This window comes from Paenibacillus sp. HWE-109, assembly GCF_022163125.1.
Taxonomy (GTDB): domain Bacteria; phylum Bacillota; class Bacilli; order Paenibacillales; family NBRC-103111; genus Paenibacillus_E.
The window spans coordinates 2883573-2941243 of sequence record NZ_CP091881.1 but is presented as its reverse complement, the minus strand read 5'-3'; the positions used below and the strand labels follow the sequence as shown (position 1 = coordinate 2941243).

The following is a 57671-nucleotide window of genomic DNA, read 5'->3' as shown; positions in this document are numbered from 1 at the left end:
TATCTGTGTGATTATAAAAGGGGTTCCACCCGGATAAAAGCTTTTCATGTAGTATGACGAAGCTGATAAGTAAAATGCAGCCCGAATCCTAACGGATACGCGCTGCATTTTATTTATAAACTCAGTCGGTTCTCTGAAGCATTGTTCAACAAAAAATCAAGGGTATTACAGTGATCTCTTATCGTACGTCCTTCTTCGTTTAAAGTTCGGCTATGAAATTTTGGAGGCGTCGTCGCCGGGATGAGCCTTCGTTCACCGGGACTGTCGCGCCTGGAGGTCGTGAATAAAATTCTCGGCCAGCTCCCGCGGGACAAGTTGAGCCGGATCGCGTCCGCTCAATATCCAGAAGAAGCTAGGTCCGATCAGCAAGGCAGTGGCCTGGTCGAGCGGGACTGGCAGCGTATCCTTCCCGAGCGCGCGCTCGATCACGACACGAGCGCTATCGCCGAGCGGGTCTTTCGCGGAGAGCAGTTCCGCCACGACGGAGTCATGCTGCGCTTCTCCGAGGAGTGCCCGATAGGCGGCACCGGCCAGTGAGTGCGCGAGGAAACGCAGGAGTGCTTCCAGGTAAGCCGTGATGTCGTCCAAAGGATCTCCTGAGAGACTAATCGCAAGCTCCTCCTCCGCATCGGCTGCGCTGGCCTCAAACAAGATCTCTGCTTTGTGTGACCACCATCGATACACGGTCTGCCTGGACACTCCGGCTCTCTCGGAGATGCCCTTCATGGTCATTGCCGCATACCCGACCTCGAACAAGAGGTCGTCAACTGCATTTAGAATAGCCGTCCTCGCTTGCTCGTTTCGGGGACGGCCGACGGGATTGAGTTCTTTGTCCATGTCACAATTATACAAGTGGCGTTGCTTCTTGTCCATTTATGGAAGTGCGACACAGCTGGCCGCTTTTTAAATCGGTGACCGGACGTATTAATTGGTGCGCACCCGTCGCTTTCACCGCGACTACGGCTCTGTTCGCTGAGGCTTTTGTCACTTTGACAGCATTCACACACGTCTTGCTCCAAATAAATAGTGGACACCATGTACCGTTTATAGTATATTAAGTTACACGGTGTCTCGTAATTAATATAAACGGATGTCATCTTGCATTCTGATGATGCGAGTAACCGCAAAAATATGCTGCAGCCCACAAAAGGGCTGCAAGGAGGTAAAAAGAATGAATGTATTTGTCACTGGAGCAACTGGGTGGATCGGATCGGCCACCGTAGATGAGCTGCTGAAAACTGGACACAAGGTCGTTGGGTTGGTCCGTTCGGACGCCTCTGCTGCGTCACTCGAGGCGAAAGGCGCGAAGGTATTGCGCGGGGACCTCGATGACCTCGACTCTCTCCGCCGCGGGGCGGCCGAGGCGGACGCTGTCGTTCACCTGGCGAACAAACACGACTTTGCAAATCCGGCGGAGTCTGACCGAACGGAGCGGGTTGCAGTCGAAACCATTGCCGAGGCGCTGGTCGGTACCAACCGCCCTTTCATGGTCGCGACTGGAATGTCCGGTCTGTTTCAGGGGCGGCCGATACTGGAGACGGACCCGTCACCTGATGTGGGCACGGATTCTCACCGAGGCGGCGCGGAGAACCTCGCTCTCGACTACGTCGGTCGCGGAGTGCGGACTATCATCATCCGGTTCGCACCGACGGTTCACGGAGCTGGAGACTGGGGCTTTGTCAATTTCCTGATGAGCGCTGCGCGCAAGCATGGCGTGTCCGGGTACATCGATGACGGCTCCCATGCATGGTCCGCAGTGCACCGTTCCGATGCCGCCAAGCTCATCCGGCTTGGAATTGAGAAGGCGCCGGCCGGATCACGCTTGCATGCGGTCGCAGAGGAAACCATCTCCACCCGGGCAATTGCCGAAGCCATCGGCCGCTCACTCGATATCCCGGTGGCTACGATCGCACCGGAGGATGCAGTTGCGCACTTCGGTTTTGTCGGCCGCTTCTTCAAACTATCCATGAACGGTTCAAGCGAACGCACCCGTGAACTACTCGCATGGACGCCCGTAGGGCCGACTCTAATTGATGACATCTTGGCGGGTGCGTACAAGAAAGCCGGGCAATAATGAGCGACCCCCAGACAATGTCGCCTGGAGCTGTGAATCCGCCACGGAAGCCTGGACTGGTTCTGGCTTGCGTGTGCGCGTGTACCATCTTGGTCGTGGGCCTTGTTGCCGCCATCAATTTGGCGGTTCCAAAGCTTGCTGCCAGCGGGTTGCACCCGAGCTCTTCGGAGCTGCTGTGGATCGTTGACGCGTATGTCGTCGTGTTCGCTTGCTTGGTCATCCCAGGCGGAGCGGCCGGCGACCGGTTTGGACGCAAGGGCGTACTGATTGCCGGGCTCGTCACGTTCGCAGTTGGAGCTGCGATCTCGGCAGCCGCTGGGAACGTGACGTGGCTGCTACTCGGTCGTGCGATCACCGGCGTCGGTGCGGCCATGGTGCTTCCGAACTGCGTGGGCGTACTTATTCACGAGACATTACCAGAACGACGCAGCCGGGCCCTCGCCATTTGGGGCGCGATGACCGGCATGGGCGGGCTCGTCGGCAATATCGCCGGCGCGGTGCTGCTGACTGCCGGCTCGTGGCGGACGCTATTCGCGGCCATTGTGCCAATAGCACTTCTTTGTGTGTTTTTGACGGCACTGGTCGTACGACGCAGCAGCCGCAGCCCGCGCAAACTTGACCCTGCTGGCACGGTTTTGCTTATCGCGACAACCATAGCTCTCTTAATCGGCATCATCGAGGGGCCGGAGAACGGTTGGAACAGCTTCATCGTTATCGCCGCGTTCGTCGCCAGTATCGTACTCGGCTCTGTCTGGGTCGTGGTCGAACTGCGCGTTCGTCACCCCTTGCTCGACCCGCGTCTGTTCCGCATCCCTCTGCTCAGTACCGTCAGCCTTGGCATGCTCGTGATGTTCTTCGGCAGCTTCGGCCTTTTCTACCTCAACGCTTCGCTCCTGCAGTACGGTCGCGGGTACTCCGTCCTACAAGCCGGATTTGCGATTGTTCCTATGACGGTGCCGATGCTGCTCGGTGCACGATTCGTTCCTGATCTGGTGAGGCGCTTCGGCATTCCCCTAACGCTGTCTGCGGCCTTCCTCGCCATTGGCATCGGACTGTTCGGTCTGGCCTCCGCCGTGTATCAGCCGTACTTTGCCTACGCGGCTTGGCTCGTCCTCATCGGGCTTGGCTTCGCGCTCGCACTTCCGTGCTTGACAGCCGAACTCACCTCGGCGCTGCCCGCCGAACAGGCTGGCGTTGCAGGAGGACTTCAATCTGCTACTCGAGAACTCGGCAGCGCCCTCGGCGTCGCGGTTGTCGGCACCGTGCTGACCGAAAGTTTTACCCGTCATCTGCCGGCAAGCCTTCAGCATGTCGACCCGATCCCGCGTACGGTCGCCGAGGGAGTCGCTACAGACCCCGCTCAACGAGCTGCGATCATCGACGCCTTCACCACCGGAGCCATTTCCGCGCTGCAAGTTGCGAGCGTCGTCACGCTCATCGCAGGCGTCCTCATCGTAGCGGCAGCATTCCAGGCGCGTCGACGGGAGCGCAGCTCAACCATTGTGGGATCAGCAGCCCCCGATCGATAAGAAAGCTCAGCCCCTTCCGCCATAACGACGGAGGGGACTTTTGCCTTCCGTAAGCATAAACCACACATGTAGCACTAAATTCTCCCCCAATGAGGAATCATTTTCCGCTTAAATACTCTCTAAATCTTAAGATTTAGATGATTTGCTAAAGTTTCCGTTAACTTAAAATTCAGCCTGGTTTACTATGTTTTCAAACAATTCTCTATAATGAATTAATCCAAATTCTTTTTCAAGTCCATTTACACTACTCCAGAAGTTTTCCTCATTAAATCCTTCAAAATCCTCCGTAATGGACAAAGCAAGATTGTGAAAAGCATGTGCTATTCGAAATACTCGATTATAGTTACTTGCATTGAATTCGCCACTGTTTTTAATATCCAATAGCGCTTGATAATTAAGAGCTAAATAAGCCTTCCGTTTACTTTCCTCCAAAAACCATCACTCATTTCAAAATAGACTCTGATGTATTTATTCGTAGTATTGTTCTTTAATCCCTCTCTGATTGTCGAGAGTTCATTAACACAAACACCCGGGAGTATTAAATGAACAAAAAAAAGGAACTTGCAAAGCAAGCTCCTCAACTATAGTTACTCAAATGAGCAATCACTTTTTGTTGCGCTAACAACATCCATTACTAAACTCCGATGGCCGAATGGCCCGAAGCATGAATATGGTGTTATCTGTCGTAATTGGACCTCTTCAGTTGCTCCTTCTAAAGATCGGTTACTTTAATATCTTTAATTGAGTTAACAATAATGTCTGCCCTTGATAAATCTTGATTCCCTGAGTTTTTGTTTATAAATCCAATACATGTCATTCCTGCAGATTTTGCGGATTGAATTCCATTTCTAGAATCTTCAAGAACCATACAGTCAGACGGATCGACTCCCAAAAGTCTAGCAGCTTCTAAATAGACATCCGGCTCTGGCTTGCCTTTTGCTACTTCTTCTCCACTAACTATGCAATCAAAATAATCCCGTATTTTAAACTTTAATAAGACTTCGTTTATAAATTTGATCGGAGAAGAAGACGCTATTCCTAATACTATATTGTGCTTTTTAAGTTCGAGGATTAATTCATATATACCGTTAATTGGACTGATTTCAGTTGTTCTTATCCATTCAATCTTTGAAGAAAGTTGATATTCGATGATATCGGATACTGAATTTGAGAGATTGAATTTTTGTTTTAAAATCTTCCACATTTCTGGATTGGTCATTCCAACGAATTCTTCTAGTTCCTGAGGGGAAATAGTAACCCCAAAAAAATTCATTGTCTTAACATCAATATCAAAGTGCATTGGTTCACTATCAATAATGACACCATCCATATCAAAAATAAAAGCTTTCAAGATTTCATCTCCCTGATATATCTAGGATTTCAATGATCCCATTTTCATGTTGCTTCATTCAGCATAAATTCTTCGATCAGCTTCAGATACACTTTGACCGTTATTTCTAGCTCATTAATTTCGACATACTCCACATCTCCATGTGCGGTATGTTGATCGGGTCCACAGCATAACACCGGAACTCCCAAAGCATTTGCCAAAATACCGGCATCCGTAACAACCTTTTTCCCGACTAAGGGAAGATTAATTTTTCTCACTTGGCTAACAGCTCGCTGCAGCGCAGCAACTGCTGAGCTGTGTTTATCAATACGATAGCCGTCTCTTACTTTTAACATATCGAGATGGATTTGAACACCATGCTGCTCAGCAAGCTCATCCAGTCTGAGCTTTAATGTTTGTTCCACATTCTCGAATGTATGATGCGGATCATATCTTCTAACACCAACCAGGACCGCCTGATTTGGCAGCTGGTTATAGAATTGACCACTGTGAAGCGAACCGACAAAAAATGAAGCATATCCGATATCCTCTATCCATTCTTTTTCCAGCTCTATATTCCATTGATCTAATAATCGCACGACTTCAGCGGCAATAGTGATCGGATGTGGCGTGTTTGGTGCCGCATATAGCTGATGGCATGTGTCTCCCTCACGTTCAACTGTAATTTCGAAGGTTGCCGATCCAAGCTGAGCTATCGTACAATCTACAGATGCTCCCTCCATAACAACTGCGAGATCAGCTTTCAGCGGGATTTGTGAGGTCAAGGCGTACAAATCCTCGCCTCTGCCCCCCGGACTTTCGTGCAAGCTGTTGGCGACGATGATTAATTTGCCCGGCAGCACGGTATTCGTCTCGTGTAAAATTCGCACGACCTCCAGAATACAGGCGAGTGAGCCTTTCATATCGCAAGCACCTCTGCCATAAATCCGCCCATCTTTTACTTCCGCTGTATCATGAGCAAGAGGAACTACATCCATATGCCCGTTGAAAAGGATTGATTTCCCTCCGCAGTCTTCCCCATAGACGGCGACAAGCGTAGGATTATTCGGAATAAATTCGTAGCGCTCTACCGTACAGCCCACTTCGCGAAGCATCTGCTCATATCTGGCCGCTGCATCCAGCGTATTTCCAGTTGCGCTAGGAATATGGACCAGATCTAAGGTATCGGAAATTACACGATTGATATTCACATTTTCTAAGGCATTCATCATGAATGGGGTCGCCTGCTTTCATTAAGATTGGAAAGCCATATCAGCCCCGGCCAACAATCGGGGGCACGAATACGGCTTCCTGCTTATTTTTCGGTCGCAGAATGTCCAAATCGCAGCCTTCGTGGGCTTGGAGCGCATGGTCTGCAAACAACCGCGGGTAACCGCGGGTATGCTGCGGTTCAGGAGCTATCCATTCAGCTAGCCTAGCTGCAATTTCTTCTTCCGAAAGCATCAGATTTAAGGATGATGCCTCTATATCCAGCTCAATCCAGTCGCCATTTTGGATAATCGCAAGCGGTCCGCCAATGGCTGATTCAGGCGAGACATGCAAAATTACAGCCCCATAACTAGTCCCACTCATTCGGCCATCGCTGATTCGAACCATATCGCGAATTCCAAGCTTAAGCAGCTTCGCAGGAATTGGAATTGAACCCCATTCCGGCATGCCCATTGCCACAGGGCCGCAGTGCTTTAGAACAAGCACGCTGCTAGCGTCAACCTCTAAATCATCACTGTCAATTCGCGCTAGCATATCCAGATAATTCTCGAAAACCACAGCTTGACCGCGATGTTGAAATAGCTCTGGTGAAACGGCTGATTTTTTGATCACCGCTCCGTGAGGTGAAATATTTCCTTTGAGGATGGCAAATCCGGATTTAGCTTTAAATGGCTCTGCAATAGAAGAAATTACTTCCGAGCTCTCTTCATTTTCCCACATTTCACGTCCATAAATCTGCTCTATTGTTTCCCCTGTACATCCCAAGCAATCTGTATTCAGCAGCGGCAGCAATTTCTGCACCACACGCCGCAAGCCTCCCGCATTAAAAAAATCATCCATACTGTGCATGCCGCTCGGCTGTAAATTAACGATCAGTGGAATATCAGCCGTTAGCTCAGCATAGGTTTCGATCGGGATGCGAATGCCCAGTCTGCCTGCAATAGCAGTCAAATGAATCGTTGCATTCGTTGAACCGCCGATAGCAGCTGCTAGCTTTATTGCATTGCTGAAAGCCTCCATAGTCATCAATTTAGATGGCGTGAGCTGCTCTCGCACCATTTCTACGATTCGAATACCTGTAGATTCTGCCGTTACTTTGCGATGGGCATGTGTGGCTGGGATGCTCGATGTACCTGGAAGCATCATGCCAAGCATTTCCGACAGGCTCTTCATTGTTGAAGCGGTACCCATCACAGGACAGCCGCCTAAACTGCATGAAATCGATTTCTCCAATTCATTCCAATCCTTCTCGGAGAACAGCCCTGCTTTATAATCGTCGGAATATTTCCATAAGTCGGTTCCGTAATTGACCTTTTTCCCCTGGAAGCTGCCTGAGGAACGATGCCCTGCTGCCAATTGAAGAGTAGGCAAATCACAACTTGCCGCCCCCATTAATTGAGCAGGAACTGTCTTGTCACATTCACATAGCAGCACCACTCCATCTATAGGCTGAGAGCGGATGCTTTCTTCTATGTCCATAGACAACAAATTGCGATATAACAGATCGGATGGTTTCATGAAATCTGCCGGAGTGGAAATCGTATGCATCTCAATTGGATAACCTCCAGCAAGAAGTACTCCCCGCTTCACGTACTCTACCAGCTCTTTATGAGGATAATTGCAACTATTAAAATCATTCCACGCATTGAAAATTCCAATAATTGGCTTCCCAACAAAAGAATCAGGATTATGTCCCATTGCCCTCATGGCAGATCGATGTTGAAAAGTTAATTCCGCATTTTCATTATTGAACCATTCACTACTGCGTAATTTATAATTCGCTTGCATTCGCCAGATGCCCCCCATCCACAACTACAGTGCTCCCATTGACAAACGCAGCTTCCTCAGAAGCCAGGAACAAAAAAGCGTTAGCAATTTCTGCGATTGTTCCCTTTCGTTTCATCGGGTTTTTAGCTGAAACCTCATCGAGGTCGCGGTTTTCCTTCTTCAGTTCATCGTCCAACGGAGTACCAATATTCCCTGGTGCTACCGCATTAACGCGAATCCCATATGCTGCAAGCTCCACAGCCATTGATTCCGTCAATAGTACGACTCCCCCTTTTGAAGTATTGTAATGCGCTAATTGACCACTACCTTTTAACCCATTCTTAGAGGTCATGTTAACAATGCTCCCGCCACTACCTTGTTCGACCATTTGTTTGGCTACAAGCTGGCTAATCAAGAACATCGAATTCAAATTTACATTCATAATTTGGTTCCATCGGTTGAGCGGGATGTCGAGGAAGGACTCCCGAACGGCCATGCCAGCATTATTAATTAGGATATCTATGCCGTTCCAGCGGGAGATGGCTTGTTCTACTACTGCTGGAATAGCAGACAGATCATTCAAGTCAATGACAGCGTAATCAAAACTATCGGCATACGCTACAATTTCCGCTTTCAGCATGCTTAGTTCCGTTTCCTTGATATCCAGAATGAATACTTTAGCACCCTCACGTAAAAACCGTTCAACAATTCCCTTTCCGATACCCCTTGCTCCACCAGTAATTAACGTGCGCTTGTTGCTTAACCTCAAGATAATCATTCCTTCCTGCAACTGAGCTTCTTCTTTTTTGGCATTGTTTAATAGATCCTCATGCTGAAATCATCCTGCAAACTCATTTTACATCAAATAGTTCAATATGTTGAATTGTAATTATAAAAACTTTACCTGTATTATATGAATCTTTACCTTATCCGTCAACGGTCGTTATTCTTGACAGACAAACCACTATAATTGTAAAGTAAAAGTCATAGTTCAACATACTGAATGCTATTTTTACTAACCACTATTACTTTAGGAGGTATCCCATGGCAAAAGGAACCAAAGAATACACTGTACCCGCTTTGGAAAAATCAATTCAGATTCTGAATAGTCTTGCTAACGAAGAGCTGTCCATTGGTGATCTGCACTCTAGGTTAAATCTTCCTAAAACCACTACATTCGTCATTCTGAATACGTTGGAACAATTTGATATCATTTGCAAAACGCCCAACGGCAAATATCGTCTTGCCCACGGTGTGCTGCGTTGGGGAAATAGCTACTTGAATTCCATGGATATGGTCCAGATCGCCCGGCCTCATTTGGAACGTTTAGTACACGAAACACCCTATACTTCCCATTTGGCAGTATTGATTAATAACAACCCGATCTATTGCGATAAAGTCGAGGGCAATGGTTTCGTTCGTTTTGCTACATCCATTGGACAAAGCCAGCCCCTGTTTCAATCGAGCGTAGGCAAAGCCCTTGTCTCTGGCATGTCTAATGAGGAAATTAAAAAGATGCTTCCTGAAGAGGGGAGTCAGCTTTCAGATAAAAATGAACGAAGTCTCGATAAGTTTTTGGAGGATGTTGAATTTGTTCGCGAGTACGGATTCTCTATTGAGGATGAAGAATTCGAAGAAGGGGTTCGCTGTATTGGTGCACCCATCCGCAATTTCACAGGGAAAGTGATCGCTTCAATGAGCATAACTGCACTGAGCAAGGATTTGCCTGCGGTCAAGTTCATGAAAATCGGTGAACAAGTAAAAGCTACCGCTTTATTGATCTCTCAAGACTTGGGTTATATTTTCAATTAATCGTCACGAACGAAATCTGCTTTTTGTTTAAGAAGTTCCTCACTATTACCATGGCAATGCAATTTGGCTTTTATTTTGAGATACTTTTGAGTAATCATCGATTACTCAAAAATTCTTTACGAATCTCACTCCAGTATCTTCATATCCAAGCTCTTTATAGAATTTATGCGCTTCATTAATTCTTTTATTTCCTGTTACTAACCAAGTGCCCTTACATTGATTTTGAAATGCCAGGTCCTCCGCATATTTCATTAATATTCTACCTACTCCTTTTCTTTTTGCTTCATTGTCAACAACAATTACTGAAATCTCACCGTATCTTGCTATGTCTTCTATATTCTCTCGAATTCTAAATCCTAATGTACCCATTATTTGATCTTCTTCATATACATATAAAGAATCAAACGGACTTTGAGCTACAAAATCTATTCTGTCTTTCATGATATCCTCGGTGATTTCTCTATTTAGAAGTTGTGTCATTAACCGGCTCAATGCTAAACAATCCTTAGATGTAGCCTCTCTTATTCTATATTTCAATTTAAGCTCTCCTTAGGTTCTGAAGAATATCCCTGCATACTTTCCTTTGTACTCAATATACATGAAATTTTATACACTGTCAGCCGAAAAAACGGTACTCATCACGAACCGCTATGCACTTCTGACTTCGTATAATAAATTACATTAAATGTAAAGAGTAGATCAACTGTCATATGTACAACCATCGAGCCAAAAGGAACATAACTGCCTAATTGTCAAGGCCATCAAGGTTATTTTCGATGTGACTGACCCCAATAAAAGAAACAGCGGCAGCCATGGACGAGACAATAAAGTCCTAGACTACCCCTGTTTTATTGGGCCAACTTATAACAGCTCATCTGCGATCATTTTTGCTTTTTCCGCAAGCTCCCTCATATCATCGGTCGGAACAAGCTCGGCTAGATCGTAGGACAGCGGATTACGGGAAAACTTATTCAATTCATCCCGAAGCAAGTTTCTATTTTCTTCAGAGGCATCGATATAAAGTTTGCACGGCTGCCTAGCCTCATCCAAATCATGCAAATCGACATAGCCTGATTTAAGACTCTCCAATACAATGGCTGAAAGATCGATTAGAACACCGCAGGCAATATCAAGTTCTACCCGAAACATGGCGGTAGCGCTTTTCCTATCAAATCCAATATTCCCGCCGTTTCGCAAGTCTCCCTCAGAAAGCAAAATATCGAAACCCAAGTCCTTTAAAATCTGATTGAGCGTCACATTCTTTGAGTCCAATTGTTCCAAATAGTCTATTAATGCCAGCGAATCATCGGAACCGCCAATTAGATCTCCCCACCATTGGCTTATGTACATGTTCATCTCCACTTTCTCAATCAATCTAATTCAGCTCGTGAAAATAAGTCTTTTATTAGTGCGTCATCTTCACATGCTTCCTGAAAGGCGATTGCAAAACTGAGTATTCCTTCTCTATTGTCCGAATAAGCAGCGAACATATCGGCTTCAGGGTCAAATCGTACGATGTCAACTAAATGTGGCATTTTTTCTTCAAGAAACACGGCTGCTAATGAACCCCAATCATAGCCATTGCCCTCAAATCCTTCTTCGGCTCGTGTTTGAAAAATATCATGCTTATATTTACCAACACTTAAAATCACTGATATGCTTCCATTATTATGCGAAACTAGCCCAAATGGGTTTATTTTTTCATTAACTTCTAACAAACCCTCATCGTGTTCAACGTTAGCTATAGGAATGATTTCATTTCCTGCTCTACCAGCGGCGTTGCGGCTCATTTCTAGAAACCTCCTGCCATGTGCATCTTCAGGGTCTAGTGCTACAGCTTGTTCAAAAGCAACGATCGCTTCCTTATACTGTTTAAGGTAATAATAAGCATATCCTAACCGGTAATGCCAAAGAGGGTCGTGCTCGCCTTGTTTTTGCACAGATAAAAAATATTTGATAGCTTCAGCATAATTTTCTTGATTATTCAATGCTCTTGCCAAATGGCAAACTAAGTCATAGTCCCTGTCGGCCTCGGGTATTTCCATGATTTTGTTAATGATTTTCTTATACTGGTTCTTGTTATGCCAAAGCGTGAGCTGTTCCATTAGATCCTTATCCATCTTTTTATTCTCTCCTCAGTGTTATTCAACACTTTCAATTTTCGAAAGATAAAACTCTCTGTTTTGCAAACTACCAATCACGTTCACGAATGGCTACTTCTGTATCTATTTCGATACCAAAAAAGGCTAAAATATCTTCAACAGTTTGTGCAATTGATTCTCTCGCAACTGTTTCAATTTCGCTATCATTTTCGTCAAACTCTTCGGCCATATCATTGATTGCATGGATGGCGAAATCAAGCTTAGATTGAATTTCTTCGATATCTTGATTTCCTTGTTCCAAAAATTCAACAACTTTAACTAGTTCAGCTTTGATTTTATCCACAAGGAAATTAGGGTAATATGTATCATTATACATATCCTTTAAGTATTCAAATGACACAATATTTGCTGCAGCTTCAACGGGAACTTCACTTGCGTCAACTTTACGTCGGCTCCAATCTAATAATGTCAAAGTATCTCTATCTTCTGAATCTAGCTTATTTGTAATTTCAAATTCTCTTAATGCTTCCTCATATTGTTCAAGATAAAAGTAGGAGTAGCCCACGCGAAAATGCCAAAGCGGGTCTTCCTCACCTAGTTTTGCAATAGTCAAAAGCAGCTGAAGTGCTTCATCGTAACGTTCCAGATTATTCATAGCTCTTGCCAATAAACTGACCGTATCATAATCTCTGTCTGATTGGGGAATTTCCATAATTCTATCAACTATTTTTTCATGTTCATCTTCTTGATGCCAAACAATGAGTTGTGCGAAAGTGTCCTTTTCCATGACCTGCCTCTTTTCGTTTGTAAGATAGTAACACTTCCTATTCTACAGAAGTATAAATATTCCTTTTCTTAACCAATACAATCCTCCCGTTAGCGGAGTCAAGAGCTACCACGGCGGCAGCTCTTCAGACTATCCAATCCTTCAATGCTCCAAACTCCATATCCATGGTCAGCACCCACGACGTCTTGAACTACTACTGTAAAGCCTGCTTGAAAGTAGGCATCGCGGACTGTGCGGCAAGCCGATATCGTAGACGTAATCCCCCCGCAAATGAACCGGGTTTTCTAACCGTTCGGAAAGCAACTGTGCTACCGTTGATTTACCTCTCGCCATTATTCTGGTAAGTAAAAAATGCTAGAACGTTCTGCCAACATGGAGTCATTGCTTCATTATTGGCAGAATGAGCTCTTTTAGCCCAGCTATTGCTCAGAGATAAGGAAACGTCAATCCGCGATACTAGCGAAATGTGTCATGATAGCGATCCAAAGGGAACTACAGTACGCTATCATTCTGAAAATCGCTATATTCGGCTTCAAAGGGAACTACGATCCGCTATGTCACCATTTCCCGGTTGAAATCAGTAGATTCCGCTGAAATAGCGGATCTCAGTTCCCTTTCATGCTACTTCTACCCCAGTTTCCGCCATATAGAGGATCATAGTTCCTTTTCACACAACGCTCTCTATCATTGCAATGCTCAAAGGGAACTCGGATTCGCTAGATTGCGCACTATATCATAAGCGTACCCCCTTTATTTTGACATCCACAGCAGCTTTCTTAGCTTCAGCGTTTTTTGGTCTCAAAGGCCATCTATCTAATGAACTGTACGATGCTTATAGAGCAGAAAATGGCTACATTGGAGATTTAAAGAACGGAGTTGGCGCTATCCGCCACTTTATTGGCCGAGTGGTGATCTTTTGCTTGAAATAGCGAATCTAGCATTCATTAGATTTTCAGAATAAGCGATTTGGGTCGAATAAAGGGTAATGAGTTCGTTAATAGGCTTGGGGTTGCAACTGGGTTCATTGACTGGGTGACCTAGCCGCATGCGAAATGCAAACAGCGCGTGCCGATTGAACATTGGCACGCGCTGACTGCATAGTTTTATTTCATCTGTTAAAAGTTGGGTACCAGTCGAATCAGTTTATCCGGAGTGCCGTCACCGTTTTTATCGCCATTGTTGCTGGTAACGAAGTAAAGCGAACCGTCCGGCGCTTCGACAATGTCGCGGATGCGGCCGTATTTATTTACATACAAATAATTGAGATTATTGCTGTCGACCGTCGGTTTGCCATTCTGCTGTCCGATCACCATGCGAATGATCTGTTTGCCTTTTAAATTGGCGACAAGCAGATTGCCTGCCCATGGCCCTTTGGTTACAAAAGTGATACCAGAGGGCGCCCAGGTTGTGCCATTGGCATAAATAAGCGGAGGTGTAATGCCTGAGTGATTCTGATCATCGCCCTCATATTTAGGCCAACCATAATTGTTGCCAGGCTCAATGAAGTTGATCTCATCATGGGAGGCCTCGCCATGCTCTGATTCAAATAGACGGTTCGTTCCGGGCTGCCAGGCTAATCCTTGAGGATTCCGGTGTCCCCTGCTGTAGATTGGAGATGAGGCACCAAACGGATTGTCGCTTGGAATCGTACCATCCAAATTTAGGCGGAACGTTTTTCCTCCAAGGAAAGTGAGTGTGTCGTCTTTGTTACCGTAGTTGCCGTCACTGAAATACAGTTTCTTGTCTGGTCCAATTTTCAAACGTCCGCCGTTGTGGTAGACCGCACCTGGAAGATTAGTAATAAGAACCTTGTCAAGTGTAGCAGTGTTGTTATTTTCTATAAGGCGGACGACCCGATTAGCTACTTTATTGTCGGAGGTTTTGTAAGAATGGTAGATATACATGTAATGATTAGTAGCAAAATCGGGATCGAGCGCCAGTCCCAGTAAGCCGCCTTCGCTTTTAGGCATGTAATAGAAAGGCGAGCCCAAAGTAAGGACTGGGCTTGATTTCAATTGCCCGTTCACAACAACGCGAATTCTGCCGCTGTTGCGTTCCGTGAAGAAAATTCGTCCATCCGGTGCAAAAGCAATAGCCCATGGCGTTTCCAGATTGCTTGCGACAACTTCTGGCGTATAAGGATCGGAAGAGGCAGGGTTAGTTTTGACAGACAACGCTTTGCTTGCCACGGAAATATTTCCTGCTAGATCCCTTGCTTTTACAGTGAAACTATATGTGGTATTTGCTGTGAGACCTGTCACATTGAAGGATGCAGCAGGCGTGCTGCCAGCTAATATGCCATTGGTATATATGTCGTACTCATAGACGCTTACATTGTCTGTTGAAGCCGTCCAGCTCAAATTGACAGACGAGGAGGTTTTGTTTGAGCTTGCAAGATCTGTTGGAGCAGTCGGGCTCTCTGTATCGGTTTGATTGGTCGTTTTCACCGTTAGAGGCTTACTGGCATTGGAAATATTCCCTACAGCATCCTTGGCTTTCACAGTAATATTATAAGTGGTGTTCGGCGTCAGGCCAGTGAAGGTATAGGAAGTGTCCGTTACATTCGCTTGTGTCAATACATTGTCTTTGAACAAGTCATAACCCTTCACGCCAACATCGTCCAGCGATGCGGTCCAGGATATGTTAGCCGTTGTATTTGTTACTCGGTTTGCCTGCAAGTTAGTTGGTTCGGTTGGGGGGAAGACATCGCCAGTTGCGTTTACTTTTACTTTGTCAAAAGTGGCCGTGCTTAACTTTGAAGCATCATGGCTGGTGACAGCTAATCCAACATACAACGAGGCACTCATGTTTAAAGTCAAGTTGCCCAAATCGCCCCAGTTCAAACCGTTGTTGGATACATATCCTTTGATAACGCTGCCTTTGCGTTCCAGCTTTACCCAGGCTGGGCTCGTCGAAGCAATTTTCACGCTTTGGGAAGTTCCGCCTGTTTCCGTCCGGTACTGAAAAGTGAATCCGTTGGTAGGAGTCAATAGTAAATCGACATGCTTGGAATCAGCTTTGAGCGTTTCCCTTATCATGATGCCCGCTTTGGCGAAATCGTTCGAGTTTGTTTGAGAAGAGACAAGAGCAATAATGGCGCCGTCTCCAGTCCAAGGCTGATACACATAATTGAACTGATCCGATTTACCCCAAATGTCCGTGCCTGCGCCGCTTGCGGTAAATTGGTCAGCATCCGGATCGTAAGTAGCGGTGCCCGTCATGGCTGGCGAACCAATATTTTGTTGCTTCCATGGATTCGGTACAGCTCCTGCCGCAGTTTCTGCCACAACCTCTGCCTGGGCGAAGCCTGAAGTTGGCAATAAACTGAGTAGCAAACAAATGCTGAGACTTAACGCCATCATTTTGCTTCGTGTAATCATCGCTAAACCCGTCATTGCAATCCGACCTCCACTGCTGGTGAATTATTTCTTGTTCCTACTGCCTTAATAACAAAATTGTAGGATTTGGCAGGGTCTATCCCATTTAACGTATAGCTATAGCTCGTCTGTCCGTTTACAGCCGGTACATATAGGCTCCAATTAGTGCTCACTTTATCGTTCTTCTCATATATCCGGTAGCCTCTTACTGGCTCAATACTATTTGCAGGTGCTTTCCACGTGAGGAGCGCTCGGTTAGAGGACTGCTTTACCGCACTTGGGCTTTCGACTTTGCCCGGTTTGCCATCCGTTCGTTTAATACTGTAAGCATCATAGACGGCGAGGGGTTTGTCTTTAACTGCTGTATAGGAAGTAAACTTGAGCACATCGCTTGTCAGTGAAACATCCACGAACATTTTCTTGCCTGGTTGAGCATTTTTAGCAGCGAAAAACGTATCTGCGTTAGGATTCAAGTCATAGAATTTGGAAGCTGCTGAATTGCCCATCAAATAAACGCTTCCCTTGGGATTCAGCACATTTCCCTGCTCATCGGTAATGACATTCTTAATCGGAACGTTGTTTAGCATTTGGTAAGATCTCATATACATGTGATCGTGCCCCTCAAATACCATATCCACACCCAGTTCATCAAACAAAGGGATCAAGTATTTCCGGTAAAATTTAACCCGATCGCTTTCTGCCGATGCATTATCCCCTGAAGAGTAAGCCCCCTTATGCATAGAAACAAATTTCCACTTCTTGTCAGTCTTCGCCACTTGATTGCGCATCCACTCCAATTGCTTCGTGAACTGAGCATCCACTTTGGGAGGACTTACCTCCCCTTCATATTGGGAATCGAATTGCATAAAGAGGGCATCGCCATATTCAAAAGAGTACACTGCCCCCTCGTGAGCACCCGTTCCTACATCTTTTGGCAGATTAAAATGGTTATAGAAGTTATTATTCGGATAATCTTCTACCTCGTGATTGCCGAGAACCGGTGCAAATGGCACATTCGCAAATTCCTGCTTCGGTACGCCTAAGAACCACTGCCACTGTTGTTCCAGATCACCGTCGTCTATTAAATCTCCTGTTAGAAGAACAAACTTGGGATCAACTGTTTTCTCAATGGCTCTCTTGAAGGTATCCTGCCACAATTCGAAATTCGATTTGTCTGAGCCTTGCGAATCTGTTACGTAGAAGAAATGGAAATCCTGATTATCCATCTTGTCGGTAGTAAATGATCCTTCGCTCCAACCGTCCGCATCACCGTTCCCCGCCCGGTAGTTATACTTGGTTCCAGGCTTGAGACCGCTCGCGATAACCTTGTGGCTGGCAAATTTATTATACTTCTTGGTGCTTCTGTCTCCTGCTGTCATTAAGGTCTCTATCACTGTCGAGCTGCCTTCATAAGAAGTGGCCAGTTGTTCCGGAAACTCATTTCCACCAACCTTGGAGGCTTCGACCACTTGTACGACTGTACCTCTAACTGTTTCAGCCGTGTACCAGTCAAATGCAATACTTGTCTTAGGGTCTCCGTTAAAAGTCATGTTCAGCAACGTCGGTGTTTTATTGCCAGTGTCCGGAGATTTCGTCTTGAAGCTCCAGATAATATCACTCTCCGGATTCAGGCCATCCTGATCTCCTTTAACGAGCCCTTTGGGAATAGTCACCTTGTAAGTTTTAGCGGCAGTAAAGCTTGGGTGACTGATTTTCACCGTGTCTGGGCCGAGTAGCGAGGCCGAAATAGTGCCAAGAGGCACATTGTTTTCTGTAATTATAGCTTGATAAGCGCTATCGAGTTTAATTGCTTTGTTGAATCTCACCGAAATCTCAGCATTAGTAGCTACATCCTTAGCCCCTGAAGCAGGAATTTTGCTTAACTCCAATGTGGGAGAATTACCGGGATCACCACTTCGTTTTCCAGTAACGACGACATCTTTGATCCTGCTAGAGCCAGAGCTCGACACTTTTCCTCCACTCACACTTGTTGTCGAGTTTACGAGCCAGCGAATATAGAGATTACCTTGATTGCTCGCACCTACAGGTAAGGAGAGATTCGTTAATTTGCAGGAATTGTTGGAACAATTATAATTATTTTGGGCTAGAACAAGGCCTCCGCCTGTGATATCGATCCATGACTGCTGATCCGTGCTGTATTGCGCCTTAAAATCCTTGGGGCCTGTGCTTGAGGATGTTTGCTGTGAAGAGAGGTTGATGTTCTCGAAGCCTTTGGTTGAAAGCGTAGCAAGCCAGTATTTGGTGCCTGCACCGTCCTGCCAGCCCTGATTACGTATGCTGTTCTCACCGGACTCATAGGTGTATGCATCCGTATTCGAACCTACACTACGAATGGTGGATGCTGCCTGATTTACCCCTCCGGTAGCCGGAAACACCCCGTTCTTGCCGCTATCTTTGAAAATCCATTGGGCAATCGTTTCCTGAGCTGCTGCCTTGCTTGCCAAATCTTTTTCGAGATCCCCATTGTTTGCAGCAGCAACGCCAGCCATATCGATTGCAAGCAGCAAACATACAACAATGGAGCTAATAAACTTGGAAAGTTTGTTTTTTGAATAAGTTGGATTATTATGCATGCGGTCCATCACCCTTCTCTCCCTTTACTCAGCAATTTTTACAATTAGACACATTAAACCTACTTTCCAAACATGATGAGCATGGTTCCCTCCTTTCTTCCAGAACTTGGTAAGTACAGTTAAAGTTTATATCAGGGAGTCGGTATAAACCGCACATATCTTCTTGTAAGTATTCATTTTTATACATATATTGCTATAACCTGACGATTAAGACTACAATCCATATAGGAGGTGTTGTATGAAGCCAGTATTTTATGAGTCTGATCTTCTTGAGATAAGCCGTAAGAAACAGGTATACACCAGCATGCCTTCACGGCATTATCATGATGCATATGAGATTTTATATTTAATATCTGGGGATTTTTATTATTTTATTGGCGATAGAACCTATCAGGTTGCGGGCGGAACGCTGCTGTTTATGGGAATCAACGAAATCCATAGACTAGTTAACTCAGGCAACAATACGTATGAACGAGTTACATTGCTATTCAAGAAAGAATTTCTACAAGATTACTGCACCAGTGAACAGCGTGAGGATTTGCTCGAACTATTCGAAAGTGATTGTCGCTCATTGAAGATGACCGGGAAGGAACAATATTTCATCGAGGATCTTTTTCAGAAGATGATTTATGAGGGGAAGATGCGGGCTCGCGGTTATGAACAATACCAGCAACTATTATTGATGGAATTGCTCCTCTATCTTAATCGTAAAATATTTAACAATCATGACACTTCATTGGCTGAGTCCAATCGAACTCCCAAAAATGTGCTTAACATCGTTAATTATATTAACCAGAATTATATGGAATCCCTTACCCTTCGCGAAATTTCAGAGCAATTTGACATAAGCCCCTCCTACCTCTGCCGAACTTTTAAAGACGCAACCGGTTTCACTTTCATTGAATACATCAACAACATACGAATAAAAAAAGCACGAGAACTACTCGTTGGCTCCTTGTATAATGTTACTGAAATTGCGGGGATGGTCGGCTATGATAATACTTCCCATTTTGGACGAACCTTTAAACTATTGATGGGCATTTCACCGCTCAGCTTTCGCAAACAAATTAAGGTGCAGCCTCCGTTTGAGAAATGACAAGAAATGGTTCGGATAAAATAAAACATCCGCAATTTCTGCGGATGTTTATCAGTCTACGACGCAACACTTGTATAGCACATTCCCCGTGGGTATCAAACAGTATGTATGAACCACTGGTTTCATTTGGCGGAACCTAGTTTCCTTTGGGCTTTGCAATGACAAGAGCGTCGTGTGAAAAGGAACTATGATCCTTTATTTATCGGGAAATGGGGTAATCGTAGCCAGAAAGGGAACTGAGATCCGCTATTTAAGCGGAACCTGCTGATTCCTACCGGGAAATGGTGACATAGCGGATCATAGTTCCCTTTGAAGCGAAATTTAGTGGTTTTTAGAATTATAGCGTACTGTAGTTCCCTCAAACTCGCTACCCTGACACATTCTGCTTTAAACGCGGCTTGACGCTCCCTTAACTCCATTCACACACATGAAGTTCTTTCATTCGTCTTTTGAATGATTTTCAAATAACTGCTTGAGCATGTTGTCTTTGTTATTTAGAAACTGCCTCATAATCATGTAATGATCGGTTTCCTCCAAAGACCTGACTTCAATCCCATCTGGATTTAGATTATAGATAACCGAGTCCGGATATGCCATAAGGATTGGGGAGTGCGTTGAAATGATAAATTGTGAGTTTTGTTGAACTAGATCATGAATTCGAGCAAGCATCGCCATTTGACGGAGCGGGGACAATGCAGCCTCTGGCTCATCCAAAATATATAATCCTTTGCCTCCAAAACGATTGATGAATGTTGAAAAAAAAGACTCACCATGTGACTGCTCATGTAAGGACTTTCCGCCGTAAGAATCTTTAATTGGACGGCCATAAGAAAATTGACTATCGAGATCATCAATATGTGTAGCAAGATTGTAGTAACTTTCAGCTCTAAAAAAGAAACCATCTTTGGGTCGATGAGGACCTTTTATCAATTTAATAAATTCATACAAGTTAGAATGAGTAGATCGAGTCGAAAATGAAAAGTTTATAGACCCACCCTCAGCGTTAAACCCCCACGCTACTGCGATTGATTCCATTAGTGTTGATTTTCCCATGCCATTTTCACCAACTATATAAGTTACCTTGGGGTGGAAATCAAGTTTATCGAGACTTTTAATTACCCCTAGATGAAATGGATAGTGATTATAGGAGGAGACACTCTGTCTCTTCAACTGAATCTGCCTTAAAAAGGATTCATGAGATTTCATATCCTGACACTCCATTTTTTAGTGGTACTTTTACAGAAAACAATCAAAGCGACGAAAAGCGCTGCCGCGAAAGAATGCACCTCTAGCACAAAAAAGCCCGCTCGCAATCACGGGCTCCGCTATCGCCTCCATTAGGAGATCGACGCTTCGTATATGGACCGAATGGAACGGCTCAGTATCTCGTTGAACTGCTCATCCGACTGTTGATCAGACAAACCTTCAGCCAAGGCGCGGGAGAAGCTGGCGATCAAGCCGTGATTTCGGGCTAGCCGTTCGTTGGCTTCTTCCCGGTCATACCCGCCGGACAGTGCGACGACCCGAGCCACGTGTGGTTCGTCCATCAAATCACGGTAGAAATCGTCCTCGGTTGGGATCGAGAGCTTCAGCATAACGCTCACATCGGGCGCAAAAGCAGACAATTGCTTGAAGATTTCGTCCTTCAAGATCCGTTCCGCTTCTCTTTTGTCGAGGCTGTTAATATCGACTTCGGGCTCGATGATGGGGACAAGTCCTGCGGACCAAATTTGCTTGCCGAGCTCGAACTGCTGTTCCACTACCTTGCGAATCCCTTCCGGATTCGCCTCGTGGATGACCGAACGCATCTTAGTTCCGAAGATGTTGCGCTCGACCGCCCGCTGGAGCAAGTCGTCCAGATCCGGAATCGGCTTTAGCAGCTGCACGCCGCTGTCGGATTCTGCCAGCCCCTTGTCAACCTTCAAAAAAGGTACGATACCTTTCTTCTCCCACAAGTAGTCGCTCGTAAACAACCCATCGATCTTCCGATCCATAGTGTTCTCGAACAGTATGGACCCCAGGATGTATGTCGCGTCAAACGCAGGGCTCTTGATGATGCGCGATCTCATTTCATGCACCAGCGCAAACATCTCCTCGTCGCCAGAATAGCGGCTCGGCTCGATGCCGTATTGCTGGAGCGCCTTCGGTGTACTCCCTCCGCTTTGGTCTAACGCTGCGATGAACCCTTGACCAGTGCGAATCTGTTCCATCTGCTTCATATTCATGTACCTAATTCCTCCTTTAAAAGCTTCTTTCATTCATTGTACACCAAATCGGTCAACATTGGAAAAAGTGTCGAATTGTCTTCCTGTCCGTTAGCACACACTTTGAGAATGGTTGAAGTCTGATGTAGCTAACTATGTATTTTTACATACTGTAAAATAACCTTTTGTTCAAATTCCCTGTGCCCTTCCTTCTTCTATTTAAACCACCATAAGGTGGTTTAAATAGAAGAACAAAATGCAGGGTTACTTCCATCCACGCAATTATTTGAATCTTTCGTAACGCTGGATTTTGCGAAACATCCGCTTATCGGAAAGGGCATTAAAAATGTATTTATCTGGCCGTGTATTGACCTCTATGATCCAAGGCTTCATCTCTTTATCAATGCCTATATCCACCCCATACGACTTGAAATTCGGAAAAATTCCACTCATATGTCTGCTGATCCTAACGCCTAGCGTCTTAAGGGACTCCACATAGGAGAGCTGTTCCTTTTTAGTCATAAAAGGCGAAAGCAGCTTTTCCACTGGCATCGGCCTACCCCCGCTATGATAGTTGGTCACGACCTTATTAGGCAAGGCTACTCGTCCCACGATTCCGGTTACCACCCACTTACGCTGCTGGTTTCTCTGCACCATAATACGCAGATCAAACGGAAGTCCCTGATAGCGGAGTAAGGGTATGCCCTTCTGCACCAGGTAAGCTTTCTTCCTTTTTGCTTTCTGGAAAGCGACGTACGTTCCCTTAAAGGTTGTGAATGAACGGAACCGCGTGCCGTTCTCCAACCGATACCGGGCCTCCGTGCGAGACAACTTAAAAATGCCATAGCCTCCGGTGCCATTACTCGGCTTTAGATAGACGACTCGATATTTCCCCAACATCCTTTCCACATTTGCTTCGGTTGCAAGTATTGTTGGTGGCAGATTACGAGTTAGTTCCTCATTAGTTAATAACGCCTTGTATTTGCCCAACTTGTTATTCCAGTAAACCATGCCTTCACCCCAAGTATCAGTATTCATAAGAAGCGTTCTCAAGCTTTCGTCGATATCCGTTCTATTAATCCGGCACAACCCGATAAACGTTTTTCTTCCCTACATTTTGCAAAATGCGGGTTGGTACTCTTGAAATTTTCGCCACATCCGTTATCCCTTTTGCATTTTTCGTTACGGTTAATATCAAGATGGTTCCTCGCAGTCTAGCGGTATGACGGGGAAGTTCGGTAGATACGAAATTTCCTAGAGAAGACGCCGCCACCCGATTTCTAGTGAGTCCGTCGATGTCCTTCACCTTAGACATTCTTATCGGATGCAGCACATGGGGATGCGCTCCAAGTACGACATTCACCCCGTTATTAAACAACACCTGAATGAGCTTGATTTGGTTACGGTCGGGATAAGTTCGAAATTCTTTCCCGAAATGTAGGCAGGCGATGATAAAATCTGTTCTACGCTTCAAGCTGCGTACGTCGGCTATTATTTTTTTGGGATTTAGCCGGTTGACTAACCACGGCTCCGGGACTGGGATGCCGTTCGTTCCTTTCGTATAAGCCAATATTCCGATTTTTATTCCCTTTACGTTAACAATCAGTTTCCGGTGGGCTTCCTGGGCGGAGCGATACGTGCCCGTATGTCGTAAACCTTGTCGATCGAGGACGTTTAATGTCCGCCTCAAACCGGATAGTTTCCCATCCATACAATGGTTATTGGCTGTTCCTAATACATTGAAACCCAAGTTCCGGAGCGCAGCAGCGAAATTGTCCGGGGAGTTGAACAAAAGTTTTCCGGGCTCTTCGCGGAAATTTTTGCCGGAGAAGGTCGTCTCCAGATTACCTATCGTTAAATCGGATTTCCGCAAATAGGGTTTCACTTTTGAGAAAATGGGCGCGAATCCGCCTTCCCTTGCGGCCGAGGCAATCATCTGCTTTTTCATCAACAAATCCCCAACTGCTGCGATTGTGATTTTCATCTATTCAGCCACTCCTTTCATCCTTACACCTTATGCGATAGTAAAGAGAAATGCCTGTAAGTTGGGCACCTTCGTTACGGCTAGCAGAAAAAAGCCCATGCCTGGATCGGCTTGAGCTTTCGCATTCCAAACTAAATATTCCTTGACAGGAATATACCTATAAAGGTATATTCAACTCAGAAGAGATTAGACACAATCATGCTTATATCGCAGGAATTACAACAGAAGGAAGTGAAGAGTGTTAAGCAGTAATCCTGCAGGAAAGTATAATCAAAAGGCACTGAAAAAAATGGTTGATATAACTTAAGGAGGATGAAATGCAATGAAAAAAATTATAATTCCTTACTGGATTTTAACTGTGCTAGTTGTGTTATTTATGGGCGTGGGTGCGGTTACTGATACGATAAAAGCAACTGATGCGGTTAAAATTTTCGAACACTTGGGTTATCCTGATTACCTTCTTCCCTTTCTTGGAATCGCCAAGATATTAGGGGTCATAGCAATCCTTATCCCCGGCTTTCCACGAATCAAGGAATGGGCATATGCCGGTTTGCTCTTTGATTTAGCCGGTGCGACGTATTCAACCATCGCTGTGGACCGCGTTTCGACTGGATTTAGTTTTCTGCCTGGTTATATTATGATCGCAGGTTCCTATGTTTATTATCATAAAAGACAGAAATTAGGCTTGTTGAATCAAACGAATCAAGTAAAGCAACCAGAACGCGCTCTTTAAGCGTTTAAATACCAATACACGTTAGCTTGCAAAAAAACAGCGGCAGGTCCAAGACGAGGCTTTCTCGTCTTGGACCTGCCGCTGTTCTGGCATCCACATCGGAAGCAATCAGGTCTGCGGGTGATTAGCCGCCTGATTGTTGATGAATGTGTTCATATTCTCCGACTTGATGCCTTCGGCATCCAGCAGTTTTTTTATCCGCTGCAGATGCAGATCACCGAGTCCGTACAATAGATAACCATCACTCTTAGCTTTCTTAATATGCTGGAACATGGAGAAATCACGGGCTTTCTCCGCCTTCATGATTTCTGACCCCTCCACGTCATAATCCACCTTGGCAACATGCCAATTATCGGCAAATGCCTTTTTGTCGGCTGCAGATGCACGCGCTTGCTCCTGCTGAATCTTCGCCGTGGCATAACTCGTCAATTCCTGCACGAACGTAGTAAACAGCGCGCTGCTGCCAGCAGTCTGCATCGCCTCAGTCAAAGGTGCGGCTGACATAGTATCGCCTTCAAGGCTAGTTGCTGTATTATTCCACAAATCTTCCTGGGCGGTGTACGCCCGATAGAGGCCCGAATCTTCATCCGCACTTGCGGCAAATCGGATGGCGATCCTCAATAATTTTTTCTCCGCTTCCGACCCTATAATCTGATAATCATATCTGACTTTAATACCTTGCAAGCCTCTGATGATTTTGGGATAAAAGCTTTCAGCATAGTGCGATTTAGCCCCAGGGTTGGATCCGACGCCACCAAACTTCGCATCGCCGATTGCATCACTCTGACGCATGGTTGCTTTTAGTTCTGGATTGTCAGCAGCTTCAGCAGGATGTTCTGTATATCCTTCATACATGAACTTATCAGTTCCCACAGCCTTGACAACATCATGCAGTGTGGTGGCCGTATGCTTTTCCCCGATAACCGTCAACTCATCCGGAATACGAATCCATGTATTCGTCTTCTCGACGTAGCCGATTTTCTCAGTCGTATTTGCAGCATATTGTGACATCTCATCCTTGCTGTTAAAATAACGTGACTTGTCATCCCCCATCATCGTTTTCACGTTCCGCTCGCCCGCGCCTTCGCTGCCGCGGCCGGATTTGGTTTTGTTTCTGTAGCCGCCGAATAGCGTCTTTTTAATATACACCTTGCGCTGAATATCGGCTTTAGTGGCCGTAGGCGCTGCTTGAATTGTTCCGGAAGCCCCAAGCGGCTCTGCAGGCTTCTCGTCAGGCTTGGTCGCAGCCGAATTCTGTTTAAACAGCTCGGCGACCGAGTGATTGCCGATTGTGCGCTGCAGATGCATGATCTGTGCCGAGCTCATCGCTTGTGGGTGCTGCGTTGCACGCTGAAGGGCAGCACCAGACAAGCGTCCTGCTGATACGTTTTCATGCGTATTCAATAAACCGGAGGCGGAGGAAGTAGGAACATTATGCTGAACAGTCTTGCCCGATTGTGAGTGTGTTTGCATCAATATGCCTCCTCCTAGGTTGATATGTTACTCGATTGTATCGTACCTTGATGGGGTTCTCTGGAAATTCACTCTTCTTAATTATGCGAACTCTCTGGATCTATTAAACAGTGAACAATTCCTGGTACCCAATGGTTATATCTATTATATCCAAATTGTCCCTTATATTCCATGTGCAGCATTCACTCTTCAGGACGCATTCTGTGTTTCAGCCGCGACGGTTCGCTGCGCCTTGTCGGCCGGCAGCAGCAAAATCAAGACCGCCAGGAGAGAAGCCGTCAGGAAAACGGCCGAACCCACGAGCGAGACGGAGATTGCATGCGCAAAAGATGTACCCGAAGGACTAGCCGACCGGTTCGCCGCCTCGAAAACGGCAATAAGAACCGCGAGCCCGAGCGATGCACCGGTCTGATGAGCGACGTTGACGAGCCCCGACGCCGCTCCTGCATCCTTGTCTTTCACGCCGGACAACCCCAGCGTCGTGAATGGCTGGAAGATCATCCCTGCACCGCACCCCATGACGATCAACGGGAAAAATAAATGAAGAAAAAAGCTCGAATCGGCGGAAATGAAGCTCAGCCAGCTTGTCCCGGTGATCGCGATTACCAATCCGGCGATCAGCACTTTAGCGTTCCCGAATCGGGCTACTAGCGAAGGCATGGCATACATCATCGCGAACTGAACGGCCGTGAACGGCATAATCGCGAGTCCCGCCTCCAAAGAATCGAAATGAAGGACGTTCTGCAGAAATTGTGGAACGAAGAAAAAGATCGGATAATTTCCACACAAGAGCAACAGCCTACCTAAGTAGGCTCCGGATCGCGTTCGGCTGGCGAACAAGCGAAGAGGCGTAATCGGTTCTTTCGCTCGTGCTTCGACCCAGATGAAAGCCGCTAGCGAGGCACCTCCGATAGCAATCGCTCCCCAGACGTCCGGTACTTTCCAGCCGACAGACGCGGCTTGAACGAAGCCGAAGGCCAGCGCTGTCATGCCGATTACTGACGTTATGGCTCCCCAAATATCCAGACGGCCAGCTTTCGTCTCCGTCTCCCGCATATATCGGGGCACCATAAAGAGTAGAGCAACGCCGATCGGAACGTTGAGGAACATTCCGGCGCGCCAAGAAATCACATCCGTCAACAATCCGCCGATGATTAGACCGACGCTGCCGCCGGCTCCCGATACGGCACTGTAAACGGCGATTGCTTTTGACCGTTCCCGGGCTTCCGAGAAGCTAACCGACAACAAGGCTAGCGCCGATGGCGTCGCCATCGCTGCCGCCAGTCCTTGCAAAGCGCGAGCCGCGAGCAGTAGCGAAGATGAAGGCGCCAAGCCGGCCAGTATTGAGGCAAGCGAGAACAAAGCGATCCCCGCACTGAATGTTTTTCTCCTTCCTAGGATGTCTCCCGCTCGAGCTCCTAACAACAGGAATCCTCCAAAAGCCAAAATATAAGCGTTCTGCACCCAAGTCAAAGCGGCCGTCGACAGATGGAGCGTGCGGCCGATTTCGGGTAATGCGGTAACTAAGACGGAACCGTCGAGCACCATCATCAGCTGACAGGCGACGATCATCGTCAAAATGATTCGTTTCGAATGATCATTCAAGAGGGTATCCTCCCTTTCATGTTATAACGCTTATTATGACGCGAATCGGCATCGAGAAATAGCTCGTTTCTGCTAAAAAATTGCTCAATAATGCAAAGTGGAATTCTTGCCACTTCGATAAACAGGTTGGCACTATTAGGGGAAACCCGTATAATAGGAGTGAAAAAATAGAAATGGAGGTACGTTCCCGTGCAGACGAAATTGGATCAATTGTTGACTATCGTGGATTCCTTTGATCTTGCGGAGGGTCGTACGGAGACATCCGTACCCTTTTTTTCCCTGGTCCGACGCAACCGGCCGACGGCGATCATTCCAGGCGTTCTCACCCCCTCCTTTTGCCTGATTCTACAAGGGGTCAAGAAGCTCCATCTCGGTCAGGACACGATCTATTATGGTGCGGGCGACTTTTTGGTTTCGTTGATCGATATACCAGCCTCCGGTCAAGTCATCGGCGCTACATGGCAATCGCCGCATATCGGCTTGCGCATCGATATAAAGATGGATGAAATTGCTGCTGTCATGATAGATGCCGGTATCAGCGTGAAGCCGCTCGATCGAAAGTTGGGTCCCGCAGCCTACGTAGGCAGATCCGATGAGCACTTGCAGCTCTTATTCATCCGACTGTTGGAGCTGCGAGGCAAGTCCGAAACGGAAGTCCGCTTTCTGTCTTCGCTGATCAAGCGCGAGATGATTTTCCGCTTGCTTACAGGAGATAACGGGCACTTGTTTGTCCAACGGGTCTTCATGGACCAGCAAAACGAGGGGATCAGTAGAGCCATTGAATGGATAAAGGAGAATTACAACAGAACCTTTACAATTGAAGAGGTGGCGAGATCGTCCAAAATGAGTGTCTCAGGACTTCATCATAAATTCAAAGCTGTCACGACGATGGCTCCCCTGCAATATCAGAAGCAGCTTCGTCTCCAGGAAGCGAGACGCCTAATGCTGAACGGCTCTGCGAACGCAACGGCCGCTGCACTGGAAGTCGGGTACGAGAGTCCTGCTCAATTCAACCGGGAGTACCGTCGGCTCTTCGGGCTCCCTCCGCTTCAAGATATTAAAGCTTTTCATAGAAAACCTGTACCTGAAGCATTCGAGACCAGTTAAAACCTTAAATTCTAAGTGCAACTGCTAGTTACAGCTCATCTATTAATCTTGAAGCTTATTACTAAGATAAGCGGATTTGCCTCCCTAAGAGATGAGCATTTCATAACGGTTTTCAACATACTAGCGGATCCTGGTTCCCTTTGGGCTTTGCAATGACAGAGAGTATTGTATGAAAAGGAACTATGATCCCCTATATGGCGGGAACTTGGGTAAATGTAGCGTGAAAGGGAACTGAGATCCGCTATTTAAGTAGAAACTGCTGATTCCAACTGGGAAATGGTGACATAGCGGATCGTAGTTCCCTCTGGCATGGAATATCGCGGTTTTCAGAATGATAGCGCCCTGTAGTTCCCTCAAACTCGCTATCCTGACAATATTGCTAGTATCCGGATTCATGTTCCCTTATCTCCGCGCGATTGCAAAGCTAGAGAATCTCATTCTGCCAAATAGCTTGTTTAAACCTCCAACCTGCAGCCATTCAAACAAATAAGTACGTTCACATCGCACAGCCTCGAACCACTCCATCGTGCTGAGTTGGCTTACATCCCAAGCCTGGAGACTGGCGTAAGCTCCAACAGACCTTGAGGAAAACCAAGCCCCTTAACGAACTGAATGCCCTTTATTCAGCCAAACTCGCTCATTCTGAAAATCTAATGAATCCCAGAGGCTCTATTTCAAGAAAATGAACACCTTTCCGCCTAAAATTTGCTCGGTAGCGCCAACTCCGTTCATTAAATCTCCAAAGTGGCCATTTTCTTGTCTATAAGCATCCTACCGTTCATTAGCTGCCCTTCAAGAATAGTCGCAAACCAGTCCACCTATCATATTCCCATGATCATCTTTGATCGCGATTCCTCGTAGACGCAGAGGCGCGACTGCCAATCCCGCAGAGCAAGATGTGTTCAGATTGGAAACAATTACTTGGCCGCATGTGGCATCTTCGCTGCCTTATGTGCTCCGATCTGTTTCACCGCGCAGACGGTTTTATCATACAGTGTGGTTTCTAAGTGGATTCGATGGCATAAAAAAATACAGAGCAACGGCGGTTATCCCGCCATGCTCTGTATTCGCCCTTTGCAAGCTGCTGTTCGTCTTACCGGGCAGACTAGCTCCTGTCACCAACATGATGGAAGCTTAGTCCCTGCAGTACCGCCTCTTGATCACTTTCCGTGATTTCAACGATTATGCCCCGAATTCGAATAGTCGGGACACGAATAATTGCCTTATGTCCGATATGCTGTCCCTCATAAATGGTCACAGAGCGTCTCGTCTTTTGGGTAACGATGCTAATCTTGAAACTTCTTACATGTTCGCCGGCAGTCAGATCCTCTTGGATGACAATTTGGTCAAGCAACTGGGGCACCTCAGTCTCATATACCCAGGCATTCCCTCTTCTTTCACATTGCGCAAGTGTGGCGAATGGGCTGCCCCAATGCCTGCGAATTTCTGAACCGAATTCCAGAAGCCGCTCCGTGTCTTTCTCCGGAAGCAAGCCGTTGCGATCCGGCCCGATATTGAGGAGCAAATTTGCACCCCTGCCAACGGAATGATAATAAATGCCCATAAGTTCTTCCACACTTTTCAGGGTATGTTCATCGCTATCGCTATAAAACCAATTCCCCCGCATCTGGACGTCACACTCCGCAGGCAGCCACAGTCGATCACCCAGCTGCTCCTTCTTCTCAGTCAAAATCGAAAACTCCGTCGAATCAACCACATTCCAGCAGGGAACAGGCGCAATCCCGTCCTCGTTTCCAACCCACCGAAAATCTGGATCTCCCATGTTAAAAATTAAGATATGAGGCTGCATGCGGCGAATTTCACCGATAATCCGGTTCCAATCATACGAATGCCCTTCAGAGCCGCAACCGTCAAACCATAGGATGTCAATCTCTCCATACTGCGTTAGCAGTTCGGTAATTTGATTGACGAAATAATCGTCGTAAGCTTTCGCATCCTGTGTGTAAAAATCGGCTGAACCATCAAATGGAGAATAGTACAAGCCTGGTTTCACATCATATTTACGGCAAGCATCCACAAATTCGCGAATGACATCCCCTTTCCCTTCCTTCCACGGAGAAGCGGCCACACTAAATTGACTGTAACGGGAAGGCCAATTGGAAAAACCGTCATGGTGCTTTGCCGTTAATACGGCATAGTTCATTCCCGCTTCTTTGGCCGTTCGGATCCATTGTTCGCAATCCAAAAGCTCAGGGTTGAAAGCATCCGGATGCATGCGCCTTTCATCAAAATCGACGTATCCTTCATAAAAGGTACGCAGTCCAAAATGAACGAACAATCCGAATTCCCAACTTTGAAATGCAAGCTGTCGGGTTGTGGGGGTTAACTTTTCAATAAGATCCATATGATCCGACCTTTCTTGTCCCATTGACTATTTGGCAACTGCCTTTTGATAGATTTCAATATATTTGCCGAGCTGCAGGCCATCGAACCCTTTGACATAGCTATCCCACTCTTTCTCGATGTCTTTGCTTCCCGTTATAAACTGCGCCATGTTGGACTTGACGTAATCGCGGATTGACGTTTTCAGTTGAGCCGCAACTTGTGCGTCTTCTAATGCGATGAACACGTTGGATGGATAATTCTGCTTCGATTGGAATGGTTCATATTTGGCCGATTCGCGCTTCAGACGCACCTCGTATGCGCCTTCGGCCAGCGGATTTTGCAGAGCTGCCCAAGAATCGCGATATTGGTACGTGCGGAGTGACGGGCCGAGCTGATCCCAACGGTCGTTATATGTCGTTTTGGTTTCAACATCAGGAATAATCGCATATTTCGCTTGCTTGCCGTTCATATCCAGTTCACCGTCCTTCGCTTTGCGCCATCCTTTGCCTTCCAGACCGCGTTCTTCAAGCACAATCGCTTCTTCCGTGTACAAGTAGTCGGCCATGCGGATCGCAGCAATTTGCTGTTCTTTTGTCGCTTTGTTCGTAATAGCCATTTGCGAGTTGCCCACTCCTGCAAAATATCCGGCTTGCTGCACGCCGTTCGGTCCTTTGAGCGGAGGTACGGTGACATACTCTTTGTGGCGCGGGTGCTTCTCATCAGGGGAATGCGCGTAACTGATCAGAGCAGTGGTGATACTACCCATCACGTTTGCGTCCTGGCGGTTGCCTAGCTGCTGAATCGCATCGGAGTTTTGTGTGAAAGACGCCGGATCGATCAGACCTTCCTTATAGAGCTTGTTCAGGTACAGCAATCCCTGCTTCCATTCTGCTTTGTTGGCTGCTAGCGCCACCTTGCCGTCTTTTAACTGGAGGAAAGTCCCGCTGTCTTTGTCCACTTGGTCGTCGACGATGAATGCATTCATCAAGAAGGATGCGACGTTCCCTGCCCACATATCATCGGAGCCGGTAAGCGGAATTTCGTCTTTTTTACCGTTGCCGTTCGGATCTCTTTCTTTAAAAGCTTTCAGCACTTCGTAAAACTCGTCTGTCGTTGTTGGCATTTTCAGCCCAAGCTTATCCAACCAAGACTGGTTAATCCACATTTTCTGGGCATAGTTGCAGTGATAGCACTCGTTTACTTGCGGAAGTGCATAAATGTTGCCATCTGGCGTCGTGATCGAACTTTTCAAGTAAGGCAGTTCAGCCATGGCTTTCTTGAAGTTAGGCATATACTTATCAATCAAATCGTTCAGAGGAATAAACACGCCTTGTTTGCCGTACTTCATCTGCTCTTCTTTGGTTAAGCTCCCTTGCAAAATCACTTCGGGATAATCGCCGCTTGCCAGCATTAGCTGTTTGCGGTCGTTAAGTGCTTTATCTGGTACGAGATCCCATTTAATTTGAATATTGGTCTTGTCCTGGAGGTATTTCGTAAAAGAATTGGTCTCCATATTCTCGAGTACGGCAAGCTGCGGTGCAAACATTTTGATCGTCATAGGCTTGGTGACAATCGGAAATTGCCCAACAGGTGAAAATACGTCGCTTGCTACCGGTGCGCTGCCTGAAGGTGTGTTTTCTGCAGGTTTACTCGAATCCGTGCTGCATGCGCTCAAAACGAGCGAGAAACAGAGGGCAGCTCCCAATGTGCCTGTGTACGATTTTTTCCACTTTTTCATCTTGTCGACGCCTCCCATTTTATCAAAACATGTCATTTATACGTTAGAAATTAATCCTAGCTGATCTAAGCTGCACCGCTGCTGCACCACCTCCTTTAGGGTTGAGCATGAGGTACCTCCCAAACGTTATCCTTTCAATGAACCGATCATGACGCCCTTCACAAAATACTTTTGCACGAATGGATAAATGATCAGGACGGGTGCGCTCGCAACAACGATTAGTGAATACTTGAGCAAGTCCTTCAAACCTTGCTGAGCCAACATCTGATCCACTTTGGAAACCATGGTCGGATCTATTGTGTTCAGAATAAGTATGTTGCGCAGCACGATCTGGAGCGGGAACAAATCCGGCGATTTCAGGAAAATCAAAGCATCAAAGTAAGCGTTCCAATGGCCGACCGCATACATCAGCGTTAGTACAGCCAGAATCGGCTTAGAGAGAGGAATGACGACGCTCGTAATGAATCGTAGATCGCTGCAGCCATCGAGTTCAGCTGCCTCCGCGATCTCGTCGGGAATCGAAGTCTGGAAAAAAGTGCGAGCGATAATCACTTGAAACACCGCCATCGCTCCCGGTAGAATCATCGCCCAACGCGTGTCGAGGATGTGCAGGCTTTTCACAACGAGATAGAAAGGGATAAGCCCACCGTCGAACATCATCGTAATGACCAGAAGCACCATGATGGCATTTCGGCCGAAGAACGTTTTTCTAGCGATCGGATAGGCAAGCATAACGGTCAAAACGACGTTAACAGCTGTACCAACTACCGCGTAAAAAAGCGAATTCAAGTACCCAGAGACGATTTGCGGATTGCGGAACACCGCTTTATAGCCTTCGAGCGTAACGTCTACTGGAAACAGCCACACTTTGCCAGATACGACGGCTTGCGGCGAGCTGAACGATGAAGAGATGATAAAAATGAGTGGAAACAGGACGATTATCAACACTAAGCTCAAAAAAATGTAGATACCGACTAAAAACAATCGGTCGCCTTGCGATTCCCGTATCTTTGACGCCTTAAACATAGATGAACCTCCCTACCACAAACTCGAATTGGATAACTTCTTGGCCAAGTAGTTGACACCCACGAGAAGCATCAGGTTGATTACGGAGTTGAATAACCCAATGGAAGCAGAAAAGCTGAAGTTGGAGCTGAGCAGGCCTACCTTATAGACATAGGTCGAAATGACCTCTGACGTGCTGACATTTAGGGGATTTTGCATCAGATAGACCTTCTCGAAGCCTATCTTCATGATGTTTCCCATATTCAATATGAGCAGAATGATAGACACCGGGATAAGACTCGGAATATCAATATTGACAATTTTCTGCAACCGGGACGCACCATCTACTTTGGCCGATTCATACAGTTCAGGGTTAACCCCTGCCAAGGCAGCTATGTAAATAATAGCCCCGTAACCTGTATATTGCCATACATCCGACCAGACATAAATCGATTTGAACAAGCTTGGAATGCCCATGAAATTCGTGTTTTCTACGCCAAGCATGTGCATAAACTTGCTAATAATTCCAACGTTAGGTGACAAGGTTACGATAAGAATAGAAACCATGATAACGGTTGATATAAAGTAAGGTGCGTAAGTAATCATTTGCACGCTGCTTTTGAAGAAGCCGTTGCGTATCTCATTCAATGCCAAGGCTAACAGGATTGGAGCTGGAAATCCAACAAGCAAACCATACACACTGATGCCAAGCGTGTTCTTCATATACAGCCAGAAATTCGGCGATTCGAAAAACTGTTTAAAATATTCCAAACCTACCCAAGGGCTGCCCCAAATGCCTTTGATGACGTTGTAGTCCTTGAACGCAATGACGACACCTGCCATAGGGATATATTTGAAAATAACTAAATACAGCATCGGTAGTACTATAACCAGATACAACTGCCAGTGACGCTTCATCTTTTTCCTAATTAATTGTAAGGATGATTTGCTGGCGGCCGAAGCCGCTTGATAGGGCTTGTTATGCCCAGAAGGAACTGGCGCTCCCAATTCCTTGTGGATGTTTGACATATGCTCCTTCTCCTTTCGTCTGAACTGACGGCTCAATCACATCTCCATATTAGACTGCGTCAACCAATAGCCGCAAGAAACAAGAATCGTGGGCTTAACCGTTTTCGCATATGCTGAAAAAACTCTTTGCAAACCATTTTCTACCGCCGAACCAAATTCACCGGCTCTTACCGCAAGCGGCTTCTTCGCGAAATTCATTGAATGTTGTATCGAAAAGACAAAAAGCCGCAAGGTCCAATTATGAACCTTGCGGCTTTCTCCGTTTCTTCCCCCTCGTCAGCCACAGTCCCGGCACCGCGCCTGTCCTAATGAGCGTCCGGCTCGTGCACCGGCAATTCTGCAACGAGACCATCGCGCTGGCGGATCCATGTTTCGAACTGCCGCTCACCCGCTGTTAAGCGAATGACTCTTGCGCCAGTCGGAAACTTGTCCTTGCGCACACCTTCTTCGTAGCTAACATAACGCGTTGACCGTCCGTAGCTAAGACGGATGCCATGCAGCGTCCCGCTATAATCGTTTGCGTGATCATGACCGACAAACGTGCCCATGACGTCGCCCATTTCCGCCATTGCAGCGAACATGCCGGAGTTTACTCGCGGTGAGCTGATCCAGTCGTTGCAATGGCCCTCGCACACTTTCGTTCTCCACACTTCATCGTATTCCGGCAGCGGGATATGGAAAAATGCCAGAGCAGGCAAAGGCATCCCGCCATTCCGCTCGGCCAATTGCCGAGATTCGGCTGCATACCACTCGATTTGATCGCGGCGAATCCAGTCGTACCCGCCTATGGCACTAATCTGCGAGTAATCACCGCTATCGAGGAAAAACAACGAAGCTGCCGCATTTCCTGTCGGATCGTCAACCGTCAGCACATAATTACCCGCTCCGCTCAACCCCGGAGGATCCGCTTTGGCAACGCAATATGCTTGAAGCAGCTGCTCTTCGTGCATGCGATTTCGCGGCAAGTTTCCTTCCGAGTCATGATTGCCAAACACCGCCGCCCATGGCACGCGGTTTTCTTCTGCTACAGCGACCGCGCTGCGGAACGATTGAAGCGGGTCTTTGCATCTCTCGCTTGCCGTCACGTCACCTGCAAACACAACAAGATCCGGCTGCTCAATGGCGATGATCCGTTCCATCGTCGCCTTCGTTATCGAATCGAGGAGTGGCGTCTCGGGATCCCGATCCTCAGCGTCAATAAACTCCACATCGGAAAACTGCACGATGACGAATGTTCCATCCTCACGAAATTTCAGCTTCTTTTCCAACGAACACACACTCCCTCATCACTTATTCTTTCCAATACCTGTTTCCCCTGCCGCTTGGAATCAAACCCAATTCACCCCTGCTGCCTGCGCGCCGCTTCTTCGCGGAATTCGCTGGGGGAGCTGCCAATCACTTTCTTAAACACACGGCTGAATGAGATCGCGCTTGTATAACCGACCTTTTCAGCGATCTCCTGTATAGTCGCTTGCGTTTCCTTAAGGAGGCGCTGTGCAGCCTGCAGGCGGATATCAATCAGGAAGTCGACGAATTTCTGTCCGGTTTCTTCCTTGAACAGTTTGCTTACATACTTGCTATTAATATTGAAAGTCGAACTCAAATATTCGAGCGACATATTCGGATTCGCATACTCTTCTTCGATGAATTTCCGCATGTCGCGTATCGTAGCTCCATGTAGACGTCTGTCCTGCGCTTCCTGCATACCCGTGAACAGGCTATTCAGCAAGGTCGATGACTCTTCCCGCATTTGTTCGAGGGAATGGGATTCATCGATGACTTTACTGAGCTTCGGCAGACCATCCGTGGTCCAGATCTCTTGAAATTCCTTCGTCATACCCGCCATTTCGCGTCCCAAATAATAAATTAAATAATTCATCAAATTCGTAATTTCATCTTTCGTCAACAAACCCAGTTTCATTTCACTAAAGAGTTCGTCGTACTTCGTCCTCCATTCGTCTTCTAGAAGTCGAAACGACTGGATGATGGATCGGATTGCATTCAAATGCGAGAATACCTCAACTTGACCCTGGTTAGTGATGTGTTCGCTTGTAATGAGCCGGTTCTCTCCTAGCACAATTTTGTATTTAAGCGCCCTAAGCGCCTCTTTGTACGAATGGGCTACGCTAGAAAGTTCTGTGACCTGCTCACCAATGCCAACCGTTATCGTAAACTTCAAGTTATCCTGCGACCACAAACGAACGTTCTCAAAAAGCTCGAGGATCACGGAAGATTTGCCTTCATCCTCGCTAGCGATGAACACCATGACGCTGAGCTGAAATGCCGAGGTCCACTCTGCCCAAAGTACGATCTCATACTTCGGAGCCATCTCCTGAATGACGCAGCGCAGCGCGAATTTAAGAAGATTCTGGTCTCTGCGCGTGTATTGGCAGCAGAAATCGCCATATTTATCGATTTCGATCACTAGCACCGCTTGACTGTCAAAAGCGTACGGAAGCTGGAGAATGCTGGCTTCTTTCTTCCATTCGTCATGGGTTAACCCCGTGTCGCCTTCGATGAGCTGGTGGAATAAGTACCTCATCCGCAGATGTCTGTCTTCTTCATGCTTTTGCTGATATTGATTCGATTGCTCAATAATATTGGACAAAGCCGATTCGATGAACGAAAACTCATCTCCCCCCTCCTTGGACAACGGAAGACGGTAATCGCGGATACGAGCCGCGATCTGTTCCAGCGGCCTTGAATTGCGTCTGGTCACATAAAGCATCCAGGCTAATCCGACCACAATCATCGCAATTCCGATAATAAACCAGACGTTGTACAGCGAAGAAATGACATGGAACACTTTGCCCTTGACAAGTCCGCTTTGGTACGACCAACCGGTATAGCTCGAGACATAATTGGAGAAAATCTTTGTCTGCTCATTCGTGCTCGAGCCGCTAAACAACGCATGACCCACGGCGTCCCGAATTCCGATATAACTTGTCTTCGCATCGTACAGGTCAGTGATGCTGTTCTGCAAAGAATCGGTCGCCACATTGATGACGATCAACCCTTTTTCACCGGTAATGAATGGCGCACCCCGCACAAGACTGACAACAGATTTGCTGCCTTTCACCGTGAATTGCTCGAAGTTTCTTACGCCCGACCATTGCTTGGACACGAGCGGGTCCATGGCCTTTTTAATAAACGGCTCATCCCTATAGTTACTAATTTGATCGCTTGTTGCATTGCTAAGCACAAAATTGTCTTCGAAGCGCACCAAATAGATCGAATCGATCATGGGATACGAGGAGATCATATCCAGCATTTTTTTACCGCGCTGATGTTGACGTACATGTTGTCTTTCGCTTCATTATTGAAGAAATCGCTTAATTCCTTATTGTTAATTGTTTCAATCATCACCATGTTGTCAATCGCTTTCAGGGAGGTGTCAATGAGACGCATCGCCTGTAAGGACAGCATTTTGTTGGCGTTAAGCGCCTCTTTGCGGCTTTGCTCGCTCAGCATCTGAAAAAACACGAAAAATGTAAACGTGACCACGATAATAAAAATCGGCATATAAGATAGCAGCAACCGATTAAATAACGTTTTCTTCATGTTTAGCCTCCAATTGGATTGACGGCGGTGAGAAAAGCTGAGAGCAAGAAAGTCTCTGCCTTTTTGCGCCCATGATACAGTAATTGAGATGATCTAATCATTAATACATCCTACGGCATTTTTCAACAAGTAAAATTCTACTGAGCAAACTATTTTCTACTTCTAGCCCATAATCGGGAATAGTGGGAATTATAATCAAAAAGCCCTCTAAGGGCAACCCCTAAGAAGGCAATTAATGAATCAATTTTGGAAAATGACCTCGGCAAGGGTGTCCCCTGCAGGGAAAGTTATCGATACCGTAAAATTAAAGTGATAACGAAGAGCACGACACATAAAGACATTGTGTTTGTTACCAAAAAAGCTAAGCCAGCACCCGTGACAACCAAACTTATAGCATAAGCCTCCATTAGACTAATGCCTAAAAACATAAGGACGTATGCTTTTAAACTTAAATCTGAAACAGATTTAGTTTTCAAAATTTGAATTATCTGAGGAATCCAACCTACAGAAAGAATAACTCCACCAATTAATTGCATGATAGTAAACAGCATCGAATACACCTCTCGGCTTTCTTTATACTGTTACTATTATATTCGGTCAGCCCAAACATGATGATCTGTTGACCATCAAACTGTGCTAATGAAGTCCGTTTAGAGTGCTACGATTCCTTATGTTTATAACCATCAACGATTAAATCCAACTTCCCTGTTTCCGGGTCGATTACAAGACCATGAACTGGAATGTTTTTTGGCAGGAGCGGATGGTTCTTGACCGTGTCCACGCTTCCTTTGACGGAATCTTCAACACTATCGAAACCGTGCAGCCACTGTTGCAAATTAATTCCGGAACTTTCGAGGGTCTCGATCGTATCGGACGATATGCCGTTCTCCTTCATTTTATTAATGGTTTCGATAGGATCAATGCAGCTCATCCCACAATCATGATGCCCGACCACGAACACTTCATCGGCATTTAATTCATATACAGCGACAATAACGCTTCGCATAACGCTGCCAAATGGATGCAAAACAATCGCACCAGCATCTTTAATGATTTTGGAGTTTCCATCCTTAATATTTAATGCTTTGGGAAGAAGTTCTGTAAGCCTAGAGTCCATACAAGTTACAACAACCATCTTTCTATCTTTGAATCTTGATGATTTATATTTTTCGAATTCCTTATTCTCTACAAACTCCGAGTTAAAATGCAACATATCATAAAGTCGCTCCAAGCTTATCACCTCCATTTTTCTCTTGTTATCTTATCATAACCTATCCCTTTATTAAAATAGAGTTTTTGTAGGCAGCATCATATTAATATTCTGCTGCGTTAATCTGTGAACCTGTACAGTTGTTCCCTTGTAAATGTCCATTCCGGGGATTTCAAATTCCCTTCAAACGCAGTGGAATACCAAGGATTCCCCTCCCCGTTAGCCTCATTCTGCAGAATGTGTATGTCTTGCGCAGGTGTGTAGCCTTGAGCTAAGATAAATAGCTTTTCGCCAGTTTTGGGGTTCTGAGCCATATCTAATATGACGATTGCATGTCCCGGCGTGCCCCCTTCCAGAAACACATCACCAGCCTGCATCTCTGACAGCGGCACCTGCTTCATTTCCTTCGACAAGGACAACGTTCCCGCGTACGCAAATACCATGTTCAGATAACTTCGAAACACCTCGTAGCTGTCGGAAGCTGCTCCCCGCTTGGTCCATGAAACCTTGTTGCCGGAAACTTCAATCCGATTCCCTTTCCTCCATGTTGCAAAGTCAGCTTTAAAGCCATTTGTAAAATTAAAGTGAATCTTATCATATTTTCCACTACCATACAGGTATTCCGCCCGCAGCCTCATAACCGCATCGGCGCACTGCTGCAGATCCCGTTCCCCCACATCCACATCGAGCACAGCTTCGTATACCTCATTAGCCTTAAGCTCCCCATTAAACAAATGTACCTTGGAGCCATGGGGTTTCAGAGGCAGATTCCGCAAATAATTCCCATATGACCCATCCTCTACAGGAACCCTCTCATAACCGTTAGGAACGGCTATCCGTTCCATTACTTTTGTTCCTTGCGCATAAATCAATTGTTGTTTGCGGGATTTGGTTCCCATAACAGTATCTGTGCCTTTCGACCGTTCCTCCACTGCGGCGGAGCAGGAACTAAGGAGCAGCGCAGAAAGGGCAGTAACTGTAATCCATTTTTTCATTAAAAGCAGCAGCTCCGTTCATGGACGTTTGTCTATAAGCTATCCATTGGAAAATAAAGGGTCGTTAAATAGACGATCCTCAGTAGCAAATAGTTGCTGCCTGTATTCCGGCTAATATCCTTTCAACTGGAGCCCAACCTAGTTTTTGAATGAGCAAAAAAAGGAGTTGCCTAGAGGCATGCTCCTTTACTATCGTTTCTCGTTAGCTTCTCGTGCAAATCCCCAGAGTGCTCTAGCCTTATCAAACACCCAATTCAAGTCCACATAGCCTCGTTCCATGTGAAGTCGAAGTGCATCTTCCCATGCGAAATATTGAGCACTTTCAATTTCGTTAGCCTGGTGGACAGGCTCAGCCTGTTCGTCGATGGCTTCAAGAACGAATAATCGGACCTGCTTTCGAACGGTTATCCCTTTGCGTTTGATCGGATATTCAATGTCGCCAAGCGGTGAAAGGATGCTTGATTTAATTCCTGTTTCTTCGAAAATTTCTCGAACTGCAGCGTCCTCCCATGACTCTCCAGATTCCAGATGACCTTTTGGGAAACACACATGTCCATATCTGTCTTCAATGAGTAGGACTTGGTATCCTATCCGTACCTTGCGCAGAACTAATCCCCCCGCAGCACGTTCAATAAGATTCTCTGTCATAGTAACCTTCCTTTGTCAATACAAGCCGAAAGTATGTAAGGTATAGTTAAATGCAAATATCTAATAGTTGCCGGATAATTCGCAAATAATGGATTTGCCCGGATGTTGATCATCTAATTTCACACCGTTTCCGGAAACTTCTCTAGTGTGAATCTGAAGCCCCGAGCGACAATCCGCAATTCATGCAGAGATACAAATTCTTCGGATGTGCCCGAGTTGTCATGAAGCAAGGCTCTAAAATCCATATGGCCTTCCGGCGTCAAATGTACTTCGTCGTACAGCCACCAGTCCCTATCTTTCCCCTTGGGTATTTCGTAGCTGTGCACATCTTCGAAAGTCAGATAACCTGTGCCGCATAATCCCAACGAGCTTTTCCCGTCCAGTTTGACAACGATGCTGCTGTCTTCGCGCCAATTAACAGAGATGATTTTGGCGTCATGCAGGTCATGCTTTTCGCGCATCTCTATAAAGTTTTGGGGAAGTGTGCTGCGGATTTCTTGATACTCCTCCCAGCTGCTCCGGCATGCTTCTTCCCATGCTTTCTCATAATCCTTAACCCATTGATTGATAAATACGGACATTTCTTCGGTGCGCTCTTCGGTTTCAGCGATGAATTGTGCTAATATAGTTGAGACGCGGAAGTCCGGCACATACTTCAGTAAAAGTGGTTTAAGTTGCAGAAACTGCTGCTGTACTTCGGAACGGAAGTCGCGACCTTGAGCAATGTACCATTCTTTCGATTCTTCGATTTGCTCGTTTATATGCGGAGCGATATGCAAATACCCGCAGACCTGCATTTTCTCATACATTTCTTTGGTAAAATAACGCATATTCTGATAACCTCACAATCAACCTATTGAGAACAAAAGAAATCGAAGTAGAAACAAGTCACTCCTGACAATGGAGATCCGCAAAATGACTCACCACACGTTTAGTCGAAAAGGTTTGGGAAAAAATTAAAACTCTACACCACGAACCTTAGAAAATACCATAGTATCTCTCAATGAACCATCTACATCGCATTTATCATTTCGAAGAATTCCTTCTAATGTGAATCCCAGGCGTTCGGCAACTCGCGAACTTCGAACATTGCGTCCATCACATCGGATTTCAATTCGATTAGCTTGTAACTCATGTACAGCATAGTTGGTAATAGCTTCTACTGCTTCAGTAATATATCCTTTATTGCCAAAAGATGTGCGCACCCAATAACCAATTTCAAATTTTCGCGATTGCCAATCTATTCGATGTAAACCGCTGCTACCAATTAATTGCCCTGTTTCTTTCAGAATAAGGAGTAATCTTAGATCGGTGCGATCCAAGAATTGAAGCCTAGATCGTCGGATACTTAATTCGGACTCTTCAATTGTAGGAATGTTCCCGGCCCACGGCATCCAGGGACGCAATTCTTCAATACTTTCTTTAACAGCCTCATTTACCCTCACGCCATCTTCCCATAATGGGGCTCTTATCAGTAATCGTTTACTTTCAAAGCTCTCAGGTATCGTATATAGTATCGGATCGGTTGGTTTAATGCTCATTGAATGACCTCCCTACGGAAAATATTTCCATAAGATTAACAGCATTTTATGCATTCTTCAATATAAAATTAAAACCTTTATGAAAAATAGCCGATTACTTCAATTATTAAAGAGGAGCTGCCGCGAAGCAAGCCCCCATTTCCTGAGAAGGTTTTTTTTCGATCGTGTCGTTTCTTATTTTCGGAGACAACCCCAATCATTGTTTAAGGATTAAGTGCTCTTGCAATCGCGTCCAAGTAGCTTTTACTGGCGCGCTGGCTCACTTCCGCTTGTGGGACGATCATTTCAAAGCTGTGGAAGCTGCCTGGATACAGATGAAATTCGACATCTACACCCGCTTGCGCAAGGCGCGTCACATATTCGATCGTCTCATCTCGGAACAGATCAAGCTGCCCTATGCACGTATAGGTCGGCGGCAGCCCCGCCAAGCTTTTCGCTTTCGACGGTACCGCATAGGGGGACACCTCACCAGTATCGTTATGCTCGCCCAAGTACATGTTCCACGCCGCCAAATTGTTCATCCTGTTCCATGTTGCGTTATCGGCCGTAATTTCATGGCTCGACGCCGTAATATTTCGGTTATCGATCATCGGATACAGCGGCATTTGGAAGATGAGGGCTGGCCCGCCTTTGTCGCGAACCATTAAAGCAAGCGCTGCGGTTAGACCGCCGCCCCCGCTTGCACCGGCAATCGCGATCCGATCCAAATCGATGCCCAGCGACTCAGCTTCATCCGACATCCACGTCAGACCGGCATAACAGTCATCGATTGCAGCTGGATAAGGATGCTCAGGAGCAAGACGATAATCGACCGATACGACAACGCATTTAGCCGCCTGCACGAACCGTTCGCACAAAACATCATCCATATCGGGGTGCCCCATCACATAACCTCCACCGTGAATCCATAGCATGGCTGGAAGCTTAGCGTCGGTCCGTTGGACGGGTTCATAAATTTTGACCAGCATCTCGCCTGCTGCCCCCGGAATCATCCGGTTTGTCGTACTTACGTGCTCTGACTTTTCAATAGGAGAACTAGATAACAAGCTCCTGCTCAACTCTAGATTTTCCTCCAATTGAAAACCAGGAAATAGTGATAATATAGGCCTTAATTCTGGCAATACTCGACTTTCAAAATCCATACGAATTCCTCCTGTAATTGTATACTTTCGAAACAAATACGTTTTTATTAACTACAATTGAATGATTTTTCTTTTTCCGTCTCAGCTTCCCACTTGGTTATTTCCTCCCGAACACGGGGCGCCACCTCTGTTCCTAACAGTTCAATGGCTCTCATCACTTGAGCATGCGGCATAGTGCTTAACGGAACATATAGCATAAAGCGTGTAACCCCTACATTTTTGCGAAGGTGAATGATCTTCTGAGCAACCGTCTCAGGATCGCCGACATACAGGGCTCCTTCAAAACTGCGCGCAGCATCGTAGCTTGAACGATCATAATGCGCCCAGCCCCGTTCTTTGCCTATTCTATTCATACCTGCCATGGTAGAAGGGAAAAATGTATCTGCAGCTCGTTCAGTATTCTCTCCAACAAATCCTATCGAGTGCGCCCCAACCTTAAGCCGCGATTCATCATGACCCGCGTGCGCTGCCGCTTTCTTATAAAGCTGCACAAGCGGTGCAAAATCCGTTGGTTTTCCACCAATTATCGCCAACATCAGCGGCAGTCCTAACAGACCTGCACGGATAGCCGACTCTTGTCTGCCCCCGCTGCCAATCCATATCGGTAAAGGATTTTGAACAGGCCGTGGATACACGCCTAAATTGTTAATCGCTGGCCGATGCCGGCCCTTCCAGGTTACTTTTTCGGAATCCCGTATTTTAAGGAGTAATTCTAAATGTTCTTTAAACAGCTCATCATAGTCATTCAAGTCATAGCCAAACAGTGGAAAAGATTCAATAAAGGAACCACGGCCCGCTATAATCTCCGCACGTCCATTAGAAATACCATCGAGCGTAGCAAAATCCTGAAAAACGCGCACCGGATCAACGGAAGAAAGCACCGTCACTGCACTGGTCAGTCGAATCCGTTTCGTCTGTGATGCAGCCGCAGACAGCACAAGTGCTGGTGAAGATGCTGCATAGTCCTTCCGATGATGCTCACCTATGCCAAACACATCCAGTCCCACTTGATCAGCAAGCACAATTTCCTCAACAACTTCACGCAATCGCTGTGCGTGACTCATCACTTCACCAGTCTGAACATCCGGCTTAGTTTCTACAAACGAAGTAATTCCTATCTCCATGGCAATCTCTCCTATTCAAATTTTAATAACAGCGCGGCTGGTCATAGCCCAAAACAGAAGAGCTAAAGCACTAACGGAGGCACCGAGCAAACATACACCGTTCCAGCCATAGTGTGCATAGATATGGGTCGAAGCGATGGAACCGCTAGCACTTCCTATGGAATAGAAAACCATGTACCCGGCGGCTAGCCGACTACGCGCTTCCGTACGCAATGAGAAGATCATACTTTGATTAGTGACATGCACGGCCTGAACGGCCAAGTCTAGAAGGACAATTCCAATGATCAATGCGAACAGCGACTGCTCCGTACGGCTGATCAGCAACCATGATATCACTAATAGGATCAAAGCTATGCCCGTCGTTCTCTGTCCGTAACCTTGATCGGCTAGCTTGCCCGCTCTTGCTGCAGCTAACGCTCCGACAACTCCCACGAGACCAAACGCCCCAATTGCAGTGTGTGAAAGAGATATTGGCGGCGCGCTAAGAGGGAGTACTAATGGCGTCCACAAAATGCTGAAAGCAGCAAAAATCAACAGAGCTAGAACAGCGCGGATGCGTAATATCCGTTCTTTTACGAGCAACATAAGCACCGACCTAAGCAACTCGGGATAGGACAACGACGTTCCCTTACGCTCAACATTCGGCAATACTCTTAATAACGCACAAACCATAAGAAGCATCAAAGCGGCGGAGACCAGATATACGGAACGCCAACCCGCAAAATCTGTTAATATTCCTGAAAAGGATCGAGCTAGAAGGATGCCAATCACAATTCCGCTCGTTATCATGCCCACGACACGTCCGCGTTCAGCAGGTGCAGCCATTGTCGCCGCAAACGCCACAAGAGTCTGGGTCACAACGGAAAACAGTCCCACTAATGCCATACCTGCGAATAGTACTGTGCTGGATGATGCAGTGCCTACAATAACCAAAGCGATCATGGATAAGAGCATCTGAGCAATTATCAGTCGGCGCTGGTTTAGTAAATCTCCAAGCGGCACCAGCATTAACAACCCTACTGCGTAAAAGATCTGAGTAATAGTAATGAGAATGCCAATGGTTGAATGGTCAATGCCGAACTTACTCGACAAATTATCGAGTATCGGTTGTGCGAAGTAGATATTGGCAACAGACATCCCGCAGGCAACCGCAAACAATAATGTCACATAGCGAGTCATAGAAGAACTATCTTTAACCTCCTCCATTTAGTACACACCTTACCTCCCTATAATTTTGATACCGAACTTTTATTGTACCGATCGGTATATAAAACGCTTGGTAAATATAACGCATAAAAACAATCGATGTCAATGCTAAGAATAAATTTAATGAGTTATATCTTCAAAAATGATCTTCTGCAGTTAAAAAGAACTGACTTGTATTTGACAATATAAACGACAAATTATATAATTTAACATACTTATCGGTACATTAAAAAGATGTTTACATGTGAACGGAATTTTGAACATATATGAAAAATTAATCGTAACGAGGAGTATGGATTATGGGACGAACCCGCGAATTTGACGAAGAAAAAGTATTAGATGCAGCTATGCAACTATTTTGGGAGAAGGGATATGAGGCTACTTCATTAAGCGACTTGACTTCCAGAATGGGAATTCAGAAACCTAGTATTTACTCAGCTTTTGGAGACAAAAAAGAATTGTTCGAAGCCGCGCTGCGCAAATACATGATGTCCCGTGCTTCTCATGTCCGCACCAAACTTCAAAAAAATCCATCTGTAAAAGATGCATTTCGCGCTTTTTATGAAGGTGTGGTTGCTGAGGAATATACGGAAAATCGCAGCCGAGGATGTTTTTGCATCAATACGATGGTCGAACTTGCGCCTCATGATGAAAAATTCGAAATTCTTACAAGGGAACATCAAATGTATCTATCGGTCATATTTCAAGAAACCATTGAACGAGGTATACAATCAGGAGAGCTTGAATCCGGTGTAAATGCGAAGGCTTTATCACAGGCATTAATCGTTTCGTTAATTGGACTAACTGTAATGATGAAATCTCGTCCAGAGCGATCGTTTGTTGATAATACGTTAGAGGTGACACTTACATTGCTTAAGTAAGAGAGATAGCTACAGAGGAACTTTCCTATTCGAACATACGTGAGAAGAATTAGAAACATTATTTCAAGAGTTCAATCTATAATTGTTAGTGCGTGGTGCGTGGTGCGTGGTGCGTGGTGCGTGGTTCGGTGAGCGGCGCTATCTGGCGGGAATGCTGAGCAGCACTAACTGGGGTGCGCGCCAAGAGGCTACTCCCCTATGGTGCCCTTCTTCAATTGAGGAAAACATTGGAATTATCCAGTGTTTTCTTCGTTTTTGCGCCTCAGAACCTCCTTTCATTGGGTTTTTCCAATGGAATTTCCAGAATCGGCCCGTATTGAACGATTCCCTGATAAAATATTGGATAAATCCAGTGAAAGGTTGATTTCAACAGCCTTAAAGCCGATTTCATTGGATTAATCCAATGAAACTTCACTAAGATGTTCCGTTGGCTCTAAGTCAATAAATGCTCTAATCACTACCTTGCGAATATGTACCATCGTTTTTTGACTTAACGTTTCTTTGAATAACAAGGGATAGAAGCCGACAGCCAAACATTGGTTCAAACTTTTCTTTATTCTTCTAAGTCTAGTATGATATAGCCTTTACGCACCGCAATCCACTATACCATATATTGGATTTTCCTGGTGATCTCCACATTACTCGGAACAGAACACCTTTTGTGACTTGTCTACGTAACTTATGGTTACGAATTGCCGGTGGTAAGAGTATACTCAATATATTGGATATATTTCCCATGTTAAATTAATAAGTAATTGCTGGAGGCAAAGCTATGAAGGTTAAAATTATTAGCGCTAGCATTTCTCTCTTAATAATCGGAGTAATTGGCATTGTGACGGTAAACCATTCTAAAGAATTGCAGAGCTTGACAGTGCCCTCTCCTGCGAAAACAAATACCCCTACACTCTCCCCTAGCACTAGTAGCCCTTCTTCCACCCCATCGAAGGATGTCCAAGGGACGATTGTAGAAACAGCATCACTTCCACCTGAAAACGAAATGAAAACCTATCTTGCGAAAGTTACAAATGATGAATCGATTCGAAAAGACTTATATGCACTTTACGGGCGTTTTAATGCACTAGTGGGGAATTTTGATAACCATAAAAAAACAAGCTCTGAAGAATGGAAGCAACTGCTCGAATTCTATTTTCTTAAAGACGACCACAAACAGGTTAGTGTCATTGAAGAATGGATAGCAAATCTGCCCGTCCATGTTAAGTTACTATGACTTTAACAAACTCTTCAATCATTTCCGCGGATAGCAAAATGCTTACTCTTTTTGTCCGCGCCTCTGTGTTACACTAAGAAGGATCAACACGTCCACAAGAACGACTCAGACCAAGGGAGACACCCTACTCAATGAAGAAATGGTACACCATCAGCATGTATCTCGTGCTCATACTCATTGTCTATGTATTCAAGGATGAAATTTTGCATTGGATGCAGTATGGGGATGCGCCCGTTCTGCTGATTTTTGCGGCTGCGCTCGGGTTTATTATCGTACCGGTCATTCCCTACAAAATAGTTATCGGCATGCTCGGGTTTATGTATGGTCCATTGCTGGGCGCTTTGATCAGTTGGACTGCTGCTTCTGTCGCGTCGGTCATTGTTTTTTGGCTGGCACGCTACTTGTTTCAAAAGCAAGGCAGTGCTTACTTGTCCAAGTACAAGAAGCTGGAAAAGCTCCATGCCGCGATTGAAAAAAATCCGTTCCTGACTATTTTATTGGCGCGACTGATCCCGGTTATCCCACAGGCTGCCGTTAATGTCATTCCTGCCATTACTTCCATTTCGGTCGTTACATTCGCTGTTGCGTCGGCATTGGGCAAAATCCCTGCTATGCTGCTGTTTGCGTTCATCGGCAGCAATCTGTTTGCTGGTACGAGTAAGCTCGTTTTGTCCGTTGGCGTGTATGTTCTTTTTTTGGCGTTCGTCTACGTCGTTTACCGCGTCTGGCTCAAGAAGCGATGGCTTTAAAACCATTGAAACCGCCCATCCGATAACCGGATGAGCGGTTTTTACTTTCTACTTCTCCTGCTCCTTTATCACCTGTTCAATTCCCAACAATATCAGCTTCACACCGAACTCAAACGCCACATCGGTCCCCATCAGCTCGAAAAGCCCGTTTCTGAACATCCTTCGGAACAATCCCGCTTCCGTCTCGCTCATAGAGTCCAGAAGCTGTATCATCACCTCACCCGGGAGCGCTTCCTGTTCTTTAAGAATAGCGGAGACATTGCGCTCATGTTGATAAACGTCTAGAACGAAGTAGAAGACGTAGTTCACAAGCGTAGTAACCACTTGCATTTTCTGCTCTTGTTCAAGCGGCGTCGATTCCACGCAGACCAGCATACGGTTGGTAAATCGGATGATGTCCGGTTCGTGGGGCAGCGTCATCATCATGAGCTGCGTGGAGCAGGGATACCGGCTGAGCACACTCCGTACTGTTACCGCAAGACCCGCCAACTGCTCCTTCCAGTCCCCTTCGGAGTGAAACTCGTCCAAGATAATTTTCGATACATGATTGGCCAGACGCTGATAGAGATTCTGCTTGCTCTTGAAATACCAGTACAGAGAGGGAGCTTGTATCCCCAGACGATCGGCTAATCGTCGCATGCTGAATTTCTCGATGCCCTCCTCTCCCAGAAGCTCCCACGAGGTTTCCAAAATCTTATCTTCCGAAATCTGAGGCTGTTGCTTTTTCATCCGTATCCGCCCTTTAACTAACAGTGTAAGTTTATTCTTTACAGGTTCATAGATTCATGATAACATCTAACACTGTAAGGTTCAAACTAACACTGTAAGATACTCATACCGAAGGGATTCCTCTTTTCACGCGAATACTAAGTAAATGAAAGTCCAAAATAACTAAAGAAAGAAGTGATCTTCATGGAAACAGAAAACCTCCATTACTTTGAAAAAGCACCAGTTGCAAAAGCCGTAGCTCATTTCGCTGTACCAATGATTCTAGGCACGTCAATGAGTGTCATATATGCCATTTTGAATGCCTATTTCCTAGGTACGCTGGGTAGTACGGCCATGTTAACCGCACTCGCACTAACCTTGCCGTTATTCGCGGTGATTATGGCGCTAGGCAACTTGATTGGCATGGGTAGCGGTACATTCATCTCCCGTTTGTTGGGAGAGAAAAAATATGATGATGTAAAGCATGTGTCTTCATTTGCCTTTTACAGCAGTTTAACTCTCGGTCTTATCGTGATGGCCGTCGGTCTCCCTTTGATCGATCTAATCGTTCATGGTCTGGGGGCAACGCCTGAATCTTTCGGATTCACGAAGGACTATGTCACGATTATGCTGATTGGTTCGCCAATTGTCGTATTATTCTTTACACTGGAGAATATCGTACGCTCGGAGGGTGCAGCAGTCACGTCGATGATCGGTATGATTTTAAGTGTAATCGTGAATATTATTCTCGATGCTTTAGTGATCTTCGTGTTCCATTGGGACGTAATCGGCGTTGCTTCTGCTACGGTTATCTCTAACTTGGTTGCGAGTGTATTCTTCGTCTTCCATATGGGATATAAGAGCCAATTCTTAACCGTCTCCATGAAATGGTTCAAGGCAACCAAGGACATTCTGAGCAATGTATTCAAAATCGGAGTTCCGGTCTTTATTATGAGCATCTTTTTGGGTGCAATGTCGCTTATCTTTAACCATTTTCTTGTCGAATATGGGGATCAGGCCGTAGCTGCGTACGGAGTATCATCACGTTTATTGCAATTTCCCGAATTTATTCTGATGGGCTTATGCGAGGGAGTCGTGCCGCTCATTGCCTTTTCTTTTACGGCGAATAAATTACGCATGAAGCATACCATTGGATTTACGATCAAAGCGATTGTGGCGTTAGCAGTCGTATTCGGCGTCATCGTCTACCTAATTTCCGACCACTTAATTGGTTTATTTACGAATGACCCGCAATTAATCGAAACGGGCAGCTACATTCTGCATGTGACGTTCTTATCCTTGTTCATTACAGGAATGACCACGTTGTTTACGGGGATCTTCCAAGCTACAGCGCAAGGAACCGCTGCTTTTATTATGTCAATTATTCAAGGAATTACTCTGATTCCTGTGCTCTATATCGCCAATCGAATGAACGGATTCCACGGGGTGGTTTGGTCGCTCGTCATTGCGGATACCGTCGCATTCCTTGTTGGTGCCATCATGCTGTATGTTCTACGGAACAAGTTGCAGCCGGATTTGGATAATTTAGAGCGCTTGAACCTTGAGGTAAATCAAGCCCCCTAACGAACTCAAAACCCTTTATTCGGCCCAAATCGATCATTCTGAAAATCTAATGAACTCCAAATGCTTTATTTCAAGCAAATGAATACCATTCGGCCAATAAAGTGACGGGTAGCGCCAACTCCGTTCATTAAATCTCCAAAGCAGCCTTTTTTCGCTCAATAAGCATTATACAGTTCATTAGATGCTCTTTGAGGCTGAAAACCGCCGTAGCAAAGAAAGCTGCAGCAGACATCAATATATAAGAGGTAAGCTTCGCTCATCCCAAAGCTCATAAATATACAAATTCTGGCGTTGAAAAAAGCCGCATTTCTGCGGCTTCCTCAATCCTCAAATCGAAAAATTTTTCATCAATGGCATGATAAAAGAAATGACTCCCATCCCCAGCTTAAAAAAGCTGCCCATGTTGCCCAAAAACCCCCCAGCACCAGCAGTGCCTTTGGCAGCACCAACTTTACCGAGACCACCCATTAATCCGCTTGAGCCTCCGCCCAAAAGTCCCCCGAGCCCTCCGCCACCAAGAAGCCCAAGCATGCCTCCTAATCCCCCGCCGCCTCCGCCAAGTAAGCCGCCCAAACCTCCTAAATTGGATATTTGCGCTTTGGCGTTGGCTTTATTTCGGGAGAACCTCCGACTTCCCTTGAAGCCTTGAAGAATGACTTTGTCACCTTGGATTTGGTTTAGAACTCCGTAATACAGAGAACCGTTCTTAAGCACTACACATACCGGTGTTCCTAAGTTCTCTTTAACATGTCTGGCGATAGAGGGTGATGGTGCAGGAATGGCTTTTTGACCGATATTTACGTGTCTTTGCTTTTTTTTACGCTGCTGTAAAGTTCTCATTCCCAGCTCACTCATCCTTTTAAATGAAATGAAATAATCTTTCTTGACATCTTATGTTGATTGATCATGTTTGGACTATGCACAGATGTCTTTTTACTTGTCAATTCATCCCCCTACCCTGCCGTGTAAAACTGAATGAATATCTCTTGTGAACCTCTCCGACATCCGGGTCCAGATCGATGAATCGACGCATGGCTTTCATTATTATCAGAAACTAATTGCCGGGCATCTGAATGCCGCTCCAGCTGCATTAATTTGAATTAATAGTCTTTTCACCACAATAAATGCTTGCTGCCTTGTTAAGTTAGCACTTGGACAGAATTGATTATCGTTCATACTGCCCATTATTGTTGCTTGATTTAACTTATCCTTAGTTGCTGATACGTAAGCTACGGCTTCTTTTGCCCAGTTCGCTATTTTTGAGCTATTTGTGAATTCTGCAGTTTTATCACTTTATTGTAACTTTAACCGGTTGGCACAACAGGCCAATGGGTTTATCACCGGCTGTCTACTAGAACAGTTTCTTCTTAGCGCAAAACCTAGTAAGGGAACTAGAGGACGCTATTTAGGCAAAAAGCAGGGATGCGGGGGTCATAGCGGAACTACAGGGTCTTATTTCAACGAAATCAGCTAATTTTCCCAGCAAACAGCAAAATAGCGCCCTATAGTTCCCTCCACCTCCCGATAATTACACTTTTGGCTAAAATAGCGCCCTGTAGTTCCCCTCCCCCCGATAATGCCACATTTCGCTAGAATCGCGCCCTGCAGTTCCCTCCCTTTCCGCGCGAGACAGCTGGAGTATCACTGCGTTAATTAATAAGAATTTGGCTCCTTGAATGGACAGCAGTTGGATGTCTTTACAATAATGTTCTGCAGACCGAGGCAGACTTCATAATGCCGGTAAACAATTCCATTCATTGCCTTCTCTCTGGTAAAATAGAGAAAATCATATTTTCACACTTGGGAGGCAGACGGCAACGATGGAACAAGAGCTAAGCGCACAGATCATGCAGTGGCATGAGGAGGAAGAACACCAGCAAATCGTAGACACTCTGATGAAGATTCCCTCAGTGGTTAGGGATTACGACATGATCAGCAGCATGGGTCGGGCTTATAACAATCTGAGTTTGTATGACAAAGCACTGGAACAATTTGCTCTCATTGCTGAGCAGGGAAAAAATGATCCATTGTGGTATTTTCGCGTAGGCTATTCCTATTATTATATGAAGCGGTATGAGGATGCGGCAGGTGTGCTAAGCACCGCGCTGGAGCTGGATCCTGGCGATCAGCATTCAGCCAGATTGCTAGATTGGAGCCAAAGCAAATGGAAAAAACAGCAAAATGCTGAATCCCGGTACAGACTTAGCCAACAACAGAAAGACCAGGGAGCGATCCCTTTTGAAGGTATGGATCTCGACAGTTTCTGGGAAGACAGTAACTATGCCAGAGAACAATATGTCTCTGATCCGCCTACGGATGAGCTGATTTCTTCTATAGAAGAAGAACTCGGCTATAAGCTGCCGGCAGCCTATATCGCTCTGATGAAGCATCAGAACGGGGGCATTCCCCAACATACATCCTTCCCGACAGATGAAGCTACCTCTTGGGCTGAGGATCATATTGCAATAACGGGAATTATGGGGATCGGCCGCGACAAAAGCTACTCGATTTGCGGTGATCTCGGCAGTCCGTTCATGATTGAAGAGTGGGGTTATCCGGATATCGGCGTAGTCATCTGTGACTGCCCTTCGGCAGGGCACGATGTCGTGATGCTGGATTACCGTCACTGTGGGAAGGACGGCGAACCTTCAGTCATTCACGTCGATCAGGAAGATGATTACGAGATAACATTCTTGGCGCCGGACTTCGAGACGTTCATCCGCGGTCTGGTGAGTGATGAGGAATATGACACTTCTGAAGAAGATAAAGAGAACGATCTGCGCAAAGTGGCTGTAGGAAAATTCTCTCCCCTGCTCACGGAACTCTGCGGTCATGCCTCTGAGGTGGACGGGCTGGCGTCCAAAATACGCAGCGTCTGTACCCGGATCGTCCAGGAGAAAGGCCATTTCTCATTTCATGCGGATGAACGGTCTCATCTCATGTACGATGTGCAGTTCTGGCTTTACACCAACGCATTCCCGACTACCAGCCGTCAGCAGTATTTGGATACCTATGATCAAATGATCGCTTTCGGCGGCGAATTCGGCCAAGGAGGGTACGCTCCCGGCTTCATCAGCGATTGGCTGGATGGGCGGATCGGGGAAGGCCTTATCGTTCAGGAGAATGGAGTTCTCCGTTTCACGGACGAGGCACGCAGTGCGGTGATAGCAAAGCTTTCAGCGGAAGCGGAAGCTGCACAGGCATTGGCAGCTGCAGAAGAAACGAAGGATATGTCTTGAGGTACTTATTCACAATCTGTTCTCTCACGCAGAGTTGGACTGAGCTAAAGCTATATGTTAAACAAAGAGCGGGCTTCAGCTCCCCGCTCCTTCGTATTGACTCAATCCTTTTCTAAATATGTCGAACAAGTAGGCCGCCGGTCGTAATCGGAAATTTGGCGAATTCGGCCAAGCTGCTGACCATCATCGGCAATGAATTATTAGGGGCATGTGTCCCGCCTTATCCCAAGTCCACTCATATCGTTAGTTGTAAGAAGATTTTATTACTGTGCGGTCAAAATAATCGGGCCATCCGCAGTAATGGCAATTGTATGCTCGTACTGTGCGGAAAGCGAGCCGTCAGCGGTTCTGGCTGTCCATCCGTCGGCATCAATCGTCATTAACGCTTTTCCGGCATTTAGCATCGGCTCGATCGTAAGAACCATCCCTTCCTTCAAGCGGAACCCTTTGCCCGGATTCCCGACATGGGTATAATTAGGTTCCTCGTGCATCTCCCTTCCTACACCATGACCGAGAAGATCGAGCACCACCGAGAATCCGTTTCGCTCGGCATGGGTTTGAACCGCGTGCATCACATCGCCGATCCGGTTACCGACGACAGCTTTGTCGATACCAAGATATAAGGATTCCTTCGTTACCTGCATCAGCTTACGCGCTTCTTCCGACACCTCGCCAACTGCATAACACCAAGCTGAATCGCCGATCCAGCCATCAGCTTCCGCGACAATGTCAATTGTGACGATATCGCCTTCCTTGAGCGGCTTCCGGTTCGGAAAACCATGGGCAATGACGTCATTGACAGACGCACATGTCGCAAATGGATAGCCGTTGTAGCCTATCGTATAAGCCTTGGCGCCATTATCCTTCAGGAACCGCACCGCGAACGACTCGATATCGAGCGTCGTGACACCCGGACGAATCATACCTGCGATTGTTTGATGAAAAGCAGCGACAATTCCGCCGGCTTTTCTCATTTCTTCAATTTCTGCTCTCGATTTCAGGATGATCATTCCATTCATCTCTCCTTTGATTGTATGCCCAAAAAAATCATGTCGACGAACCCTTCCACATCCATCTCGTTCCGCATATTGTGGTGGATGTTCAATGCTGCGCAGCCAACGAGCGAGCCAAATATCAAATTAGCTGTTTTCTCTGGTGATTTGGAACCGATCCCTTCACGAATCATGTCCACAAACGGCAAATAGATTCGTTCCTGAAAATCGGTAAACAGCTTAATGAACCGGTTTCCCGGGAAGTGATGGAAATTATCTGCAACCGTTTTTAACAAAATAAAGACGGAAGGATCCTTGATACACTCCCGCAGAAGCAACCTGGAGAACGACTCCGCTTTAAGCAAACTGTCACTGTCCCCCGTCAAAGCGGGCTTCACTGCCGACTCCGTTCGATTCAGGGCATCCCACAGTAAATCTTCCAACAGCATGTGCTTATTTTTGTAGTAATGATACACAGTTCCGTAGCCGAGCTCTGCCTTTACCGCAACATCGCGTATTTCCAATTGAATGCCTTTTTCCAAATATACTTCCGCAGCCGCTTGCATAATTTGGTCCATCCGCATCTCCCGGATCGCGTCATTTTGTTCTTTGGTACGTGGTGACATGGCTCCTCCTTTTTTAGACCTGCTGTAATGTCAATTTAAAACAATATACATCATTTAGCTGTAAGGATCAAGTACTTCAACTTTAATTAGTGACAAATTAATGATGAAATGAACGGATATTCGAATAGGCCATTACAATTCCATATTCGTTTGCAGCTTCAATAACTTGCTCATCACGCAACGAATTACCGCTTTGGACCAGGTACCTCACTCCACTCTGAACAGCCCGGTCAATATTATCACGGAAAGGCAGAAAAGCGTCAGAAGTATATGAAACTTCTTTTAAGCCTGTTAACCAATTTTGTTTCTCTGCCTTCGCAAGTCGTTCAGGTACCCTATTAAAATATTGTTTCCATTGCTTTTCTTCGGCAGGTGTAAAGTCCTCATTCGTCCAACCATCAATGGCATTATTTACTTCAGTACGGGATATTCCGGCACGGAAAACCATTTGTTGTGCGATTGGATGTTGTCTTAACCACCAATTATCAGCTTTTTCAGCTGCAAGTCGCGTACAATGAATTCGTGATTGTTGCCCTGCACCAATTCCAATGGTTTGTCCGTCAAGCGCAAAACAAACAGAGTTTGATTGTGTGTATTTGAGGGTGATCATTGCAACGAGAAGATCCCTTTTAGAGTTATCAGGAATTATTCGCTGCTTGGTTACAATGTTATTGAAGATTTCTACCGATATCGCTGCATCATTTCTTTCTTGTTCCATTGTAATACCGTAGACTGATCTTTGTTCGATTGGATTGGGTACATAATCAGGATCGATCTCTAAAATGAGATAATTTCCGTTCTTTTTCTTTTTTAAAAGTATCAGAGCATCCTCGTCATATCCTGGTGCAACAATGATATCGGAGACCTCTTTTTTGAGTAAATTCGCTACTGTTACATCAACTTTATCACTAAAAGCCGCACAATCACCAAACGAAGACATCCGATCCGCCCCTCTGGCTCTTGCGTAAGCGCTGGCCAATGGGGATAGCTCTAAGCCTTCAACAAAATAAGATTTAACAAGCGAGTCACACAACGGAGAATATACAGCTGCACCAGCTGGGCTTACATGCTTAAAGGATGCTGCTGCCGGTAGACCGATACTTTGTCTAAGTTCTCGAACTAGTTGGAAAGCGTTTAATGCATCTAAAAAGTTAATGTAACTTGCCTCGCCATTTAAGATCTTTATAGGTAGTTTTTCTCCAGAATAAATCTTTGCCTTCTTTTGATGTGGATTCATTCCATACCGCAGATTAATATCTTCCATTCAAAAAACCCCTCTCAGAAAATAAAAAAAGTATTCAGACTTTAGTCCAAA

52 protein-coding genes, 1 pseudogene and 1 riboswitch (1 of these 54 only partly in view) are annotated in these 57671 nt (G+C 45.9%); of the genes and pseudogenes, 12 read left to right on the top strand and 41 right to left on the bottom strand.

Annotated elements, in window-relative coordinates; genetic code table 11:
• Nucleotides 1-252: 252 nt before the first annotated feature.
• Nucleotides 253-837, bottom strand: a complete 585-nt coding sequence (locus LOZ80_RS11940) for a TetR/AcrR family transcriptional regulator (protein WP_238171643.1) — start codon at nucleotides 835-837, stop codon at nucleotides 253-255.
• A gap of 7 nt (nucleotides 838-844) precedes the next feature.
• On the bottom strand, nucleotides 845-1003 hold the full coding sequence (locus tag LOZ80_RS11935; protein ID WP_238171642.1) for a hypothetical protein: 159 nt from the start codon (nucleotides 1001-1003) through the stop codon (nucleotides 845-847).
• 168 nt (nucleotides 1004-1171) lie between these two features.
• Between LOZ80_RS11935 and LOZ80_RS11930 the strand changes: the two genes are divergently transcribed.
• Nucleotides 1172-2074: an SDR family oxidoreductase gene (locus tag LOZ80_RS11930; protein ID WP_238171641.1), complete on the top strand. Its 903-nt coding sequence runs from the start codon at nucleotides 1172-1174 to the stop codon at nucleotides 2072-2074.
• On the top strand, nucleotides 2074-3603 hold the full coding sequence (locus LOZ80_RS11925) for an MFS transporter (RefSeq protein ID WP_337951016.1): 1530 nt from the start codon (nucleotides 2074-2076) through the stop codon (nucleotides 3601-3603). The genes LOZ80_RS11930 and LOZ80_RS11925 overlap by 1 nt, the downstream gene beginning before the upstream one ends.
• Nucleotides 3604-3765: 162 nt before the next feature.
• Here the strand turns inward: LOZ80_RS11925 and LOZ80_RS11920 are convergent, their stop codons facing one another.
• The 5 genes from LOZ80_RS11920 to LOZ80_RS11900 form a co-directional block, all read right to left on the bottom strand.
• Nucleotides 3766-4035, bottom strand: a complete 270-nt coding sequence (locus tag LOZ80_RS11920; RefSeq protein ID WP_238171640.1) for a hypothetical protein — start codon at nucleotides 4033-4035, stop codon at nucleotides 3766-3768.
• A 280-nt stretch (nucleotides 4036-4315) separates the two neighbouring features.
• Nucleotides 4316-4954: an HAD family hydrolase gene (locus LOZ80_RS11915; RefSeq protein ID WP_238171639.1), complete on the bottom strand. Its 639-nt coding sequence runs from the start codon at nucleotides 4952-4954 to the stop codon at nucleotides 4316-4318.
• Between the two features lie 44 nt (nucleotides 4955-4998).
• Nucleotides 4999-6165 (bottom strand): M20 family metallopeptidase, encoded by a 1167-nt coding sequence (locus LOZ80_RS11910; RefSeq protein WP_238171638.1) that lies wholly within the window; start codon nucleotides 6163-6165, stop codon nucleotides 4999-5001.
• A 40-nt stretch (nucleotides 6166-6205) separates the two neighbouring features.
• Entirely contained in the window at nucleotides 6206-7951 is a 1746-nt protein-coding gene (locus LOZ80_RS11905) for a dihydroxy-acid dehydratase (protein ID WP_238171637.1), read from the bottom strand.
• A complete protein-coding gene (locus LOZ80_RS11900) occupies nucleotides 7935-8699 on the bottom strand; it encodes an SDR family NAD(P)-dependent oxidoreductase (protein ID WP_238171636.1) in 765 nt (254 codons plus the stop codon). The genes LOZ80_RS11905 and LOZ80_RS11900 overlap by 17 nt, the downstream gene beginning before the upstream one ends.
• Nucleotides 8700-8974: 275 nt before the next feature.
• On the opposite strand from LOZ80_RS11900, the gene LOZ80_RS11895 reads away from it, so the two are divergent.
• Nucleotides 8975-9742: an IclR family transcriptional regulator gene (locus tag LOZ80_RS11895; protein WP_238171635.1), complete on the top strand. Its 768-nt coding sequence runs from the start codon at nucleotides 8975-8977 to the stop codon at nucleotides 9740-9742.
• 105 nt (nucleotides 9743-9847) lie between these two features.
• Here LOZ80_RS11895 and LOZ80_RS11890 read toward each other — a convergent pair whose 3' ends face one another.
• The 7 genes and pseudogenes from LOZ80_RS11890 to LOZ80_RS11860 form a co-directional block, all read right to left on the bottom strand.
• Nucleotides 9848-10279, bottom strand: coding sequence for a GNAT family N-acetyltransferase (locus LOZ80_RS11890; RefSeq protein WP_283214754.1), 432 nt, complete (start codon nucleotides 10277-10279; stop codon nucleotides 9848-9850).
• A gap of 324 nt (nucleotides 10280-10603) precedes the next feature.
• The gene (locus LOZ80_RS11885; protein WP_238171634.1) at nucleotides 10604-11092 is read right to left on the bottom strand and encodes an imm68 putative immunity domain-containing protein; all 489 of its coding nucleotides are present in this window, start codon (nucleotides 11090-11092) and stop codon (nucleotides 10604-10606) included.
• Between the two features lie 20 nt (nucleotides 11093-11112).
• Nucleotides 11113-11862: an Imm51 family immunity protein gene (locus LOZ80_RS11880; RefSeq protein ID WP_238171633.1), complete on the bottom strand. Its 750-nt coding sequence runs from the start codon at nucleotides 11860-11862 to the stop codon at nucleotides 11113-11115.
• Nucleotides 11863-11932: 70 nt separating this feature from the next.
• Nucleotides 11933-12631 (bottom strand): DUF5713 family protein, encoded by a 699-nt coding sequence (locus tag LOZ80_RS39475; RefSeq protein ID WP_443147021.1) that lies wholly within the window; start codon nucleotides 12629-12631, stop codon nucleotides 11933-11935.
• A 176-nt stretch (nucleotides 12632-12807) separates the two neighbouring features.
• Nucleotides 12808-12964, bottom strand: a pseudogene (locus LOZ80_RS11870) (phosphotransferase); the annotation flags it as partial.
• 782 nt (nucleotides 12965-13746) lie between these two features.
• A complete protein-coding gene (locus LOZ80_RS11865; protein ID WP_238171632.1) occupies nucleotides 13747-16026 on the bottom strand; it encodes a PQQ-dependent sugar dehydrogenase in 2280 nt (759 codons plus the stop codon).
• The gene (locus LOZ80_RS11860; protein ID WP_238171631.1) at nucleotides 16023-18611 is read right to left on the bottom strand and encodes a metallophosphoesterase; all 2589 of its coding nucleotides are present in this window, start codon (nucleotides 18609-18611) and stop codon (nucleotides 16023-16025) included. The genes LOZ80_RS11865 and LOZ80_RS11860 overlap by 4 nt, the downstream gene beginning before the upstream one ends.
• Before the next feature lie 229 nt (nucleotides 18612-18840).
• Here LOZ80_RS11860 and LOZ80_RS11855 point away from each other — a divergent pair, with 229 nt between their 5' ends.
• The gene (locus LOZ80_RS11855) at nucleotides 18841-19698 is read left to right on the top strand and encodes an AraC family transcriptional regulator (RefSeq protein ID WP_238171630.1); all 858 of its coding nucleotides are present in this window, start codon (nucleotides 18841-18843) and stop codon (nucleotides 19696-19698) included.
• A 438-nt stretch (nucleotides 19699-20136) separates the two neighbouring features.
• On the opposite strand, the gene LOZ80_RS11850 is transcribed toward LOZ80_RS11855, so the two are convergent.
• The 4 genes from LOZ80_RS11850 to LOZ80_RS11835 form a co-directional block, all read right to left on the bottom strand.
• Nucleotides 20137-20904 (bottom strand): AAA family ATPase, encoded by a 768-nt coding sequence (locus tag LOZ80_RS11850; protein WP_238171629.1) that lies wholly within the window; start codon nucleotides 20902-20904, stop codon nucleotides 20137-20139.
• A gap of 131 nt (nucleotides 20905-21035) precedes the next feature.
• Nucleotides 21036-21923 carry a fructose bisphosphate aldolase gene (locus tag LOZ80_RS11845; protein WP_238171628.1) on the bottom strand — a complete coding sequence of 296 codons (888 nt, stop codon included), beginning with the start codon at nucleotides 21921-21923 and terminating at the stop codon, nucleotides 21036-21038.
• 261 nt (nucleotides 21924-22184) lie between these two features.
• Complete coding sequence (locus tag LOZ80_RS11840) at nucleotides 22185-22940, bottom strand: YheC/YheD family protein (protein ID WP_238171627.1); 756 nt, start codon at nucleotides 22938-22940, stop codon at nucleotides 22185-22187.
• Between the two features lie 37 nt (nucleotides 22941-22977).
• A complete protein-coding gene (locus tag LOZ80_RS11835) occupies nucleotides 22978-23886 on the bottom strand; it encodes a CapA family protein (RefSeq protein ID WP_238171626.1) in 909 nt (302 codons plus the stop codon).
• Nucleotides 23887-24208: 322 nt separating this feature from the next.
• Here LOZ80_RS11835 and LOZ80_RS11830 point away from each other — a divergent pair, with 322 nt between their 5' ends.
• On the top strand, nucleotides 24209-24619 hold the full coding sequence (locus LOZ80_RS11830) for a DoxX family protein (RefSeq protein ID WP_238171625.1): 411 nt from the start codon (nucleotides 24209-24211) through the stop codon (nucleotides 24617-24619).
• A 108-nt stretch (nucleotides 24620-24727) separates the two neighbouring features.
• On the opposite strand, the gene LOZ80_RS11825 is transcribed toward LOZ80_RS11830, so the two are convergent.
• Both LOZ80_RS11825 and LOZ80_RS11820 read right to left on the bottom strand, forming a co-directional pair.
• A complete protein-coding gene (locus LOZ80_RS11825) occupies nucleotides 24728-26092 on the bottom strand; it encodes a hypothetical protein (RefSeq protein ID WP_238171624.1) in 1365 nt (454 codons plus the stop codon).
• Between the two features lie 189 nt (nucleotides 26093-26281).
• Nucleotides 26282-27643 (bottom strand): MFS transporter, encoded by a 1362-nt coding sequence (locus tag LOZ80_RS11820; protein WP_337951033.1) that lies wholly within the window; start codon nucleotides 27641-27643, stop codon nucleotides 26282-26284.
• 243 nt (nucleotides 27644-27886) lie between these two features.
• Here LOZ80_RS11820 and LOZ80_RS11815 point away from each other — a divergent pair, with 243 nt between their 5' ends.
• Complete coding sequence (locus LOZ80_RS11815; RefSeq protein ID WP_238171623.1) at nucleotides 27887-28804, top strand: AraC family transcriptional regulator; 918 nt, start codon at nucleotides 27887-27889, stop codon at nucleotides 28802-28804.
• A gap of 907 nt (nucleotides 28805-29711) precedes the next feature.
• Nucleotides 29712-29942, top strand: a complete 231-nt coding sequence (locus LOZ80_RS11810; protein WP_238171622.1) for a hypothetical protein — start codon at nucleotides 29712-29714, stop codon at nucleotides 29940-29942.
• On the opposite strand, the gene LOZ80_RS11805 is transcribed toward LOZ80_RS11810, so the two are convergent.
• From LOZ80_RS11805 to LOZ80_RS11730, 16 genes are all read right to left on the bottom strand, one after another.
• Nucleotides 29910-31169, bottom strand: a complete 1260-nt coding sequence (locus tag LOZ80_RS11805; protein ID WP_238171621.1) for an alpha-L-fucosidase — start codon at nucleotides 31167-31169, stop codon at nucleotides 29910-29912. The two genes, LOZ80_RS11810 and LOZ80_RS11805, sit on opposite strands and share 33 nt — an antisense overlap.
• Before the next feature lie 27 nt (nucleotides 31170-31196).
• Nucleotides 31197-32888 (bottom strand): ABC transporter substrate-binding protein, encoded by a 1692-nt coding sequence (locus LOZ80_RS11800; protein WP_238171620.1) that lies wholly within the window; start codon nucleotides 32886-32888, stop codon nucleotides 31197-31199.
• Nucleotides 32889-33014: 126 nt separating this feature from the next.
• Nucleotides 33015-33914, bottom strand: coding sequence for a carbohydrate ABC transporter permease (locus LOZ80_RS11795; protein WP_238171619.1), 900 nt, complete (start codon nucleotides 33912-33914; stop codon nucleotides 33015-33017).
• 12 nt (nucleotides 33915-33926) lie between these two features.
• Nucleotides 33927-34811 carry an ABC transporter permease gene (locus tag LOZ80_RS11790; protein WP_238172961.1) on the bottom strand — a complete coding sequence of 295 codons (885 nt, stop codon included), beginning with the start codon at nucleotides 34809-34811 and terminating at the stop codon, nucleotides 33927-33929.
• Between the two features lie 416 nt (nucleotides 34812-35227).
• A complete protein-coding gene (locus tag LOZ80_RS11785) occupies nucleotides 35228-36190 on the bottom strand; it encodes a metallophosphoesterase family protein (RefSeq protein WP_238171618.1) in 963 nt (320 codons plus the stop codon).
• Nucleotides 36191-36261: 71 nt separating this feature from the next.
• Nucleotides 36262-38193, bottom strand: coding sequence for a helix-turn-helix domain-containing protein (locus tag LOZ80_RS11780; protein ID WP_238171617.1), 1932 nt, complete (start codon nucleotides 38191-38193; stop codon nucleotides 36262-36264).
• Nucleotides 38181-38483 carry a hypothetical protein gene (locus LOZ80_RS11775; protein WP_238171616.1) on the bottom strand — a complete coding sequence of 101 codons (303 nt, stop codon included), beginning with the start codon at nucleotides 38481-38483 and terminating at the stop codon, nucleotides 38181-38183. The genes LOZ80_RS11780 and LOZ80_RS11775 overlap by 13 nt, the downstream gene beginning before the upstream one ends.
• Nucleotides 38484-38770: 287 nt before the next feature.
• Nucleotides 38771-39019 carry a PQ-loop domain-containing transporter gene (locus LOZ80_RS11770; protein WP_238172960.1) on the bottom strand — a complete coding sequence of 83 codons (249 nt, stop codon included), beginning with the start codon at nucleotides 39017-39019 and terminating at the stop codon, nucleotides 38771-38773.
• A gap of 122 nt (nucleotides 39020-39141) precedes the next feature.
• A complete protein-coding gene (locus LOZ80_RS11765) occupies nucleotides 39142-39714 on the bottom strand; it encodes a beta-class carbonic anhydrase (RefSeq protein WP_238171615.1) in 573 nt (190 codons plus the stop codon).
• 98 nt (nucleotides 39715-39812) lie between these two features.
• Nucleotides 39813-40688 (bottom strand): DUF4846 domain-containing protein, encoded by an 876-nt coding sequence (locus LOZ80_RS11760; protein WP_238171614.1) that lies wholly within the window; start codon nucleotides 40686-40688, stop codon nucleotides 39813-39815.
• Between the two features lie 189 nt (nucleotides 40689-40877).
• Complete coding sequence (locus LOZ80_RS11755; protein ID WP_238171613.1) at nucleotides 40878-41336, bottom strand: NUDIX hydrolase; 459 nt, start codon at nucleotides 41334-41336, stop codon at nucleotides 40878-40880.
• A 119-nt stretch (nucleotides 41337-41455) separates the two neighbouring features.
• Entirely contained in the window at nucleotides 41456-42166 is a 711-nt protein-coding gene (locus LOZ80_RS11750) for a DUF4085 family protein (protein ID WP_238171612.1), read from the bottom strand.
• Between the two features lie 126 nt (nucleotides 42167-42292).
• Entirely contained in the window at nucleotides 42293-42877 is a 585-nt protein-coding gene (locus tag LOZ80_RS11745) for a GNAT family N-acetyltransferase (RefSeq protein WP_238171611.1), read from the bottom strand.
• A gap of 203 nt (nucleotides 42878-43080) precedes the next feature.
• On the bottom strand, nucleotides 43081-44019 hold the full coding sequence (locus LOZ80_RS11740; protein WP_238171610.1) for an alpha/beta hydrolase: 939 nt from the start codon (nucleotides 44017-44019) through the stop codon (nucleotides 43081-43083).
• Between the two features lie 47 nt (nucleotides 44020-44066).
• Entirely contained in the window at nucleotides 44067-45143 is a 1077-nt protein-coding gene (locus tag LOZ80_RS11735; RefSeq protein ID WP_238171609.1) for an LLM class flavin-dependent oxidoreductase, read from the bottom strand.
• A gap of 15 nt (nucleotides 45144-45158) precedes the next feature.
• Complete coding sequence (locus LOZ80_RS11730; protein WP_238171608.1) at nucleotides 45159-46349, bottom strand: MFS transporter; 1191 nt, start codon at nucleotides 46347-46349, stop codon at nucleotides 45159-45161.
• 299 nt (nucleotides 46350-46648) lie between these two features.
• On the opposite strand from LOZ80_RS11730, the gene LOZ80_RS11725 reads away from it, so the two are divergent.
• From LOZ80_RS11725 to LOZ80_RS11715, 3 genes are all read left to right on the top strand, one after another.
• Nucleotides 46649-47230, top strand: coding sequence for a TetR/AcrR family transcriptional regulator (locus LOZ80_RS11725; protein ID WP_238171607.1), 582 nt, complete (start codon nucleotides 46649-46651; stop codon nucleotides 47228-47230).
• A 772-nt stretch (nucleotides 47231-48002) separates the two neighbouring features.
• Nucleotides 48003-48458, top strand: a complete 456-nt coding sequence (locus tag LOZ80_RS11720) for a hypothetical protein (protein ID WP_238171606.1) — start codon at nucleotides 48003-48005, stop codon at nucleotides 48456-48458.
• A 131-nt stretch (nucleotides 48459-48589) separates the two neighbouring features.
• A complete protein-coding gene (locus tag LOZ80_RS11715) occupies nucleotides 48590-49207 on the top strand; it encodes a TVP38/TMEM64 family protein (RefSeq protein ID WP_238171605.1) in 618 nt (205 codons plus the stop codon).
• A 48-nt stretch (nucleotides 49208-49255) separates the two neighbouring features.
• On the opposite strand, the gene LOZ80_RS11710 is transcribed toward LOZ80_RS11715, so the two are convergent.
• Nucleotides 49256-49936, bottom strand: coding sequence for a TetR/AcrR family transcriptional regulator (locus LOZ80_RS11710; RefSeq protein WP_238171604.1), 681 nt, complete (start codon nucleotides 49934-49936; stop codon nucleotides 49256-49258).
• Between the two features lie 183 nt (nucleotides 49937-50119).
• Between LOZ80_RS11710 and LOZ80_RS11705 the strand changes: the two genes are divergently transcribed.
• Nucleotides 50120-51499: an MATE family efflux transporter gene (locus LOZ80_RS11705; RefSeq protein WP_238171603.1), complete on the top strand. Its 1380-nt coding sequence runs from the start codon at nucleotides 50120-50122 to the stop codon at nucleotides 51497-51499.
• Between the two features lie 327 nt (nucleotides 51500-51826).
• Here LOZ80_RS11705 and LOZ80_RS11700 read toward each other — a convergent pair whose 3' ends face one another.
• Nucleotides 51827-52339 carry a hypothetical protein gene (locus LOZ80_RS11700; protein WP_238171602.1) on the bottom strand — a complete coding sequence of 171 codons (513 nt, stop codon included), beginning with the start codon at nucleotides 52337-52339 and terminating at the stop codon, nucleotides 51827-51829.
• A gap of 980 nt (nucleotides 52340-53319) precedes the next feature.
• Here LOZ80_RS11700 and LOZ80_RS11695 point away from each other — a divergent pair.
• Entirely contained in the window at nucleotides 53320-54738 is a 1419-nt protein-coding gene (locus tag LOZ80_RS11695; protein ID WP_238171601.1) for an SMI1/KNR4 family protein, read from the top strand.
• Nucleotides 54739-55001: 263 nt separating this feature from the next.
• Here the strand turns inward: LOZ80_RS11695 and map are convergent, their stop codons facing one another.
• The 3 genes from map to LOZ80_RS11680 form a co-directional block, all read right to left on the bottom strand.
• The gene (map, locus tag LOZ80_RS11690; RefSeq protein WP_238171600.1) at nucleotides 55002-55748 is read right to left on the bottom strand and encodes a type I methionyl aminopeptidase; all 747 of its coding nucleotides are present in this window, start codon (nucleotides 55746-55748) and stop codon (nucleotides 55002-55004) included.
• Nucleotides 55749-55753: 5 nt separating this feature from the next.
• On the bottom strand, nucleotides 55754-56356 hold the full coding sequence (locus LOZ80_RS11685; RefSeq protein ID WP_238171599.1) for a TetR/AcrR family transcriptional regulator: 603 nt from the start codon (nucleotides 56354-56356) through the stop codon (nucleotides 55754-55756).
• Nucleotides 56357-56453: 97 nt separating this feature from the next.
• Complete coding sequence (locus LOZ80_RS11680; RefSeq protein ID WP_238171598.1) at nucleotides 56454-57620, bottom strand: phosphoribosylaminoimidazolecarboxamide formyltransferase; 1167 nt, start codon at nucleotides 57618-57620, stop codon at nucleotides 56454-56456.
• A gap of 50 nt (nucleotides 57621-57670) precedes the next feature.
• Nucleotide 57671, bottom strand: a riboswitch (ZMP/ZTP riboswitch); it runs 79 nt beyond the window's last position.

Coding starts and splice junctions, on each gene's coding strand:
- LOZ80_RS11940 (WP_238171643.1), bottom strand. CDS start 837: ATGGACAAAGAACTCAATCCCGTCGGCCGTCCCCGAAACGAGCAAGCG.
- LOZ80_RS11930 (WP_238171641.1), top strand. CDS start 1,172: ATGAATGTATTTGTCACTGGAGCAACTGGGTGGATCGGATCGGCCACC.
- LOZ80_RS11925 (WP_337951016.1), top strand. CDS start 2,074: ATGAGCGACCCCCAGACAATGTCGCCTGGAGCTGTGAATCCGCCACGG.
- LOZ80_RS11910 (WP_238171638.1), bottom strand. CDS start 6,165: ATGATGAATGCCTTAGAAAATGTGAATATCAATCGTGTAATTTCCGAT.
- LOZ80_RS11905 (WP_238171637.1), bottom strand. CDS start 7,951: ATGCAAGCGAATTATAAATTACGCAGTAGTGAATGGTTCAATAATGAA.
- LOZ80_RS11895 (WP_238171635.1), top strand. CDS start 8,975: ATGGCAAAAGGAACCAAAGAATACACTGTACCCGCTTTGGAAAAATCA.
- LOZ80_RS11885 (WP_238171634.1), bottom strand. CDS start 11,092: ATGTACATAAGCCAATGGTGGGGAGATCTAATTGGCGGTTCCGATGAT.
- LOZ80_RS11880 (WP_238171633.1), bottom strand. CDS start 11,862: ATGGATAAGGATCTAATGGAACAGCTCACGCTTTGGCATAACAAGAAC.
- LOZ80_RS39475 (WP_443147021.1), bottom strand. CDS start 12,631: ATGGAAAAGGACACTTTCGCACAACTCATTGTTTGGCATCAAGAAGAT.
- LOZ80_RS11865 (WP_238171632.1), bottom strand. CDS start 16,026: ATGACGGGTTTAGCGATGATTACACGAAGCAAAATGATGGCGTTAAGT.
- LOZ80_RS11860 (WP_238171631.1), bottom strand. CDS start 18,611: ATGGACCGCATGCATAATAATCCAACTTATTCAAAAAACAAACTTTCC.
- LOZ80_RS11855 (WP_238171630.1), top strand. CDS start 18,841: ATGAAGCCAGTATTTTATGAGTCTGATCTTCTTGAGATAAGCCGTAAG.
- LOZ80_RS11850 (WP_238171629.1), bottom strand. CDS start 20,904: ATGAAATCTCATGAATCCTTTTTAAGGCAGATTCAGTTGAAGAGACAG.
- LOZ80_RS11845 (WP_238171628.1), bottom strand. CDS start 21,923: ATGAATATGAAGCAGATGGAACAGATTCGCACTGGTCAAGGGTTCATC.
- LOZ80_RS11840 (WP_238171627.1), bottom strand. CDS start 22,940: ATGAATACTGATACTTGGGGTGAAGGCATGGTTTACTGGAATAACAAG.
- LOZ80_RS11835 (WP_238171626.1), bottom strand. CDS start 23,886: ATGAAAATCACAATCGCAGCAGTTGGGGATTTGTTGATGAAAAAGCAG.
- LOZ80_RS11830 (WP_238171625.1), top strand. CDS start 24,209: ATGAAAAAAATTATAATTCCTTACTGGATTTTAACTGTGCTAGTTGTG.
- LOZ80_RS11825 (WP_238171624.1), bottom strand. CDS start 26,092: ATGCAAACACACTCACAATCGGGCAAGACTGTTCAGCATAATGTTCCT.
- LOZ80_RS11820 (WP_337951033.1), bottom strand. CDS start 27,643: ATGATGGTGCTCGACGGTTCCGTCTTAGTTACCGCATTACCCGAAATC.
- LOZ80_RS11805 (WP_238171621.1), bottom strand. CDS start 31,169: ATGGATCTTATTGAAAAGTTAACCCCCACAACCCGACAGCTTGCATTT.
- LOZ80_RS11800 (WP_238171620.1), bottom strand. CDS start 32,888: ATGAAAAAGTGGAAAAAATCGTACACAGGCACATTGGGAGCTGCCCTC.
- LOZ80_RS11795 (WP_238171619.1), bottom strand. CDS start 33,914: ATGTTTAAGGCGTCAAAGATACGGGAATCGCAAGGCGACCGATTGTTT.
- LOZ80_RS11790 (WP_238172961.1), bottom strand. CDS start 34,811: ATGAAGCGTCACTGGCAGTTGTATCTGGTTATAGTACTACCGATGCTG.
- LOZ80_RS11780 (WP_238171617.1), bottom strand. CDS start 38,193: ATGCTGGATATGATCTCCTCGTATCCCATGATCGATTCGATCTATTTG.
- LOZ80_RS11775 (WP_238171616.1), bottom strand. CDS start 38,483: ATGAAGAAAACGTTATTTAATCGGTTGCTGCTATCTTATATGCCGATT.
- LOZ80_RS11770 (WP_238172960.1), bottom strand. CDS start 39,019: ATGCAATTAATTGGTGGAGTTATTCTTTCTGTAGGTTGGATTCCTCAG.
- LOZ80_RS11760 (WP_238171614.1), bottom strand. CDS start 40,688: ATGAAAAAATGGATTACAGTTACTGCCCTTTCTGCGCTGCTCCTTAGT.
- LOZ80_RS11755 (WP_238171613.1), bottom strand. CDS start 41,336: ATGACAGAGAATCTTATTGAACGTGCTGCGGGGGGATTAGTTCTGCGC.
- LOZ80_RS11750 (WP_238171612.1), bottom strand. CDS start 42,166: ATGCGTTATTTTACCAAAGAAATGTATGAGAAAATGCAGGTCTGCGGG.
- LOZ80_RS11745 (WP_238171611.1), bottom strand. CDS start 42,877: ATGAGCATTAAACCAACCGATCCGATACTATATACGATACCTGAGAGC.
- LOZ80_RS11740 (WP_238171610.1), bottom strand. CDS start 44,019: ATGGATTTTGAAAGTCGAGTATTGCCAGAATTAAGGCCTATATTATCA.
- LOZ80_RS11735 (WP_238171609.1), bottom strand. CDS start 45,143: ATGGAGATAGGAATTACTTCGTTTGTAGAAACTAAGCCGGATGTTCAG.
- LOZ80_RS11730 (WP_238171608.1), bottom strand. CDS start 46,349: ATGGAGGAGGTTAAAGATAGTTCTTCTATGACTCGCTATGTGACATTA.
- LOZ80_RS11725 (WP_238171607.1), top strand. CDS start 46,649: ATGGGACGAACCCGCGAATTTGACGAAGAAAAAGTATTAGATGCAGCT.
- LOZ80_RS11720 (WP_238171606.1), top strand. CDS start 48,003: ATGAAGGTTAAAATTATTAGCGCTAGCATTTCTCTCTTAATAATCGGA.
- LOZ80_RS11715 (WP_238171605.1), top strand. CDS start 48,590: ATGAAGAAATGGTACACCATCAGCATGTATCTCGTGCTCATACTCATT.
- LOZ80_RS11710 (WP_238171604.1), bottom strand. CDS start 49,936: ATGAAAAAGCAACAGCCTCAGATTTCGGAAGATAAGATTTTGGAAACC.
- LOZ80_RS11705 (WP_238171603.1), top strand. CDS start 50,120: ATGGAAACAGAAAACCTCCATTACTTTGAAAAAGCACCAGTTGCAAAA.
- LOZ80_RS11700 (WP_238171602.1), bottom strand. CDS start 52,339: ATGAGAACTTTACAGCAGCGTAAAAAAAAGCAAAGACACGTAAATATC.
- LOZ80_RS11695 (WP_238171601.1), top strand. CDS start 53,320: ATGGAACAAGAGCTAAGCGCACAGATCATGCAGTGGCATGAGGAGGAA.
- map (WP_238171600.1), bottom strand. CDS start 55,748: ATGATCATCCTGAAATCGAGAGCAGAAATTGAAGAAATGAGAAAAGCC.
- LOZ80_RS11685 (WP_238171599.1), bottom strand. CDS start 56,356: ATGTCACCACGTACCAAAGAACAAAATGACGCGATCCGGGAGATGCGG.
- LOZ80_RS11680 (WP_238171598.1), bottom strand. CDS start 57,620: ATGGAAGATATTAATCTGCGGTATGGAATGAATCCACATCAAAAGAAG.